This is a genomic window from Zobellia sp. 1_MG-2023 (assembly GCF_030549125.1).
Lineage (GTDB): Bacteria > Bacteroidota > Bacteroidia > Flavobacteriales > Flavobacteriaceae > Zobellia > Zobellia russellii.
This window is the reverse complement of record NZ_JAUOSY010000005.1, coordinates 173,014-230,684: the sequence shown is the minus strand read 5'-3', so window position 1 is coordinate 230,684 and position 57,671 is coordinate 173,014. Positions and strand designations below refer to the sequence as shown.

The 57,671-nt window shown below is 39.9% G+C and carries 45 protein-coding genes (2 of these 45 only partly in view); 27 read left to right on the top strand and 18 right to left on the bottom strand.

Annotation, left to right across the window (positions count from 1 at the left end; all coding sequences use genetic code 11):
* Positions 1–9,842, bottom strand: the 5' portion of a protein-coding gene (locus Q4597_RS12655; protein WP_303406467.1) for an Ig-like domain-containing protein. 3,337 nt of this gene lie to the left of the window's left edge; 9,842 of the gene's 13,179 nt are visible here — the first part of the coding sequence; the start codon lies at positions 9,840–9,842; its stop codon lies off the left edge, out of view.
* A gap of 54 nt (positions 9,843–9,896) precedes the next feature.
* A complete protein-coding gene (locus Q4597_RS12650; protein WP_215441328.1) occupies positions 9,897–10,616 on the bottom strand; it encodes a hypothetical protein in 720 nt (239 codons plus the stop codon).
* Positions 10,617–11,037: 421 nt separating this feature from the next.
* On the opposite strand from Q4597_RS12650, the gene Q4597_RS12645 reads away from it, so the two are divergent.
* From Q4597_RS12645 to Q4597_RS12635, 3 genes are all read left to right on the top strand, one after another.
* Complete coding sequence (locus tag Q4597_RS12645; RefSeq protein WP_289041737.1) at positions 11,038–11,403, top strand: hypothetical protein; 366 nt, start codon at positions 11,038–11,040, stop codon at positions 11,401–11,403.
* A 189-nt stretch (positions 11,404–11,592) separates the two neighbouring features.
* Positions 11,593–14,736, top strand: a complete 3,144-nt coding sequence (locus tag Q4597_RS12640) for a TonB-dependent receptor (RefSeq protein WP_303406466.1) — start codon at positions 11,593–11,595, stop codon at positions 14,734–14,736.
* 4 nt (positions 14,737–14,740) lie between these two features.
* The gene (locus tag Q4597_RS12635) at positions 14,741–16,198 is read left to right on the top strand and encodes a RagB/SusD family nutrient uptake outer membrane protein (protein ID WP_303406465.1); all 1,458 of its coding nucleotides are present in this window, start codon (positions 14,741–14,743) and stop codon (positions 16,196–16,198) included.
* A gap of 80 nt (positions 16,199–16,278) precedes the next feature.
* Here the strand turns inward: Q4597_RS12635 and Q4597_RS12630 are convergent, their stop codons facing one another.
* Positions 16,279–17,517, bottom strand: coding sequence for a hypothetical protein (locus Q4597_RS12630; RefSeq protein WP_303406464.1), 1,239 nt, complete (start codon positions 17,515–17,517; stop codon positions 16,279–16,281).
* Positions 17,517–17,984 carry a TlpA disulfide reductase family protein gene (locus Q4597_RS12625; protein WP_303406463.1) on the bottom strand — a complete coding sequence of 156 codons (468 nt, stop codon included), beginning with the start codon at positions 17,982–17,984 and terminating at the stop codon, positions 17,517–17,519. The genes Q4597_RS12630 and Q4597_RS12625 overlap by 1 nt, the downstream gene beginning before the upstream one ends.
* Positions 17,985–18,256: 272 nt before the next feature.
* Between Q4597_RS12625 and Q4597_RS12620 the strand changes: the two genes are divergently transcribed.
* From Q4597_RS12620 to Q4597_RS19765, 3 genes are all read left to right on the top strand, one after another.
* Positions 18,257–18,991 carry a M15 family metallopeptidase gene (locus tag Q4597_RS12620; RefSeq protein ID WP_289041747.1) on the top strand — a complete coding sequence of 245 codons (735 nt, stop codon included), beginning with the start codon at positions 18,257–18,259 and terminating at the stop codon, positions 18,989–18,991.
* 37 nt (positions 18,992–19,028) lie between these two features.
* Complete coding sequence (locus Q4597_RS12615; RefSeq protein WP_303406462.1) at positions 19,029–19,793, top strand: M48 family metalloprotease; 765 nt, start codon at positions 19,029–19,031, stop codon at positions 19,791–19,793.
* A gap of 208 nt (positions 19,794–20,001) precedes the next feature.
* Complete coding sequence (locus Q4597_RS19765) at positions 20,002–20,169, top strand: DUF6747 family protein (protein WP_317195445.1); 168 nt, start codon at positions 20,002–20,004, stop codon at positions 20,167–20,169.
* A gap of 109 nt (positions 20,170–20,278) precedes the next feature.
* On the opposite strand, the gene Q4597_RS12610 is transcribed toward Q4597_RS19765, so the two are convergent.
* Complete coding sequence (locus Q4597_RS12610; protein ID WP_215911772.1) at positions 20,279–20,671, bottom strand: ankyrin repeat domain-containing protein; 393 nt, start codon at positions 20,669–20,671, stop codon at positions 20,279–20,281.
* Positions 20,672–21,012: 341 nt separating this feature from the next.
* Between Q4597_RS12610 and gpmI the strand changes: the two genes are divergently transcribed.
* From gpmI to Q4597_RS12595, 3 genes are read left to right on the top strand one after another with little or no spacing between them, the layout of a single operon-like run.
* On the top strand, positions 21,013–22,530 hold the full coding sequence (gene gpmI / locus Q4597_RS12605; protein WP_303406461.1) for a 2,3-bisphosphoglycerate-independent phosphoglycerate mutase: 1,518 nt from the start codon (positions 21,013–21,015) through the stop codon (positions 22,528–22,530).
* Between the two features lie 32 nt (positions 22,531–22,562).
* On the top strand, positions 22,563–23,381 hold the full coding sequence (map, locus tag Q4597_RS12600; protein ID WP_215441319.1) for a type I methionyl aminopeptidase: 819 nt from the start codon (positions 22,563–22,565) through the stop codon (positions 23,379–23,381).
* Positions 23,382–23,423: 42 nt separating this feature from the next.
* Positions 23,424–24,194: a class I SAM-dependent methyltransferase gene (locus Q4597_RS12595; protein ID WP_215911774.1), complete on the top strand. Its 771-nt coding sequence runs from the start codon at positions 23,424–23,426 to the stop codon at positions 24,192–24,194.
* On the opposite strand, the gene Q4597_RS12590 is transcribed toward Q4597_RS12595, so the two are convergent.
* The 8 genes from Q4597_RS12590 to Q4597_RS12555 form a co-directional block, all read right to left on the bottom strand.
* The gene (locus Q4597_RS12590; RefSeq protein WP_303406460.1) at positions 24,191–25,201 is read right to left on the bottom strand and encodes an FAD:protein FMN transferase; all 1,011 of its coding nucleotides are present in this window, start codon (positions 25,199–25,201) and stop codon (positions 24,191–24,193) included. The two genes, Q4597_RS12595 and Q4597_RS12590, sit on opposite strands and share 4 nt — an antisense overlap.
* Positions 25,194–25,562 (bottom strand): Na(+)-translocating NADH-quinone reductase subunit F, encoded by a 369-nt coding sequence (locus Q4597_RS12585; protein ID WP_215441316.1) that lies wholly within the window; start codon positions 25,560–25,562, stop codon positions 25,194–25,196. Before Q4597_RS12585 ends, Q4597_RS12590 begins: the two co-directional genes overlap by 8 nt.
* A 113-nt stretch (positions 25,563–25,675) precedes the next feature.
* A complete protein-coding gene (nqrF, locus tag Q4597_RS12580) occupies positions 25,676–26,983 on the bottom strand; it encodes an NADH:ubiquinone reductase (Na(+)-transporting) subunit F (protein WP_215911777.1) in 1,308 nt (435 codons plus the stop codon).
* Between the two features lie 2 nt (positions 26,984–26,985).
* Positions 26,986–27,732, bottom strand: coding sequence for an NADH:ubiquinone reductase (Na(+)-transporting) subunit E (nqrE, locus tag Q4597_RS12575; protein WP_038235043.1), 747 nt, complete (start codon positions 27,730–27,732; stop codon positions 26,986–26,988).
* 21 nt (positions 27,733–27,753) lie between these two features.
* Positions 27,754–28,401 carry an NADH:ubiquinone reductase (Na(+)-transporting) subunit D gene (locus Q4597_RS12570; protein WP_215911779.1) on the bottom strand — a complete coding sequence of 216 codons (648 nt, stop codon included), beginning with the start codon at positions 28,399–28,401 and terminating at the stop codon, positions 27,754–27,756.
* A 1-nt stretch (position 28,402) separates the two neighbouring features.
* The gene (locus tag Q4597_RS12565; RefSeq protein ID WP_303406459.1) at positions 28,403–29,152 is read right to left on the bottom strand and encodes a Na(+)-translocating NADH-quinone reductase subunit C; all 750 of its coding nucleotides are present in this window, start codon (positions 29,150–29,152) and stop codon (positions 28,403–28,405) included.
* Between the two features lie 2 nt (positions 29,153–29,154).
* Positions 29,155–30,429 (bottom strand): NADH:ubiquinone reductase (Na(+)-transporting) subunit B, encoded by a 1,275-nt coding sequence (locus tag Q4597_RS12560; RefSeq protein ID WP_215441312.1) that lies wholly within the window; start codon positions 30,427–30,429, stop codon positions 29,155–29,157.
* Positions 30,430–30,432: 3 nt separating this feature from the next.
* The gene (locus Q4597_RS12555; RefSeq protein ID WP_303406458.1) at positions 30,433–31,785 is read right to left on the bottom strand and encodes a Na(+)-translocating NADH-quinone reductase subunit A; all 1,353 of its coding nucleotides are present in this window, start codon (positions 31,783–31,785) and stop codon (positions 30,433–30,435) included.
* 152 nt (positions 31,786–31,937) lie between these two features.
* Here Q4597_RS12555 and Q4597_RS12550 point away from each other — a divergent pair, with 152 nt between their 5' ends.
* From Q4597_RS12550 to Q4597_RS12530, 5 genes are all read left to right on the top strand, one after another.
* Positions 31,938–33,182, top strand: coding sequence for a DUF5103 domain-containing protein (locus Q4597_RS12550; protein WP_215441308.1), 1,245 nt, complete (start codon positions 31,938–31,940; stop codon positions 33,180–33,182).
* Positions 33,183–33,214: 32 nt separating this feature from the next.
* Positions 33,215–34,342 (top strand): DUF3667 domain-containing protein, encoded by a 1,128-nt coding sequence (locus Q4597_RS12545; protein WP_215441306.1) that lies wholly within the window; start codon positions 33,215–33,217, stop codon positions 34,340–34,342.
* A gap of 11 nt (positions 34,343–34,353) precedes the next feature.
* Positions 34,354–34,740 (top strand): Co2+/Mg2+ efflux protein ApaG, encoded by a 387-nt coding sequence (apaG, locus tag Q4597_RS12540; protein ID WP_215441304.1) that lies wholly within the window; start codon positions 34,354–34,356, stop codon positions 34,738–34,740.
* 208 nt (positions 34,741–34,948) lie between these two features.
* Positions 34,949–36,577 (top strand): L-glutamate gamma-semialdehyde dehydrogenase, encoded by a 1,629-nt coding sequence (gene pruA / locus Q4597_RS12535; protein WP_303406457.1) that lies wholly within the window; start codon positions 34,949–34,951, stop codon positions 36,575–36,577.
* Between the two features lie 118 nt (positions 36,578–36,695).
* Entirely contained in the window at positions 36,696–37,208 is a 513-nt protein-coding gene (locus Q4597_RS12530; RefSeq protein WP_303406456.1) for a DinB family protein, read from the top strand.
* Between the two features lie 541 nt (positions 37,209–37,749).
* Here Q4597_RS12530 and rsmG read toward each other — a convergent pair.
* Positions 37,750–38,385 carry a 16S rRNA (guanine(527)-N(7))-methyltransferase RsmG gene (gene rsmG, locus Q4597_RS12525; RefSeq protein WP_289041699.1) on the bottom strand — a complete coding sequence of 212 codons (636 nt, stop codon included), beginning with the start codon at positions 38,383–38,385 and terminating at the stop codon, positions 37,750–37,752.
* Between the two features lie 107 nt (positions 38,386–38,492).
* Between rsmG and Q4597_RS12520 the strand changes: the two genes are divergently transcribed.
* The gene (locus Q4597_RS12520) at positions 38,493–39,596 is read left to right on the top strand and encodes an acyl-CoA desaturase (protein ID WP_215441299.1); all 1,104 of its coding nucleotides are present in this window, start codon (positions 38,493–38,495) and stop codon (positions 39,594–39,596) included.
* A gap of 94 nt (positions 39,597–39,690) precedes the next feature.
* Positions 39,691–40,899: a pyridoxal phosphate-dependent aminotransferase gene (locus Q4597_RS12515; RefSeq protein WP_215441298.1), complete on the top strand. Its 1,209-nt coding sequence runs from the start codon at positions 39,691–39,693 to the stop codon at positions 40,897–40,899.
* Between the two features lie 123 nt (positions 40,900–41,022).
* Here Q4597_RS12515 and Q4597_RS12510 read toward each other — a convergent pair whose 3' ends face one another.
* Positions 41,023–42,513 (bottom strand): TrkH family potassium uptake protein, encoded by a 1,491-nt coding sequence (locus Q4597_RS12510; RefSeq protein ID WP_215441297.1) that lies wholly within the window; start codon positions 42,511–42,513, stop codon positions 41,023–41,025.
* Entirely contained in the window at positions 42,513–43,862 is a 1,350-nt protein-coding gene (trkA, locus tag Q4597_RS12505; RefSeq protein WP_303406455.1) for a Trk system potassium transporter TrkA, read from the bottom strand. Before trkA ends, Q4597_RS12510 begins: the two co-directional genes overlap by 1 nt.
* A gap of 203 nt (positions 43,863–44,065) precedes the next feature.
* Between trkA and ubiE the strand changes: the two genes are divergently transcribed.
* Complete coding sequence (ubiE, locus tag Q4597_RS12500; protein ID WP_303406454.1) at positions 44,066–44,794, top strand: bifunctional demethylmenaquinone methyltransferase/2-methoxy-6-polyprenyl-1,4-benzoquinol methylase UbiE; 729 nt, start codon at positions 44,066–44,068, stop codon at positions 44,792–44,794.
* A gap of 77 nt (positions 44,795–44,871) precedes the next feature.
* On the top strand, positions 44,872–45,591 hold the full coding sequence (locus Q4597_RS12495) for a porin family protein (protein ID WP_303406453.1): 720 nt from the start codon (positions 44,872–44,874) through the stop codon (positions 45,589–45,591).
* A 2-nt stretch (positions 45,592–45,593) separates the two neighbouring features.
* Here Q4597_RS12495 and Q4597_RS12490 read toward each other — a convergent pair whose 3' ends face one another.
* Positions 45,594–46,316, bottom strand: a complete 723-nt coding sequence (locus Q4597_RS12490) for an RNA methyltransferase (protein WP_303406452.1) — start codon at positions 46,314–46,316, stop codon at positions 45,594–45,596.
* A 184-nt stretch (positions 46,317–46,500) separates the two neighbouring features.
* Here Q4597_RS12490 and Q4597_RS12485 point away from each other — a divergent pair, with 184 nt between their 5' ends.
* The 4 genes from Q4597_RS12485 (at position 46,501) to Q4597_RS12470 (ending at position 51,779) form a co-directional block, all read left to right on the top strand.
* A complete protein-coding gene (locus Q4597_RS12485; protein WP_303406451.1) occupies positions 46,501–49,113 on the top strand; it encodes a BamA/TamA family outer membrane protein in 2,613 nt (870 codons plus the stop codon).
* A 207-nt stretch (positions 49,114–49,320) separates the two neighbouring features.
* Positions 49,321–50,388, top strand: coding sequence for a class II fructose-bisphosphate aldolase (gene fbaA / locus Q4597_RS12480; protein ID WP_215441290.1), 1,068 nt, complete (start codon positions 49,321–49,323; stop codon positions 50,386–50,388).
* A gap of 33 nt (positions 50,389–50,421) precedes the next feature.
* Positions 50,422–51,297, top strand: coding sequence for an acetyl-CoA carboxylase, carboxyltransferase subunit beta (accD, locus tag Q4597_RS12475; RefSeq protein WP_215441341.1), 876 nt, complete (start codon positions 50,422–50,424; stop codon positions 51,295–51,297).
* Complete coding sequence (locus Q4597_RS12470) at positions 51,294–51,779, top strand: hypothetical protein (RefSeq protein WP_289041688.1); 486 nt, start codon at positions 51,294–51,296, stop codon at positions 51,777–51,779. The genes accD and Q4597_RS12470 overlap by 4 nt, the downstream gene beginning before the upstream one ends.
* Positions 51,780–51,870: 91 nt before the next feature.
* Here Q4597_RS12470 and Q4597_RS12465 read toward each other — a convergent pair whose 3' ends face one another.
* A complete protein-coding gene (locus Q4597_RS12465) occupies positions 51,871–52,785 on the bottom strand; it encodes a DUF302 domain-containing protein (RefSeq protein WP_303406450.1) in 915 nt (304 codons plus the stop codon).
* Positions 52,786–53,034: 249 nt separating this feature from the next.
* Between Q4597_RS12465 and rpsO the strand changes: the two genes are divergently transcribed.
* The 5 genes from rpsO to Q4597_RS12440 form a co-directional block, all read left to right on the top strand.
* A complete protein-coding gene (gene rpsO / locus Q4597_RS12460) occupies positions 53,035–53,304 on the top strand; it encodes a 30S ribosomal protein S15 (RefSeq protein ID WP_215441286.1) in 270 nt (89 codons plus the stop codon).
* 187 nt (positions 53,305–53,491) lie between these two features.
* Complete coding sequence (locus Q4597_RS12455; protein WP_215441284.1) at positions 53,492–55,723, top strand: polyribonucleotide nucleotidyltransferase; 2,232 nt, start codon at positions 53,492–53,494, stop codon at positions 55,721–55,723.
* A 164-nt stretch (positions 55,724–55,887) separates the two neighbouring features.
* Entirely contained in the window at positions 55,888–56,751 is an 864-nt protein-coding gene (locus Q4597_RS12450; RefSeq protein WP_215441282.1) for an RNA polymerase sigma factor RpoD/SigA, read from the top strand.
* 221 nt (positions 56,752–56,972) lie between these two features.
* Positions 56,973–57,212, top strand: a complete 240-nt coding sequence (locus Q4597_RS12445) for a VF530 family protein (RefSeq protein ID WP_303406449.1) — start codon at positions 56,973–56,975, stop codon at positions 57,210–57,212.
* An 8-nt stretch (positions 57,213–57,220) separates the two neighbouring features.
* Positions 57,221–57,671: the 5' portion of a tRNA (cytidine(34)-2'-O)-methyltransferase gene (locus Q4597_RS12440; RefSeq protein ID WP_303406448.1), read on the top strand. The gene runs 2 nt beyond the window's last position; only the first 451 of its 453 coding nucleotides appear in the window; its start codon is at positions 57,221–57,223; only part of the stop codon is in view: it crosses the right edge, with 1 base visible at position 57,671.

The following is a 57,671-nucleotide window of genomic DNA, read 5'->3' as shown; positions in this document are numbered from 1 at the left end:
ACAGTGTCCCCTGTGGTGAAGTCGCCACTTACGCTTCCGGTTACATTAACGTTTCCTCCTGCTTCCGTAGCATTCAATACATTATCTGCAGTGATATCATCGATCGCCAGTACAGGGACCGGGGCGGTCGTATCTACCGAATATACTTGGGTGTCGGTTGCGGTACCGATGTTTCCATTGGTATCTGTGGTAGTCACACTTCCATCGACAGTCGTATCGCCATCGGCAGCCAGTTCACTGCCTGGGATTGCTATCGTGTAAGCTCCTGCACCATCTACGGTTCCCGTATAATCGGTACTGTTTACTGTTAGCGTTACCGTATCTCCTGTGGTGAAGTCGCCACTTACTGTTCCGGTTACATTAACGTTTCCTCCTGCTTCGGTCGCATTCAATACATTATCGGCCGTGATATCATCGATCGCCAGTACAGGGACCGGGGCGGTCGTATCTACCGAGTATACTTGGCTGTCCGTTACGGTTCCTACATTGCCTGCGGTATCCGTTGTCGTTGCACTTCCATCTACCGTCGTATCACCATCGGCAGCCAGTTCACTACCTGGGATTGCTATCGTATAAGCTCCTGCGCCATCTACAGTTCCCGTGTAATCGTTACCATTGACCGTTAAGGTTACCGTATCCCCGGAGTTGAAGTCGCCACTTACGGTTCCGGTTACATTGACGTTCCCTCCTGCTTCCGCAGCGTTCAATACATTATCGGCCGTGATATCATCGATAGCCAGTACAGGGACTGGAGCTGTGGTATCTACCGAGTATACTTGGGTGTCCGTTGCTGTTCCAACATTTCCATTGATATCTGTGGTACTTACACTGCCATCGACCGTCGTATCGCCATCGGCAGCCAGTTCACTGCCTGGGATTGCTATCGTATAAGCGCCTGCGCCATCTACGGTTCCCGTATAATCGGTTCCGTTTACTGTTAGAGTTACCGTGTCACCGGAGTTGAAATCGCCACTTACCGTTCCGGTTACGTTGACGTTTCCTCCTGCTTCGGTAGCGTTCAATACATTGTCCGCGGTGATATCATCGATCGCCAGTACAGGGACTGGGGCTGTGGTATCTACAGAATATACTTGCGTATCCGTTGCGGTTCCAACGTTTCCATTGATATCTGTGGTACTTACACTGCCATCGACCGTCGTATCGCCATCGGCAGCCAGTTCACTGCCTGGTATTGCTATCGTATAAGCGCCTGCGCCATCTACGGTTCCCGTATAATCGGTACCGTTTACGGTTAAGGTTACCGTGTCTCCAGAGTTGAAGTCCCCACTTACGGTTCCAGTTACATTGACGTTTCCTCCTGCTTCCGTAGCATTCAATACATTATCGGCCGTGATATCATCGATCGCCAGTACAGGGACCGGGGCGGTCGTATCTACCGAGTATACTTGGGTATCCGTTGCGGTTCCTACATTACCTGCGGTATCCGTTGTCGTTACACTTCCATCTACCGTCGTATCACCATCGGCAGCCAGTTCACTACCTGGAATTGCTATACTATATGCGCCTGCACCATCTACAGTTCCCGTGTAATCGGTACCGTTTACTGTTAGCGTTACCGTATCTCCCGAGTTGAAATCGCCACTTACCGTTCCGGTTACATCAACATTTCCTCCTGCTTCGGTAGCATTCAATACATTGTCTGCGGTGATATCATCAATAGCCAGTACAGGGACTGGAGCTGTGGTATCTACCGAGTATACTTGGGTATCCGTTGCTGTTCCTACATTACCATTGATATCGGTGGTTGTGACACTTCCATCGACCGTCGTATCGCCATCGGCAGCCAGTTCACTGCCTGGAATTGCTATACTATATGCACCTGCGCCATCTACGGTTCCCGTGTAATCGGTACCGTTTACTGTTAGCGTTACCGTATCTCCGGAGTTGAAGTCCCCACTTACAGTTCCGGTTACATCTATATTGGTAGCAGCCTCTGCTGCATTCAATACATTATCGGCCGTGATATCATCGATCGCCAGTACAGGGACCGGGGCGGTCGTATCTACCGAGTATACTTGGCTGTCCGTTGCGGTTCCTACATTACCATTGGTATCTGTGGTAGTCACACTTCCATCTACCGTCGTATCACCATCGGCAGCCAGTTCACTACCTGGAATTGCTATACTATATGCGCCTGCGCCATCTACGGTTCCCGTATAATCGGTACCGTTTACTGTTAGCGTTACCGTATCTCCGGAGTTGAAGTCACCACTTACCGTTCCAGTTACATCTATATTGGTAGCAGCCTCTGCTGCATTCAATACATTATCTGCAGTGATATCATCGATCGCCAGTACAGGGACCGGGGCGGTCGTATCTACCGAGTATACTTGCGTATCGGTTGCGGTTCCTACATTACCTGCGGTATCCGTTGTGCTCACACTTCCATCTACCGTCGTATCACCATCGGCAGCCAGTTCACTACCTGGGATAGAAATACTATATGCGCCTGCGCCATCTACGGTTCCCGTATAATCGTTACCGTTGACCGTTAAGGTTACCGTGTCCCCTGAGTTGAAGTCACCACTTACGGTTCCGGTTACATCTATATTGGTAGCAGCCTCTGCTGCATTCAATACATTATCGGCCGTGATATCATCGATCGCCAGTACAGGGACCGGGGCAGTCGTATCTACAGAATATACTTGCGTATCCGTTGCTGTTCCGATGTTTCCATTGATATCTGTGGTACTTACACTTCCATCGACAGTCGTATCGCCATCGGCAGCCAATTCACTGCCTGGGATTGCTATACTATAAGCGCCTGCGCCATCTACAGTTCCCGTATAATCGGTGCCGTTTACTGTTAAGGTTACCGTATCTCCGGAGTTGAAGTCTCCACTTACTGTTCCGGTTACATCTATATTGGTAGCAGCTTCTGCTGCATTCAACACATTGTCTGCGGTGATATCATCAATGGCCAGTACTGGGACTGGGGCTGTGGTATCTACACTATACACTTGCGTATCTGTTGCGGTTCCTACATTACCTGCGGTATCGGTAGTACTCACACTTCCATCTACCGTCGTATCTCCATCGGCAGCCAATTCACTGCCTGGGATAGAAATACTATATGCGCCTGCGCCATCTACGGTTCCCGTATAATCGGTACCGTTGACCGTTAAGGTTACCGTATCTCCGGAGTTGAAGTCACCACTTACCGTTCCAGTTACATCTATATTGGTAGCAGCCTCTGCTGCATTCAATACATTATCGGCCGTGATATCATCGATATCCAGTACAGGGACCGGGGCGGTCGTATCTACAGCATATACTTGCGTGTCGGTTGCAGTACCTACATTACCTGCGGTATCCGTTGTCGTTACACTTCCATCTACCGTCGTATCACCATCGGCAGCCAATTCACTACCTGGGATTGCTATACTATAAGCGCCTGCGCCATCTACGGTTCCCGTATAATCGGTACCGTTTACGGTTAAGGTTACCGTATCCCCGGAGTTGAAGTCGCCACTTACCGTTCCGGTTACGTTGACGTTCCCTCCTGCTTCCGTAGCATTCAATACATTATCAGCAGTAACATCATCAATCACTAATACTGGAGCAGGGTTTACCAAATCTACAGTATACGTTTTTGTGTCAGTAACTGTAGCACTGTTACCGGCTCCATCCGTTGTTACAAAACTTCCTTCAACCGTAGTATCACCATCAGCGGCCAAGGCACTTCCCGGGATATCGATGCTATAATCACCCAAGGCATCCACCGTTCCCGTATAGTCCGTACCGTCAACCGTTAAGGTCACCGTATCCCCAGCATTAAAGTCACTTGAAACCGTTCCTGTTACGGCAACATCAGCGCCAGCTTCTGCGGCATTCAGTATGTTGTCCGCGGTAATATCTTCTATCTCTAAAACTGGTACCGGTAATGTGGTATCTACAGCGTATACCTGTGTATCCGTTGCAGTTCCTACATTACCTGCGGTATCCATTGTCGTTACACTTCCATCTACCGTCGTATCACCATCGGCGGCCAGTTCACTACCTGGGATAAAAATATTATATGCGCCTGCGCCATCTACGGTTCCCGTGTAATCAGTGCTGTTGACCGTTAAGGTGACCGTATCTCCGGAGTTGAAGTCGCCACTTACCGTTCCGGTTACGTTGACGTTTCCTCCTGCTTCCGCTGCGTTCAATATGTTGTCCGCGGTAATATCTTCTATCTCTAAAACTGGTACCGGTAATGTGATATCTACAGCGTATACCTGTGTATCCGTTGCCGTTCCTGTATTCCCTGCGGTATCCGTAGTACTCACACTTCCATCTACCGTCGTATCACCATCGGCAGCCAAGGCACTTCCCGGGATATCGATGCTATAATCACCCAAGGCATCCACCGTTCCCGTATAGTCCGTACCGTCAACCGTTAAGGTGACCGTATCGCCCGTATTGAAATCTCCAGTAACAGTTCCTGTTACCGCAACATCTGCACCCGCCTCTGCTGCATTCAATACATTGTCCGCGGTGATATCATCGATTGCCAGTACAGGGACCGGGGCGGTCGTATCTACCGAGTATACTTGCGTGTCGGTTACTGTTCCTACATTACCTGCGGTATCCGTTGTCGTTACACTTCCATCTACCGTAGTATCACCATCAGCGGCCAAGGCACTTCCCGGGATATCGATGTTATAATCACCCAAGGCATCCACCGTTCCCGTATAGTCCGTACCGTCAACCGTTAAGGTGACCGTATCGCCCGTATTGAAATCTCCAGTAACAGTTCCTGTTACCGCAACATCTGCACCCGCCTCTGCTGCATTCAATACATTATCGGCCGTGATATCATCGATCGCCAGTACAGGGACTGGAAGTGTAGCAATATGCTGAATATCCCTAGTTGCTTGAACAGCAGCAGTCCCCAAACTGTTGGTAACATCTGCCGTTATAGTTTCCGTAGCACCTAATGCTTGTGCATCTACAGCAGGAATATTCAAAGTCCATGTATTACTGGAAACCGTAGTGGTATACGTTTCTCCATTTAAAATAACTGTTACCGTCTGTCCATCTTCAACATTGGTGCTTGTTCCGCTAATAGTTACCGGACTATCATCTTCTGTTGCATTGATGATATCATCTCCAGCCACTACATTAATTGCGATTGTTGGTGTTGGTACTACCGTTACGTTTACCGTTGCCGTATCCGAATCATTGTTGGCATCCGTAATCGTATAGGTAAAGGAGTCTGGTCCACTATACCCAGCTGCAGGTGTATACAATACCGTATCATCTGTTGGGTCTAATGGCGTACTATTAGTATTAATAGAAACCGTTCCTCCATTTGTTGATGAAGCGCTTGGAAGTGTAATTGCACCAGCATTTGGTCCATCTCCACCAAAATCATCAGGGCCATTACCATTATTTGCCAATACATTTAAACTATTGTTGTTCGAATCTTGTGCTACTGAAATAGCATCATCTTGAGCAATTGGCAAACTATTTACGCCAACATTTACAGTAACTGTTGCTATATCGCAATTTGAAGGATTTGCGGCATCACAAATTTGATAGTTTACCATGTATGATCCCGTACCCGTGTTATTCGCTACATCTACAGAACCATCTCCATTTACCGTTAAAGGTCCGTTTGTAACCGGAGTTATGGTAACACTTGCAGGCGTGAGAATTACACCATTAAACTCATCGTTATCCAATACATTTAAAACGTCGTTTACTCCAGTAAATCCTTCAACAGCAGTTATACCTGCCGAATCGTCAATAGCATCTACATTGTTTATAACTGTTAACTTAGCTTGTGCCTCTTCTGGACAAGAATTATTTGCACTACTAACCAAAACCTTATAGATATTCCCATCCATGATGAGGGTAACATCTGAAATAGTTAAACTAGAATTAGTTGCTCCTGAAATGTTAGAAAACGTAGATCCAGAATTGGTGCTTACCTGCCATTGGTACGTTGGACTAGCATTTACATCATAGGTTGGTGTTCCCGAAGTATATGCCGAAGCATCTAAAACTGAAGCTGCTACAGTAAATGTGGCATCGTCACCAACTCGCTCTTCTTGGTCTGTTGGTGCTGTATCAATAGTTGTTTCTGATGCCGTTGTCACTCCGTTTGTAGTACCTGTATATGCCGTTGTAGCACCAGTTACTTGGCCGTTTGCATCGTACCCAGAACCATCTACTTCACCGTCGTTATCCTCGTCTAAATGCCCCGCTTCTACAGCATCATTACAACCATCGTTATCGCTGTCTATATCCACATTGTCCGTAAGGTCATCATCATCCGTATCTAAACAACCGATTGGCACAAAAGCAAATCCCTCATTTCTAGTCAAAACACTAGAGACCGTATGATAATCAACGTTAAAAGGATAAGTAGCTCCATCAAGATTTAAATCTATATACCATTGTGAATCTCTTACAGCGCTACCTCCTGTGTCATAATCTAAAACGGTGCCTGAAGTAATGATTGCTCCGTGGGCATAATTTAAGATTTCATTTAATGGGTCATTAAGAACGGCTACATTTCCCCCTGGCCATGTAAGTGTAATTTCTTTTGTGGCATTTTGAGCGCCATATGTAGAACTTGGAGCGTTGTTTCCTATTCGCAGAGAGAGTAGTTCTCCATTTTGAGCTTCATTTAAGGTGAGTGTCATATCAAAAACACTACCTGGGTTTATTGACCCTTCGTCCCAAATAACTAAAAGACCGTCTGTAACTCCACTAGTAAAAACATTAAGTTCTACAGGTTCTGGCGAACCTAATGAAATTTCTACTTGGGAAGGGGATGTTAGGGAAAAATTCGTGTTCATGACACCTGCTTCATATAAACCGGAAATTGTATTCGTTCCTTCTCCAGATATACCAGTAGCCAACAAAGGAACCCCGCATTCATTAGCATCTAAAATACCATCATTATCATCATCTAAATCACAGAAATCACCTATTGTATCACCATCACTGTCTACATAAGAAGGGTGAGAAGGGTCACATTCACTACACTCATCTGCTTGTTGCGAGTTGTCTATTGCCGTTCCAATAGCCTGTGAAGTACCTCCTGGAAGACCAGCGCCATCTACAGTAGTCGTTAATCTATACTGAGCATCCAAATCTGCATAATCATAATTTGCCGCACCTTCAAGGGCATCTGGACATCCATCGCCATCACTATCGTTATCTAAATGATTAGGAGTTCCATCAGAATCTGTATCCAAGACTTGAAGCAATAAATCGGGATTGGATGGGCTTGAGTAAATATTGTAGGTACATGGGTCAAAATTAATTGAGAAAAGACGATTTACATTAGAGGTAGGGTTTGCTCCTATTCTCAATTTAAACTGGCTTCTGTCAAAATACCTAGCAGTAACCATAACATTGGTTGCATTTACGTCTATGCCTGTAGCCGCATCTAGAGACCCCTTGAATAATTTACCATAAGAAGTATTATAAATAGTAAGATCACTGGGATTTTCTACAGTTTGAACTGAAGCTCCATCAACATCTAACTCGACAAATTCTCGTCCTCCAACTCCATCTCCATCAACATCTATAGCTGTCAAATAGAATTGGGATATTTTAGTTGGGGTAGATGACCCCGTTAAAACAAATTGAAAATCGAATTCAACCAAGGAACTTTCAGTTTCCAATATGGGCTGAAAATTGGCTGTATTGGTTGCATCATCATCAATAGTAGTTATTCCCGGATTTGGTGTTGAGGATACAATGGTAACTAATGCGTCTACACCCGTAGTAACCGATGCAAATCTATATACTGCCCCTGAGGTCAAATCAGTTCCACTTTCTAATGATGGTGAACTAAATGACAAGGCGGGGTAAGCATTACATACCTGAGATTGCATCTCATCTGTATCCAAAATACCATCATTATCATCATCTTCATCACAGTAATCTCCAATCAAATCTCCATCGCTATCGACATATAAAGGATTAGAACTATCACACTCACTACATGCTGCAGATTGCTGCAATTCATCTTGAGATGTACCTACACCCTGTGAAGTCCCTCCTGGAATACCATTACTATCTGATGTGGCATTTAAAGTAAAATCTTCATTTAAATCATTATAATCATAATTTGAGTTACCTTCAATTGCATCCGGACAGCCGTCATCATCACTATCTAAATCTAAATAGTTAGGTATGCCGTCATTATCATCATCAATCTGCTTACAGGCAAATACGATCATTTCAATGCCATCTGCGGTACCTGATGTGGTTGATGCGGATGGAAAGGTTAAAGTAAAAGTGCTAACCGTTCCCTGAATTTCCATACTACCTGCAGCCGTACCGTCTATATCATTCTGGGTAGATTCCGGGCTATACCCATTAGCCTGAATACCCGCAGTTGATCCCGCACCACCATCACTTGCTGTTGTAGAAGTCGCCAAAAAATCATCGGTACCTGCCAATTCTACCCAAGTTAATCCGTTTTGCAAAGTAATTCTTGCCGAATTTTGAACATTATCCGCCGAGCCACCGATTCTATCAAAATGTATAATTGGGTTAGACACTTGTACAGGGTTTCCAGAACCATCCTCAAAACTTACAGTAACACTTTCCCCGAACAAAAAATCACATTGAATAGAGGAATCCCCTGCTAAATCTTCCGACCAAAACCCAGTTCCTCCAGGGTTAAAATTTCCTAGAGCAAAACCGTTTGTTGCCGCAGTGGTCATTCTAACTATTACCCCATTTCCATAATCATAGGTAACATTGTCAATAAAGCCTCCCCATGTACCTGATTGAATTGGAGTGCAAATACCTTCATCCGTATCTAAAATACCATCATTGTCATTGTCCAAATCATCTGCATTGGCTATACCATCCCCATCCAAATCTTCTGGAGTTCCCCCTGCAATAGTCCACGGTGAGAACTCAGCAACACCAGAAACACTAACTTTATTGCTGGCGAAATCAGAGGAACTAGCGCCTTTAGGTTCCCACTTATTTACTGTAGTATCATATCTATAGGAAGAAAGATTATTCTCTCCGTTACTAGGTACTTCTGCATCTGCATAAGAAAAAGTAAGGTTGGCAACCCCGGTTCCGGTTTTATCTAACTGCCAAAATCTATTAACCGAATTCCCGGATAAACTTTGATCATTAGTATCTACAATACTTGTTACATTTTCGGGTTGCGTAGGATATGGAGTCATATCCAGCCCCGTAGGATAAGTAGATACCGTAATTTCCCCTAAATTACCTGTGGCCCTTTCTACGGTTAAAGGAATACGTTCACCAGCAGCAGTACCAAAAGGAATGGTATAAGCGCCACCGGTACCGGAAGTTTGCCAAAGTACTTTACTTTGGTTCAATACATCTTCACTAATAATGTATCCTTCATCTGAAATAAGTGCCCCTATGAGTGAATTTGTAATCTGTAAAGTATTGGAATTTAAGTCTAGTCCCGAATTGTTAAGATCTATAACCCCTAAGTTCGTACCTGAAACCGAACCTCCTACAATGGTGTTCACCTCTAATGAAGCCTTATTTACTTCTAGAATTAAATTATAAAAAAGGGTTGTGGTTGTTCCGCCAACGGTAGTAACATCTGTAGTTTTGGTAAGGGTTACCGTTCCTTCGGAATCTGTTGTAAAAACTTGACTTGTACTATTGTTATTCAACCAGTTGCCGTCTACACTTATTGCAGATTCATTTTTTATTTCAGCATCTCCTGAAATTTGCAAATCTCCTTTATCTACGCGAATGCTTGCTCCTGAGGTTATTGAAATATTGGCTCCTGAAATAGTTAAGCCGCCCTGCGCAGATAGAGCAAAACAGTTTAAGATTAAAAGCAATCCAAATAAATGGTTGGTTCTCATACTAATGTGGTTATTTGTGAAAAGGGAAAATAATTTAGATAGTAAGCTAAACTGCTATCTAATTTCTAGCATAACTAGACCTAGGCCTGCCTGCGTAATGATTCCTCCGGTTGCCCGACCTACCAATCTAAGCTGTACATCTCCTTTAGCTGCAGTATCAATATCGGTCCATGGAGTTACAATTAAACCATCTACAGAAATTGACAATGCAGGCCCGAAACTACTGCTATTAACATAGGTCCAGTTAGACCCCCCATCAGTAGAGTATTGCAGTGCTATAGACAATTCGCCACCCAAACCAAGTGTTAAACCAGTAACATTAGCAACTATGCGAATTTCACTTGCATCGGATAGATCCATTTGAATGCGATGAACATCTAATCCTAAAAATTCTGTTAGAGATAAATTACCAATACTAGTCCAAAATGTGGGAGCTATTCCACTTAAAATTGTAATAACCGTACCTGCTGTTTTGTTATATAACTCGTATGGAACACCCTGCACGAACATCATGCTATTGTTCAAATCCGTATTATAGACCATGAGACCATCTGGTGGACTAACCAATGCGTCCATTTCTACTGTAGTCATCCTAGGCATTAAGAGACCACCTGTTGTAGATTGAATATCCAATGCCGCAGCCGGGTCGGGAGTTAAAGTATTTATACCCACGGATTGAGCTTTAGCGGAGTATGAAAAAACTATGAGAAGAATGACTATGAAATAGTTTTTGAATAATTGGAATTCAGGTTTAAATACGGCTACTGATTTCATGTTGATGTAAGATTTACAAGTTAGGTTGTTCAACTAATTTTAAAAGGTTTTCTGAATATACTTAATAATCCGAAAAAATTGTAAGATTATTACTATTTAATAATTACCAAAACAAAAGTATCATCTTAATTATTTAATGAAATAGAATGTTGTAAAACCTACTTAAAATTGATGTAAACAAACGATTTTTGTTATTTAAAAAAATTACAAATATCATTATATCAATTATTTAAATACCTATTTTAAAATTGACGAAATCGTTGTAGTCATCGGGATTTGTAGCAGTTTTAACTGTGTTATTAGTAGGAATTTTTACATAACTATAAAAAACCATTTGTAAGAATTATTTTAACCCGCATAATTTGGGATAACTATGAAATAGCCCCTATTTTTGTCTCTTTGGTCTCAGAGAGGCATATTAATGAAGCACTTACTACTCATTTTAGCGGTATCCATGTTATTAAAGCCTTTATGGCCTTTAATCAACTATGCCGTTAACTATGATTACATTGTTACCAACCTTTGTGAGAATCGGAATCAACCTATGCTTCATTGTGATGGTAAATGTTTCTTAGCAAAACAGCTGGCCCAAGAGTCTGAAGAAAAAGAGAAAAACCCGTTTGAAAGCGAGCTTTCAAAACTGAAGTTACCAATTATAGATTGGTTCCAATCCTATCAATCCCAGTCCCTCCCATTAGATTCCGTACAGGCCAATTACAAGCGATATCTTGCGTTGGTTCCGTATGAACTTATTTCCGAAACCGGACAACCTCCCCAATTCATTTAGCAACACTCCGCTATTGCTGCAACGTTCACTTTCGCAATTTCCGAAGGTATTCTTGTTATTCCATGAACACTGTTCACAGGACACTTGCGGCATAGAATTCAAATCATATTTTTTATTCAACCTGATTGCAAGACGAGATTGTTCTGCAATAGTTCTCCATCTCGCTATTGCTTTCAAAATGTAAAACCAATGAAATTTTTTACCGTATCCAAGAGACTCAAACCACCTTTTAGTCTCTCCTTAAAAATAGGCTTAGCGCTATTATTCACACAGCTTTCCTCTCAAGAAATAAAGGCTAATACAGCTGTTTACCTATCAAGTTTTGTTCAAACCCATACTATTAACGGCTCCATTACAGATGAAAATGGCACGCCCCTACCTGGAGCCAATATTTTGGAAAAAGGCACTTCTAACGGAACCCTTTCCGATTTTGACGGAAATTTTTCCCTCCAAGTTACCTCTGATGCTGTTTTAGTTGTTTCCTACTTGGGTTATATCACCCAAGAAATAGACGTAAACCAACAATCTTCTATTTCTGTCCAAATGCATGAAGATGCCACGGGTCTGGATGAAGTTGTTGTTACGGCCTACGGAACATCCAACAAAAGGAGCTTTACAGGGTCTGCTAAAAAAGTAGCCACCGAAACCTTAACGCGAACCTCAACAGCAAGTTTTGAAACCGCCTTGCAGGGTAATGTTTCAGGCGTTAATATTTTTACTTCCGGCCAACCTGGAGGTGCATCAACCGTGCAAATAAGAGGTGTTGGGTCCATAAACGGACTTACAGAACCTTTATACGTGTTAGATGGTGTGGTCATCAATACGGATAAAACACTTAGGGCTAACGGTTCCGGAGCTACTGCCTACAACCCTTTGTCCACCATTAATTCTCAGGATATAGCCAATATCACCATATTAAAAGATGCAGCAGCGGCTTCCCTTTACGGTTCCAGAGCCGCCAACGGCGTGGTTATCATCACTACTAAAAAAGGAAAAAACGGAGATACGGAAATTACGTTTGGTATGGAACTAGGCACTAGCCGAAACCTTACCCAAGAGAAAAACGTAAATAATGAGCAATTTAAAAGCCTGTGGCAAGAAGGACAGGTAAACCAGTACATTCAGAATAGTGAAAATGGGGAATTTTCCAGAGTGTATGACGATGATACACTTTATGCCTCGTATCAAAACCAAGCTCAAAGCGATTATGAGAGTATTTATGGCACCTCTGATGCCAACTCTGATTGGTTGGATGCCATTTACCAGCCGGGTACTCTTAGAAAATACAATCTATCCGCTAGAGGTGGAAGCGAGAAAACATCTTTTTATATCTCTGGAGACTACTTTGACCAAGACGGAACCATTATTACAACAGGCTTAAAACGGTATTCGGGAAGGGTTAATTTGGAAAATCAAGCCAAAGATTGGTTGCGCATTGGCATTAATTTATCCGTTGCCAAAACCGACAGAAATGCCGGGAACTATGACAGCGGTTATGCTGGCGGACTCAATCCGTTGTACATGGCGCGCGTATTACCTCCAGCTGCACCAATTTACGACCCTAATGGCTATGAGGGTATTGCAGACCTACCCAACGCCATAGAAAAAAATGCCAACCCCGTGGGTGTTCTTGAAGTAGGGAAATACTCCAATACCGAGTTTCGCACCCGTGGTGATATTTTTGCCGCTATAGACCTGACCAAAGACCTTAAGTTTAAATCAACTTTTGGGGTAGACCATCAATCTAACGCGGAAACCTTTTATGACAACAAAGAATTTGGTGCCGGTGGTGGTGTATGGAACGGTGTTCTCTACGTGGTTAAAAGTGAAGTTTTGCAATACACAACTTCCAATCTGCTCACCTATAACAAGCAACTGAACAAACATGGCTTTGGTGCGCTTCTAGGTCTTGAACTACAAGAGTCGGAAATGAGCTCTATTAACAATTCCGGGTATGATGTTCTAGACAGCAACTTACTTTCTTCCAGTTCTATTGGAACGCTTTGGTCATGGAACGGGTACAGCGAAAACTATTCGCTTTTATCCTACTTTTCCCAGTTCAATTATAATTTTGATCAGAAATATTACTTAGCCACTAGTTACAGAAGGGACGGCTCTTCACGTTTTGGCGAAGATTCTAGATGGGGCGATTTTTGGTCCGTTTCCGGAGGATGGATCGCCACGGAAGAAAAGTTCATTGACCTTAATGGTCTAGATTATTTTAAATTGAGAGGAAGCTACGGAACCAACGGAAACTTACCTCCGGAATTTTACGCTTCTTTAGCTTTCTTTGATACCAGCGGCAAAGGTTATGGCGGTTCTTCTGGACTTTCATACGGACAATTGGCCAACCCAGACCTTTCATGGGAGTTGAGTTACAATTTTAATATTGGTTTTGATGCGGTGCTTTTCAACAAGTTGAATATGACCGTTGAGTACTTTTCCAAAAACACAGAAGACCTATTGTTGAACATTCCTGTTTCCGGTACAACAGGTTTTAGCGACCAATTACAGAATTTTGGGGAAATGACCAATAAAGGCTGGGAATTTGAACTGGGCTACTCCCCTATTGCAACCGATAGGTTCTCTTGGAATTCCAGGGTAAACCTAACACTTCTAGACAATGAAATTACTAAACTAAAAAGCGATTTGATTCCCAGCTACGGTTCACGATATGGGCAGGACCCGACCATTATAAAAGTAGGCGAAAGCCTGAACTCTTTTTACTTAAGAGACTATGCCGGTGTTGATAAAACCAACGGTAGCGCCCAATACTATGTTCTTGAGAACGGTGAGCGAACAGGCGCAATTACTACCAATGCAGAAGAAGCCGGTTTTGGTATTTTCGGAAAAGCGCTGCAAGATGTTCAAGGCGGTTTCTATAATCAATTTACGTATAAGAACTTTAGTCTTGACTTTCTTTTCACTTTTGGTATAGGTGGCAACGCGTATGATCGTACGGCATTTAAAAGGGACGATGACGGTTTTGCCCCACAGTTTACCAACACCGTAGCACAGTTAAATCCTTGGAATCCAAATAATCCGGACTCCCATGTGCCTATCCGTATAAACGGAAACACAAGTTTCTCCAATGACGTATCTACTAGACATTTGTACAATGGGGATTATTTAAAATTGAGAAATCTAAAACTGAGTTTCAATTTACCGGAACTGAAGTTTATTAAAAGCGGAACGCTATATGTACAGGGCGATAATTTATTCCTTGCAACCGAGCTGGATGACTACGACCCTGAGGCGGTTTCCAATGGAGTTAACTTTTTTCAAGTACCAACGGCCACAAGTATTTTATTAGGTCTTCAAATAAAATTATAATCAGATGAAAAGTATCCAATATATAAAAATAGGCCTTTTGGCAGTCGTCCTTACAATCCAACAAGGTTGTAATGAAGATGTTTTGATCCAAGAACCAGATCACGTTATTTCAGAATCATTAGTGATTAATTCCGTAGAAAAACTTCAGGATTTATTGAACGGTTCGTACAGTGAAATTTCGGATGGTTCGTATTTAGGAAGAACCCTGTACAAAAGAGCGGCCGTAAAAGGCACGGATTTTAGATTTGTAAAAACTACGTTCAACCCAAGAGATTACGAGCAGACCGAATATCGTTACGAAGAAAGCAGTAACAACAACGGTAGCGCAGAAAGTATGTGGCTACAATGCTTCAAGGCAATTGGCAACCTCAACCTAATTCTTGATAACATTGAAACTGCGGAAGGCAACGATAACGAAAGACAACAAATTAAAGCACAAGCCCTAGCATTAAGAGGGATGATTTATTTTGATCTTACCCGTACCTTTTCTTACCCGTGGATACGTGAAGGTGCCAGTGCTCAAGGAATGCCGCTGAATTTATCCTCTACCGAAACTATTACCGAACGGAGTTCACTTGGAGAAACATACGAACAAATCATTGTAGACCTTAACGCGGCCCTAAATGAAATCGAAGACAATACTTGGGAACAGGGCAGTACAAAGTATATGACCAAAAGTGGCATTCATGCCCTTTTGGCACGTGTGTACCTGTACAAACAAGATTGGGAGAACGCACTCACCTATTGTAAACAGGTGCTTAGCGTAAAAACCGAAGCGGATTTAATGGATATTTCCACCTATATTTTTGATGATTATACTACGGAATCTCTTTTTGAACTGAGCATAACTACAGATAACTCGGTAGGAAGTAACGGCCTTGGAGCACAATTTGATTTAAGGGATGGAGGCCAAGGAGATGTCATTGCCACCCAAACTTTTGTTGACCTTTTACAAGCATATGAGGGCGACCCACGTGCCGATTTGTTACTTGAGGATAAAGAAGGTACCAATGCCGCATTCGTAAAATACATTAACCGAAGTGGTGGTAGCGGATTAAGTATTCACAACATTCCTATTCTACGCCTATCCGAAATTTATTTGATAGCTGCGGAAGCATGTGCCAACGGGGCAACCGGTGGTGACACCCAAGCTTTGGTTTATTTGAACACCCTGATAGCTAAACGTACCACAGATTTTGACACCTATAAAGCAACAGAAACCGGCGAAGCCTTAAAAGCAAGAATTGCAGAAGAAAGAAGACGAGAACTTGCGTTGGAGGGCCACGCAGTGTACGATTATATACGAACAGGAAAGAATATCAACAGACCTGAGTTCGACCACATAAACACGGGCGTAAACGTAAACAATCTTAATATTGAAGCTACATCGGCAAAAACCATCTATCCTATTCCTGCAAGCGAGATAGAAGCTTCACAAATGCAACAGACAAAAGGTTACTAAACACTATACCATAATTACCTTTTGAAAATAGCGGAGCAATGCTCCGCTATTTTAATTTTTAAACCCCCATGTGCCCGGAACTAAAAATCGTTCAAGAATATGTAAGCCGTTTTTATGGTTGATAGGTCTTCGGTAACATCTGTCCATGCAAAATAAACCTTATCCCCAACTAAAGTCATCTGTGGAAATCCTGTTTTCCTAGAAGCACCAAGCTTACTAACAACAATCGCTTTTGACATTTCACCGGAACGATTCACCTTTGCCGTCTTAATCTGAGCTTCTTCGTCAACAGTCTCCATCCAACTAACTATAGCATTTTCCTTATCAAGCAAAATAAGGTCTACCCTACCCATAGTAGTGTTATCACTAATTAGAATAGGAGCATCAAAATTTTCACCTCCATCCAAAGAAAAAACCAGTTTTACCTTTGGTTCGTTGTTTACGGCAGTAAACCAAGCAACGGCTAGGTTATTATTAATAGCATCGGCCTTGGGACCATTAACGGGACACCCGTTTATCTCCCATCCGTCATCAAAAATAAATTTAGGCTCCGTCCATTTTCCATTTACCTGTCTCGTAATGGCAATATCCCTTATTTCAGCATCAGTTCTATCCCTATATAAGACAACCGGGCCATTATCTGTAATTGCCGCTGTAGTCTGACAGCAACTACATGTTTTGGCATCCAAAAGCACCTCATTACTGACCGTTCCATTTACTGCTATTTCCGCAGCGCGGATATTCATGTTCCCTTCATGACCGTGGCCTCCACCTCCGGTGTTTCTACCATCTAACCACGTAACAAAAAATGCATCTTCGTTATATGGCAACATGGTTACAAAACCGTGTTCCGTTTTAGTACCGTCCGTATGCAAGGGCAGATTCGTACGCCAAGAAACATCCGTATTAGACTTTAGATGTAACTGAATGTCATACGAAAAAGTTTCTTTGGAAGATTTCCTGAGTACATGCGATAATAAGTTTCCGTTGTTTTCCGCAATCGTTGGAAAATCGGCCCAATTAATAAACCAATCGGAACCCTGAACAATGGTTTCCGGTTCCGTCCATTCGCCTTCAGCTAATCGGGTAAATTTAAACTCGGCCAAAGAATCATTTAGTTCATGAACCCATGACAGTAAAGCCCCATCATTGGCAGTGAATAAACTAGGTAATGAACTACCGCTCTTTACAGGCGAAACCAGAGGGTTTACAATTTTCTTCTTGCTTTCCGTATTACTAACCTCTTCTTGTTTGGGAACCTCTTTACAAGAAACCAGCAAGACCATAATACCCATTGCGGCATACCCTACACTTTTCATTACTCTATAGCTTTTAATTTTTTGATCATTTCCGGTGAATCCCACGTAGTGGCACCTATAATTTCATGAACCTTTTCCCCAGATTCGCTGAAAATAAAGGTAGTAGGAAGTGCGTGCACACTAAATTGGACCAATCCTCCTGTATACCTTAGATATTTAAATTTGTACGGTACGGTCTGTTTAAATTTCTGAATTGTTTTCAGAGATTCTTCCGAAGCCAAAAGAATAACATACCCTTCTTGTTCCAAAACGGGTTTAGCCTGCATTAAACTGGGCATTTCTTGAATACAGGGTTTACACCATGTAGCCCAAAAATTAAGTAAAATGCGTTTCCCTTTAAAATCGGACAACGAAACGGCATTCCCCTCCAAATCCATGAATACTGCCTCCTTTTGTTCAGTTTCAACGGAAATGTCTTGACTTTTTTCGGCTGAATTCTTCTCTTTACCTATCTTCTTACAAGACATCGTCCAGAATAGACAACCTACTAAAAACATCAAACGTATCTTCATTCTTCAGTTACGGAATATAGATTGTAAAGATACCTAAAGTCTGTAGCCTAGCGGAAGTCATTTTCCTAAAAATGGTACAGAAGAAAATAATTTTTAAATAGTAAATAGGTTCATTACACGATAAATGCACCTATGAACGTTATCAATATAACTACAATCTAATCTTGGCACCAAATTTGGGTATCTTTGTTTGGATTGTGAACACGATTAAATTCAAAAATGGTATGATGGAACGACGAGCATTCATAAAAAAAAGTGGAATTGCAGGCATTACTTTAGCAGCATTGCCCAATTTGGCATTCTCCAAAGATTTTGAGTATAGCATCTTAGAATTAATGGGCAAAACAGATATAAAGCTTTACGGAAAAGGCATAAACTTGCGCAAAGAGGCCCATGATGCTTTTATTGAAATGAAAAAAGCCGCGTACAGTGATGGCATTGATTTAAAAGTGGTTTCCAGCTACCGTAATTTTGAGCGTCAACGTTCTATTTGGGAACGTAAATATTTAAAATATACAGACGACAATAATATGGAACCTTTAGAGGCCATTGACAAAATTATAGAATACTCTACTATACCCGGGACCAGCAGACATCATTGGGGAACGGATATTGACATTGTTGATGGAAACAGAAATGTAAAAGGAGACATGCTCGTGCCTTCCAAGTTCGCCGAGGGCGAACCTTATGCCGATTTTAAAAAATGGATGGACGAAAACGCAAAGAGTTTTGACTTTCATTTGGTTTACACCGATGTTCCTGGACGAAGAGGGTTTAAATACGAGCCATGGCATTACAGCTACGCCCCTATTTCCGTACCTATGTTAACCGAATTTCGCAGAAAGAACATTATGCAGTTGCTAAAAGACGAAGATTTTTACGGCAGCGAACATTTTACCGAAGGCTTCTTAACCAGCTATATCCAAGACAATATCTTGGATATCAATACTGAACTTCTGTAGGTCTTTTGTATATTGAGCTACAAAAGAACACTATACCATGCGAAGAGGAAGTTGGAAAATCAGGATATTCATTGGCTTGGCCATTGTTGCATTCGCCTTTATTAAGCGTTGTAGCAGCAAAGAAGAAAACCCATATACAGGAAGGGTACAGACCATAAACATGAGTGCCGAACAAGAGATTGCTATCGGTCTCCAAAGCACTCCGGAAATCGCACAACAATATGGCGGTCTTTATCCAGACGAAAAACTACAGGCTTATGTAGACCAGGTAGGCAACAAGCTTGTACAAAACAGTATAGCGCGGGAAACTCCCTATCAGTATGATTTTCATTTATTGGCCGATGATCAAACTATTAATGCCTTTGCATTGCCCGGCGGCCCTATTTTTATTACCTATGCTCTATTCAAACAACTAAATGAAGCACAATTGGCAGGTGTACTTGGTCATGAAATAGGCCATGTTATTGGTAGGCATTCCGCAGAACGTATTGCAGAAAGTGAGCATTGGCAATTGCTTGCCACCGGTGCCTCCGTGGGTGCAGATGCAGGTAATCTTATTGGTGGTATTGGGCAGAACATTCTTTTAAAAAATGGTCGCGGCGATGAATTGGAAAGTGATGATCTAGGGGTTCTCCTCATGATGAATTCCGGCTACCAGCCAGAAGAAATGATCAAAGTAATGGAAATTCTAAAAGCGGCCGCAGGTCCAAACCGGGTTCCCGAATTTCAAAGCTCTCACCCTGACCCAGAAAATAGAATAGAAAAGATAGAGGAATCCATAGAAAAATACAAGAACCAATAAGTTTCTTAGAAAGTCTTCTAAAGCCTTTATTTTTTTATTTTACAAATCCCTTGAACGGTTGTTAAATTCGTTGAAATGCAAGGGCTTGTGTGCTAATTTAACTATCTTTACGGCTCCCAAATACTACCGTTGCTAACGCAGCAATTTAACTCCTTATAGCTTTTAAATTAACCGATGTCCCTAGACAAGACATCTAAAATAAAACTATATGGGAACACTATTGCATCTTAAAAATTTGTATACCGAAGCATTCGAGAACTGCAAGCCTGAATTAGTAGTACTACTTTTAAAGGTTTACTCGGTATTTTGTGGATTAATGTTGTTTATGGCTGTTTACGCGTTTGTACACAGAGCCCTGAACGGATTTGAATTTTAATTCGCACCGCTTTACCGCTCTTTTACGAGATACTATATGAAAAAAAACCCGACCATATGTTTATGATCGGGTTTCTCGCTTTAAAGAGCAATTAGCTAATTCAAAATGTTTAGCTTCCCATAGCTGTTTCAATAACCCTTAGGGCATCTGTAGCATTGGAAAGTTCTGCGTATTTTTTAACAGAGTATCCTTTATCACTTTTAATTTTAAGATTAGCCCCGTTGGCAATCAAAAGTTCTAAAATCTCTGCTTTGTTATAACGTGCGGCAAAAATTGCCGGTGTCATACCCATAGATTTTTTGTTAACATCCTCTCCTAGCTCTATAAATTTCTTTACAGTATCCAAATCTCCCTGCATAATTGCTTTACAGAAAGAACTTAGTTCTACGGTTCTGAACATTTCATAAGTTGAAGTGTTCATGGTCGTAATAGTGTCATTTGCCATTATGGCGGAAGTTCCGACCAAACAGGCCGTTGCGAAGGTTAAAAACGTTTTTCTCATGATGAATGATTTAAATTGATGAATTGTATTTGATTGTATAAAGTAGACTGGAGAATTCAGATTTTGTTACAGGAAAAAACAGACGATAACTTAACTTTAACATTTAGGACGCCCCAAAAACTAAGTAAAACACTGACGATTAGCGACTTAAACCAAGTCCTAAAATCCTTTTTTTATATCCACTTAAATTACGGGCATATTCTATTTTCATTAAAAATATTCACCAATTTCCCTAAAATGTGGCATCTCTAACAAAGCTAAAATCACTTTAAAAAAGCCCTTTTATAATTGGCATTTCCTCTTAGATCACTGTACTTTTGAAAATCTAATTTATCATAGCCATGAACAAAAAAGTAATACTTATGATTCTTGATGGTTGGGGCAAATCACCCAATCCCGAGGTCTCCGCCGTAGATAATGCAAATACTCCATTTGTTGATTCCCTATATAAGGACTATCCAAACGCAAATCTTCTTACCGATGGTATGAACGTTGGCCTTCCCGAAGGTCAGATGGGGAATAGCGAAGTAGGTCATATGAACCTAGGTGCTGGCCGTATCGTATATCAAGATTTGGCAAAAATTAACTTGGCCGTTAAGGAAAACACTTTAAAAGATGAGAAGGTCCTAAAGGATGCTTTCACCTATGCAAAAGAAAATAACAAGCCCGTACATTTCTTAGGTTTGGTAAGTGATGGCGGTGTTCACAGTCATATAAATCACATAAAAGGTCTTATTGAAGCCGGTAATGAGTCCGGTGTAAAAAACATGTACGTTCATGCCTTTACGGATGGTAGGGATGTTGACCCCAAGAGTGGGAAAAAATTCTTGACCGAACTTAGTTCATTTGGCGCCGATAAAAATGCCCAATTAGCCTCTGTAGTGGGAAGATATTTTGCTATGGACCGTGATAAACGTTGGGAACGCGTAAAAAAAGCATACGATGTTATGGTAAATGCCGAAGGCGAAAAGACTACGGACATTGCTGCTAAAATGCAAGAAAATTACGATAACGACATTACCGATGAATTTATAGAGCCTATTGTCATGACCGATAGTAACGGGAACCCAGTTGCTAAAATCACGGAAGATGATGTGGTTATTTTCTTTAATTTCAGAACAGATCGCGGCCGAGAACTTACTGAGGTATTGAGCCAAACAGATATGCATGAACAGAACATGCACAAACTAAAACTGTACTACGTTACTTTAACCAACTATGATGCTTCTTACAACGGTGTTCATGTGGTTTATGACAAAGCAAATATTGAAGATACTCTTGGTGAAGTCTTAGAAAGGGCCAATAAGAAGCAAATACGTATTGCAGAGACTGAAAAATACCCACACGTTACTTTTTTCTTTAATGGTGGTCGTGAGGAACCTTTTAATGGTGAACAGCGCCTATTATGTCCTTCTCCAAAGGTTGCTACATACGATTTAAAACCGGAAATGAGCGCTTATGAGATTAGGGATGCTATTATTCCCGAACTGAAAAAAGGCGAGGTAGATTTTGTTTGCCTGAACTTTGCCAATCCGGATATGGTAGGGCATACAGGTGTTATGTCTGCCGCTATTAAAGCATGCGAAGTAGTAGACGAATGTGCCAAAGCGGTTGTAACTGCAGGTCTTGAAAATGGTTATACATCCATTGTTATAGCTGATCACGGTAACTGCGAAACTATGGTCAACCCAGATGGTAGCCCTAACACTGCACACACCACTAATCCAGTTCCACTAATCTTGGTAGATAAGGATATAAAAGAAATTAAAGATGGTGTTTTAGGTGATATTGCCCCTACCATTTTAAAATTACTGGGCGTACCACAACCGGAATTAATGACGAGAGAAGCTCTTGTATAAAGAATACATCAATTATTTTTACCTTTGCCGCTATGATTAAATTAAAAACACCCGAGGAAATAGAACTAATGCGCGAAAGCGCCTTAGTCGTATCAAAAACTTTGGGCATGCTGGCATCGGAAATCAAACCAGGTGTCAACGCCCTATATCTTGATAAACTAGCAGAAGATTTTATCAGGGAACAGGGCGCTGAACCAGGTTTCTTAGGTATGTACGATTTTCCGAATACACTAAACATGAGCCCTAACGCTCAAGTGGTTCACGGTATACCTAATGCAGAACCTTTAAAAGAAGGCGATATAATTTCTGTGGATTGTGGTGCACTAAAAAACGGATACTATGGTGATCATGCCTACACCTTTCCTGTTGGTGAAATTGCACCGGAAACCGCAAAACTTTTAAAAGTAACCAAAGAATCCTTATACCTTGGTATTTCAGAATTTAAGGCTGGTAACCGCGTTGGCGATGTTGCTTTTGCCATTCAGAATTACTGTGAGAACCACGGGTACGGTGTTGTTCGTGAGTTGGTAGGACATGGTTTGGGCAAATCATTGCATGAAGGCCCGGAAATGCCCAACTACGGTAAACGAGGCCGCGGCAAGCAATTTAAGGAAGGTCTGGTAGTAGCTATTGAACCTATGATCAATATGGGAACCAGACGTATAAAACAACTTAAGGACGGTTGGACCATCTTAACTGCAGATGGCAAACCAAGCGCGCACTTTGAGCACAATGTGGCTATTGTAGATGGTAAACCTGAATTGCTCTCTACGTATCAGTACATTTACGATGCTTTAGGCATTGAAACTGATGAAGAAGACAATTTCCGAAAGGAAAAATTGGTTCTTTAAGTTAGGGTGAACAAAGCTAATTTGTGCTAATTGATGTAATAGGTGTCCAAAATTTTCAAGTTTATTCTAAATGCCGTTCCTAGGCCCTTACTTATTAAACTAAGTTACCTGGTGAGGCCATTATTGGGTTTATGGATGCGCGGAAATCGTTATGAGGACCCTATTGACGGTAAAAAATTCAAGAGTTTTCTACCCTATGGATATGAAAGCCCTAGAGAGAACGTACTGTCTCCTTTTACTTTGTCCTTAGAAAGACATCGGCTGTTATGGCTTTATCTAAAAAACGAAACTAATTTCTTTACCAAGAGACTAAAAGTGCTTCACTTTGCACCTGAGCAGGCTTTTTACAAACGTTTCAGAAAACTTAAAAACTTAGAGTACGTAACTACCGATCTTTTATCTCCTTTAGCAGATGTAAAAGCGGATATTTGCAACCTTCCCTTTGAGGATAATTCCTTTGATGTAATTCTTTGCAACCACGTACTTGAGCACATTCCGGACGATACAAAAGCTATGCAAGAGCTATACCGTGTATTAAAAAAAGACGGATGGGCCATATTGCAAATCCCTCAAGATCTAGAACGCGAAACCACATTTGAAGACGATTCCATTACCGATAAAAAAGAGCGCACCAAAATATTTGGACAATACGATCATGTACGTATTTACGGCTGGGATTATTTTGAAAAATTGAGAAGTATTGGTTTTATTGTGGAGGAAGTAGATTACACAGCCATCCTTTCTCCCGAAACCATTGATAGGTATCGTTTGGCCAAAGGCGAAATAATCCCCTTAGTTAAAAAACCACTTTAATTCTTGGTCACCAACTCTTTAAAGCCAGGACTCATAAACTCATCTGTTTCCCCCTTTTCATTTATAAAAATAAGATAAGCCTCAAGTTCGGGATTAAGGGTCAATACTTTGGACACTTGGTCCAAATCCATAGCCATGAACGAAGTGGCAAAAGCATCTGCCTTAGCACAATTATCTGCAAGAACCGTAGCCGCAAGTGTATTGGCATTTTTGGTAAAACCCGTTATAGGGTCAATAGTATGTACATACTTGAATCCGGTGACCGGGTCCTTTCTAAAATGCCTGTAATTGCCCGATGATGCCAAGGCCCTGTTCTCTAATCGGATGGTTGTCTTTAACTTTCTTTCATTTTCAACCGTTGGATCATCAATACCAACGATCCAAGGCTTTTGCTTTATTTGATTTTGTCCCTTTGCTACCAGCTCCCCTCCTACTTCCAACAAATAATTATCAATTCCATTTGCGTCCATTAACTTTGCCAATCGATCTATGGAATATCCTTTTGCAATTGCATTGAAATCAAAGTAGATGTTAGGGTCGGATTTTTTTATTCTATTTTCTGCTGTAAGTTCCACTTTATCAAACCCCACATATTGCAACAAACTATCCACACGGGTGCTATCCATCTGAATTTGCTTGCCAGGCCCAAAACCCCAAGCGTTTACCAGTGTACCTACAGTAGGGTCAAAATACCCGTTTGTAGCACCATACACTTCCTGTGAGAGCTCAAAAACCTCTTTGAACATATGATCAACAACCAAAGTAGAATCGCCTTTATTGATCTTAGAAATGTCCGAAGCCGAAATATATGTAGATAATGAATGATTAATAACGTCAAAAACGGAGTCTACCTGCTTTTGAAGGTCCAGATTTTCCTTGGACAGGTATATTAGGTTATAGGAAGTTCCTAACGCAGCACCGGAACTTTCATTTCGCACCATGCCGGATGGATTACCTCCACAGGAGCATAACAACAACGTACCAAAAAACATTAAAAATCTATTCATCCTTTATTTCAATTAAACCGATATAATCTACAGCATAAGGCTCATTCAAGTACACCGGTAATTCTGGATTTTCAGCGTTAGAAAGTCCCACACCAGCGTAATAAGTCCTGGCTTCGTGCTTGTTCGCATGGTTCTTCATTTTTAACATAAGAGCCTCATCATACACATGAGGATTTTGTGGATATGGTACATGACGCACCACAATAAAATGCAATATTTTATCCTTTAGACAAACAAACTGCGGATTCCTTTTAGGTTCGCTATTGACTCCCATAAAATCATACCCTTGTGCCTCAAGCTCCTTGCCTACAATATTCATGGCTAGGTTATGTAGTTCTCGCTCAGTTAATGGTTTTCCCATAACGCTAGAAAGATTAGATCAAAAAAACCGATGCGTAAACATCGGTTTTTCTATTTATTCGTTTTGCTCGGGAGCCAGATTCAATCTGAACTCCTTTGACAATAAAAATCGTATTATCCACCGAAATCATCAAAGCGGATGTGCTCATCGGGAATACCAAAGTCTTCACCCATTTTTTGCACAGCTTTGTTCATCAATGGAGGACCACAGAAATACAATTCAATATCTTCTGGTGACTCATGGTGGCTTAAGTAGTTGTCAATAACACAGTTGTGAATGAAACCTACAAAACCATCTCCAGGAGCATCTATGTTCTCCTTAACCTTCCAATTATCCTCTTCTAACGGTTCGGACAATGCTAGGTAGAACTTAAAGTTTGGAAATTCTTCTTCAAGCTTATAAAAGTGATCCAAATAGAACAACTCTCTTTTTGAACGACCACCGTACCAATAGGTAACTTTTCTATTGGTCTTTAATGTTTTGAACAAGTGATATAAATGAGAACGCATTGGGGCCATACCTGCACCACCACCTACATATAACATTTCTGAATCAGACTCATTGATAAAGAACTCACCATAAGGTCCAGAAATGGTACATTCGTCACCAGGTTTAAGGTTAAAAATGTATGACGAAGCAATACCTGGGTTTACATCCATCCATCCATTTTTAGCACGATCCCATGGTGGCGTAGCAATACGTACGTTCAACATAATCTCTCTACCCTCTGCAGGAAAAGAAGCCATGGAATAGGCTCTTTCAACCGTTTCCGGGTTTTTCATAACCAATGGCCAAAGGTTAAACTTGTCCCATTCGGCTTGGAATTTATCCGGAGTCTCGTGTTCTTCCGGGTGTGCAGTAATATCTATATCCGCATATTTTACCTCACATTCTGGAATTTCAATCTGGATGTAACCACCAGCTTTGTAACCCATATCCTCTGGAATCTCTACTACAAATTCCTTAATAAAAGAAGCAACGTTATAATTACGCACTACTTTAGCCGGCCATTTCTTAATACCGAATACCTCTTCAGGAATGGTAATTTCCATGTCCTGCTTTACTTTTACCTGACAGGCCAAACGAGCACCAGCGTTCAATTCTCTTTTAGAGAAGTGAGGTGTCTCAGTAGGAAGTGCTTCTCCACCTCCCGAAAGAACGTGACACTCGCACTGAATACAAGTACCACCTCCACCACAGGCAGATGGTAAAAATACTTTTTGGTTACCTAAGGTTGAAAGTAACGAACTTCCCGAACCAACTTCTATTTTCTTTTCTCCGTTTATTGTAATGGTAACCGGTCCTGATGGAGACAGTTTTTCTTTGGTGAACAATAAAAGGGCCACCAATACCATCAATAGTATCATAAAGGCGACAACGGTAATTAAAATCGTTCCTCCAGTGCTTGTAGCTAATAGCATATCTATTTGTTTATGGCGTCGTTATAAGAGACCTCTTTACTATCGATCTCTTCTTTATTTTCTTTCTCTTTATTTTCGGATACCTTATCGTAATCCATACGTTGTTCCTCCACAGGAGCAGCATCGTCACCTCCAGTTAACATACCTCCAAAACTTTGAAAACCGATACCCATTAAACCTGTAATGATAAATGTAATACCCAAGCCTCTTAACGGAGCGGGTACATTTGAATATCTAATTTTCTCACGAATAGCAGCTATGGCCAAAATAGCCAGGAACCAACCAATACCAGAACTAACACCATAATTAAGTGCCAGACCTAAAGTTTGAATATCCCTTGCCTGCATGAACAGAGAACCACCCAAAATAGCGCAGTTTACCGCAATTAATGGCAAGAAAATACCCAATGAGTTATATAATGATGGAGAAAACTTTTCTACTACAATTTCTACCAATTGAACCATTGTTGCAATGGTTGCGATAAAGAGAATAAACGAAAGAAAGCTCAAATTGTAATCTGCATATTCAGGCCCTAACCATACCAAAGCACCATCTCTCAATAGATATTGATCTAACAACCAGTTCAACGGTACGGTAACAGCAAGTACAAAGATTACAGCCGCCCCTAAACCTACGGCAGTAGCTACTTTTTTGGAAACCGCTAGGTAAGAACACATCCCCAAGAACACGGCAAATACCATGTTATCTATAAAGATGGATTTAAAAAATAATTCTATATGCTCTAACATAATTCTATCTTTTTACCTTAATTAATTATCTTCTACAAGTGCAGGATTCCTTGAGCGCTGTACCCATATGATAATACCCACAACAATAAGTGCTGCCGGTGGAATAATCATAAATCCGTTGTTCTCATAGCCTGTTGCGTATAATCCGGTTTTGGCAATTGGATCGCCTAAAACTTTATACCCTAAAAGAGTTCCTGAACCTAAAAGCTCTCTGAAAAAACCTACGATTATCAAAATAACACCGTACCCTAGCGAATTTCCTATACCATCCAAAAAGGATCTCCATGGACCGTTAGCCAAAGCAAAAGCTTCAAAACGTCCCATAATAATACAATTGGTAATAATTAAACCAACGAATACGGATAAGGTTTTACTAAGCTCGTAAGCAAAGGCCTTAAGCACTTGATCAACCACAATCACCAAAGTAGCAACTACAATTAACTGTACGATAATCCTAATTTTTGAAGGAATAACATTTCTCATTAAAGAGATGACCACGTTACCTAAGCCCAAAACGAACATTACAGCAACAGCCATTACAATCGAAGCTTTTAGTTCGGCGGTAATTGCCAAGGCGGAACAGATACCCAATACCTGAATGGTAATCGGGTTATTATCCGCTAACGGATCCGTTATTAAACTTGCATCTTTTTTTGTTAATAGTGCCATATTATTTTACGCTAACGGTTTGTAAATAGTCCTTATAGAGATTTAGACTCTCTTTGATCATAGCAGAAACACCGTTACCAGTAATTGTGGCTCCAGCTAAAGCATCTACTTCATTATCATCCTTAGTATTGTTCAACGGGTCATTATTACCCTTTGCAACAGCAATACCAGCATATTCGGTTCCTTTAAGAATGCTTTCTCCTGTGAAGTCATCCATAAAATAACGTTGCTTGATGTTTGCACCCAAACCTGGAGTTTCCCCCTTGTGATCAAAGTAAACACCTTGTACAACCATTTTATCATCCAAAGCAATAAAGCCCCAAATAGCATCCCAAAGCCCTTTTCCGTACATAGGAATGATGTAGTATTTTTTACCATCCTTCTCTCCTATCATTAAAGGAAGCTTAGGGGTCTCGCCTTTTCCAGCGATTGCCATTTGCTTTTTCATGTCTATTAAATAAGCTTCATCATTTTCAGTGATTTTATCACCTTCAATAACCAACTGCTCTTTAATATAGTTTTTAAACTCTCCCTCTACCTTATCGGTCGAAACAAAATTTACACTACCCTCATCAACATTATCGTTTACGCCCATGGCATAAAGAATGTTCTGTTGTTTTTCGAACCGTTCGTTCTCGGTAATTCTATCTTTTAAGCTCGAAGACATAAAAGCAAGAATAGACCCTACGATCACTACCATAACGGCAGCAAAAATAACGGTGTATGAATTTTTATCTGTATTGATTGCCATGATTATACGGTTTCTGCGTGAAGTTCATTTGCCTTGCCAGCTGAATCTTTTGGCAAGATGGTTGCATTTTTCAATCGTTTCATTCTACGTTTTACGTTTCCACGAACCACATAATGGTCAATTGTTGGTGCAAATACGTTCATTAAGAGAATCGCTAAGAAAACACCTTCTGGATACGCTGGGTTAAATACACGGATCATTACCGAAAGGAAACCGATAAAGAAACCGTAAAACCACTTACCACGGTTGGTCTGTGCACCCGTAACCGGATCGGTTGCCATATAGACAATACCAAAAGCCAAACCACCAACAATAAGATGCTGCCAGAAATCAAAACTCATTAAACCGTAAAATTTACTGGTTTCTCCAATCCAACCCGCATCAACTACGCCGTTAAATATCAAGCCCATTACCAAAGAACCTATAACGGCACTTAACATAATACGCCAGCTAGCAATTTTACTAAAGATCAAGAACAACCCTCCTAAAAGAATCAAGAATGTTGAAGTTTCACCTACTGAACCAGGAATAAAACCAAAGAACATATCAGAGATAGAATACGACATTTCCGCCCCTTTATTCTGTGCCAAATAACCTAATATAGTTTCACCTGAAATAGCATCTGGGCCACCAGCACGCTCAACAGCTTCATAGACCCAAACTTTATCTCCACTCATCCAAGTAGGATAAGCAAAGAACAAGAAAGCCCTAATCGTCAACGCTGGGTTAAGAATGTTCATTCCCGTACCACCAAATACTTCTTTACCGATTACCACACCAAAGACTACGGCTACAGCCAACATCCAAAGTGGTGTATCAATAGGAACGATCAACGGCACCAACATACCAGTAACCAAATAACCTTCCTCTACCTCATGGCCTTTAATAACGGCAAAAATAAATTCGATCAACAGACCTACCCCGTAGGATACAACTACTAACGGAAGTACTTTTATAATTCCGATCCAGAAATTGTCCCAAGTAAGAAAATCGTTCATTAACGAAAATTCCGCAGGAAAACCGTTAATAGCCGAATAATGCTGATACCCTGCATTGAACATTGAAAAAAGCAATACCGGAACCAAGGCCATAATAACCGTGTTCATGGTACGCTTTAAATCATCTGCTGCCCTAACATGAGAACCCGAATGTGTGGTTTCATCTGGAGCAAACAAAAATGTGTGCAACGCATTAAATGCAGGAGCCATTTTTTTGCCCCTATAATGGTGCTTTAAAATGTGCAACCTTTTTTTGAAAGTCAGTTTTTTATCACTCATCTTTTATCCTATTTCTTTATGCAATAGATCTAATCCTTCTCTAATAATCTGTTGATGTGGTTGCTTGGAAACACAAACAAACTCAGTCAACGAGAAATCTTCCGGCGCTACTTCATAAAGCCCCAGTTGCTCCATCTCATCTAAATCCTTCACCATACAAGCCTTAAGCAACTGCATAGGAAAAATATCCAACGGAAATACTTTTTCATACATTCCGGTAACCACAAAAGCACGGTGCTCTCCGTTTGTATTTGTAGTAAGGTCGTATTTTTTATTCGGTTGCATCCAAGAGAAAGTTAATGCTCTTGTAGCCGATATTTTATTGAAGATTGGCTTATTCCAGCCAAAAAACTCATAATCATCACCCTCAGGAATAGCGGTCACTGTATTGTTATAATACCCCAAATAACCATCAGGAGCTGATTTTGAACCCGTAAGCACATCACCGTTTATCACCCTAAAGTTATCACCTTCTACACCGCTACCATATAAAAAGGTAGAAATCTCAGTTCCAATTTTAGTTTTGTAATATTTTGGCGCTTTAACCGAAGAACCAGCCAAGGCAACAATACGCTCTGCATTAAATTTCCCGGTCAATAGTAATTCTCCTATTATCACTAAATCCTGAGGCGTTACGGTCCAAACCGTTTCCCCTTTATTGATCGGGTCTATTTTATTTATCTGCGTTCCTACCAAACCAGCGGGATGCGGACCCGAAACTTTATGCAGTTCCACACCGTTTAAACCGGCCAATGGCGAGTTTTCAGATTTTCCAACGGAAACATGAACCTTACCGGGCGTTAATTTACCCAAAGCGGTAATGGCCGCCTGAAGTTCCTTTTCTTTTCCTTGCAAAACATAATTCAAGTCGGCTGCCAAAGGAGCGGTAACATAGCCCGAAACGAAAATCGCTTTTGGATTCGTATCCGGATCTGCGATAATATCGTACGGACGTTGCTTAATAAAAGGCCAACACCCTCCTTTTAAAAGGTATGCTTTCACTTCTTCTTTAGAAGCACCTTCTACGTTCAACAAATCATGCGCAATACCCGTTTGCTCTTTGTCCGCTAAAATTTTCAATGAAAGAATGCGTCTTCGCGCTCCTCTTACAATCTCAACCAGCTCGCCACTAACAGGCGAAACGAAAAGCATGCTTTCCTTGTTTTTATTGTAAAAAAGTGGTTCTCCCGCTTTGACTTCAGCACCTTGCTTAATTAGCATTTTAGGTGTGACTCCGTGAAAATCGTTTAAGTCTATTGCATAAACGTTACTTAAAACGGCTTTTGAGGTAGTTTGCTCTGCAGCTCCAACAAGTTTTATGTTCAAGCCCTTTTTAATCCTGATGTCTTTAGACATATTGTTCTAGACCTTAGGTTAACAAAATTTCGAGCAAAAATAATACTAAAAGGATTGTTTTCATAATAAATGCCTAGAAATTTGGACAACACACCGATCTAAATTTTTTAGGTACGCTTTTTGTTTACCTTTACAGCAAAAAATAGCAGGTAATGCGCTTGAATATTATATTGGTTTTTCTCCTTACCCTAACTTCATCTTTATACGCTCAGGTTCAAACGGAAGTTAACCCGCCCGAAAATATTAAGACAGTTATTTTTGGCGGACCTACGGAAGACCAATTTCCTGTTGTGGAGCTCGGAGAGACCATAAAACTGGAGTTTGATGACACAACAGCCTCCGAGAGCGACTACTATTACAAAATCATACATTGTAATTACGATTGGCAACCCTCCCAACTTTTAAAATCGCAATACTTGAACGGTGTAGACAACCAACGCATCATTAATTACGAGAACAGCTACTCAACACTACAGTCCTACTCCAACTACAAATTATCCATTCCTAACGAAAATGTAGGCCTAAAAGTTAGCGGAAATTACGTTCTAGAGATATATAATGACAGTTATGAGCTTCAATTTTCCAGACGCTTTGTTGTGTTTAAGGATATCGTTACCGTAGGCGGAAGCATTAAACGTTCCCGTGATTTCAATTTTATAAATGAAAAACAAGTTGTTCAGTTCAACATTAACGCCGGCAACTTTCAACTGGTAAACCCTAAAAAAGAAGTGAAAGTAGCTATTGTGCAGAATCACCAATGGGAAACCGCTCTTTATGACGTGGCCCCGCAGTACACAATAGGTACAGAACTGGTATACAAATATGATCAGGAAACCAGTTTTTATGGAGGCAACGAATTTTTAAATTTTGACACCAGCGACCTGAGGGCACCAACTTCTCAAATTTCAAGAATAGAAATCAACGATCTTTACAATCACTATTTATTTGCGGACAGCTACCGATCGGACCATCCCTACACCTATTATCCGGATATTAACGGAGACTTTGTAATTCGCACGTTACAGGGCGAAGACAATTCTAGAGAAGCCGAATACACCATGGTTCATTTTTCCCTACCTTATGATGAAAGGTTGGAGCTAGACGAAGTTTATATTTACGGAAAATTCAATAACTACGCCTTGTCCGATGAAAATAAGATGAACTACAACGAGGACAACGGCATGATGGAGGCCCACATAAAATTAAAGCAGGGCTTCTACAACTACAAGTATGTTATTAAGCGTGAAGACGGCACCATTGAAACCAATACAATTGGCGGAAACTTTCATTTTACCGAAAACAACTACCTTATATTAGTTTATTATAGAAATTTTGGCGATTTATACGATAGTATTATTGGCGTTGGTTCGGCAAACTCAAGAAATATCAGTAATTAGATTATATTTATCCTTGAATACCCTTTGGATAAATGACCAACAAACCCACCGTCTCCGGAAAAGGAAGATATAATTTAAACTACCGAGGCACAGAATGCCTTAACTGCGGACACCCTCTAGACCTGAGCGATAAATACTGTCCTAATTGCGCGCAGGCGAACAGTACAAAGAAAATTACCATTAAAGATTACCTTGACGAGTTTTTTGGGACGTTAATTTCCTATGACTCCCGATTGCTTCGCACACTCTCTACCTTGCTGATAAAACCGGGAAAAATCACCAAAAGTTATATAGACGGCAAACGCATTTCCTACACAAATCCTTTTCGGTTTTTATTAAGTCTTGCCATAATCTATTTCTTGATCATAAACTTTAGCAGTAATTTCTCAAAATACGACAAGTACGGTTCTCAAGACTTTTCAAAAGCGGAAAACTTGGTCTATGAATGGGCCAATGAAATAAACGAAGAAGACACTGCTGAACTTTCCGTAACAATAGACTCCCTTAGAAAGATAGTGCACTATGATAATTATATAAAACAAAAACGGAAGCGCGATTCTACAATACTTTTAGACCCCATAATGTATTTCAAAAAAATAGACCAAGGTTCTTTAAGTGACCGCAACAACAAAAAACGGGAGTTTTTTACCACGCTCTTAAAAAATGATACTATATATGACTTTCAAGACGTGACGAACACATATCAAATTCCCCACACCTTTGAAAATAAAGTAATTTTCAACATTGCAAACGGATTTTTAAAGTTCCAGAGGTCTCCCGGAACTTTTCTAAGCACCCTAATATCTAAATTACCATTTGTCATATTTTTCTTTTTACCCGTGTTTACCCTGTTTATTTGGCTGATGTATATCAGAAAAAAATATAGTTATACCGATCATTTGATCTTTAGTTTTCACAACACAGCGTTATTGTTTATCTTGCTCATTATTAGCTATTTGATTGATTCTATTTTCAAAATTCAGAGCAATTGGATTTTCTTAATGATTTTTTCGACATACCTCTTTGCTGCTATGCGAAATTTTTACGATCAGAGCGTATTTAAAACTATTGTTAAATATCTATTTCTGAATACTATTTTTTTTATATTGGCTATATTATCAACGGTACTACTATTTACCGGTAACATTATCACCTTTTAGAAGGAAAACATATGACAACACAAGTAACCAAGGGCATCAAAATTTCGGTAAACACTAGTTTTGAAGGTACATTCTTCAAGAACTATAAAATGCATTTTGCTTTTGGCTACACAATTACCATAGAGAACCAAAGTAAGGACTCGGTTCAACTTACTTCCCGTCATTGGAAAATTTACGATGCGTTAAACGAGCTAGAAGTTCTAGATGGCGAAGGTGTAATTGGCAAAAAGCCGGTTATTAAACCTGGAGAATCGCACACCTATACTTCTGGGTGCCTTTTAACTTCTCCTATAGGAGCCATGAAAGGCCACTACAATATGGTCAACTTTAGCTCTACCGAAAAGTTCAGGGTATATATCCCCACTTTTAAATTCCATGCACCTTTTGCATTAAACTAGGCCTTCTACTTTCAATATTTATAGTGATTTTGATTCTTGCCTAACAATCTGTTAGCAGACTGCTTACGCAACAAGAACAAAAACATTTGCCTTTAATTTAATTAAGTTTTTTTTAGCACTTTTCATGTGATTCATTAGTGCTTCAGCAATTTTTTATTCGCTTTAAGAATCCTACCTTTGGACTCTATTAAAACTTAATTATAGTATTATGAGCAAAGGTTTTTTTCATGTACCGACAGCGATTAACGAACCCATAAAAAGTTATGCGCCGGGCTCTCCAGAAAGAGAAGAAGTCCTAGAACAGTACCGTTCTTATTTTAACGGCAACGAGGATATACCATTATATATAGGTAGCCAAGAAATTAAGACAGGCAATACCAAGCCAATGTCTCCCCCACACGACCATAAACACGTTGTTGGCCACTATCATGTTGCAGAAAAAACACATGTAACCAAAGCTATTGACAACTGTTTGGCATCAAGATCCGCATGGGCAGACCTAACTTGGGAGCAACGTGCCGCTATTTTCTTAAAAGCCGCCGAATTGATTGCCGGACCTTACCGTGCAAAAATCAATGCGGCAACAATGATCGCACAATCAAAGAACATTCACCAAGCAGAAATTGATTCGGCATGTGAGTTGATTGATTTCCTTCGTTTTAATGTAGAATACATGTCACAAATCTACGAGGAACAACCTGATTCCGCAGAAGGGATTTGGAACCGTGTAGAATACAGACCTCTTGAAGGTTTTGTATATGCCATTACCCCTTTTAACTTTACCGCTATTGCCGGAAACCTTCCTGCAAGTGCGGCTATGATGGGTAACGTTGTGGTTTGGAAGCCCAGCGATAGCCAAATTTTCTCCGCAAAGGTTATTGTTGACATCTTTAAAGAAGCCGGTCTTCCTGATGGGGTTATTAACGTAGTTTACGGTGACCCCGTAATGATTACCGAGACTGTATTGGCCAGCCCAGATTTTGCCGGTATACATTTTACAGGTTCAACCCACGTGTTCAAGGAACTTTGGAAACAGATAGGAAACAATATTCACACCTACAAAACATACCCAAAAATAGTTGGTGAGACCGGTGGAAAAGATTTTATCATAGCACATCCTTCGGCCAAACCTCAACAAGTAGCTACAGCTATTGTTCGTGGAAGTTTTGAGTTCCAAGGTCAAAAATGTAGTGCCGCATCTCGCGTTTACTTGCCAAAATCCCTTTCAGAAGAGATTCTTGAATCAGTAAAGAAAGACATAGCATCTTTCAACAAACCGGGAAGTCCAGAAGATATGTCCAACTTTATAACGGCGGTTATTCATGAAGGTTCTTTTAATAAATTGGCCAAATATATTGACCAAGCCAAGAAGGATGACAATGCAGAGATTATTGCCGGTGGAAACTATGACAAATCCAAAGGTTACTTTATTGAACCAACTGTTATTTTAACTACAGACCCCAAGTATACAACTATGGAAACCGAACTATTCGGCCCTGTTGTTACTATATATGTATATGAAGATAAAGATTGGTCCAAAACTTTAAAACTAGTTGACGAAACCTCTGAATATGCCCTTACTGGTGCCGTATTAGCCACAGATAGGTACGCAATTGACGAAGCTACAAAAGCACTTCAGAACTGTGCGGGTAACTTCTACATAAACGATAAGCCTACAGGCGCCGTAGTCGGCCAACAACCGTTTGGCGGAGCAAGAGCATCCGGAACAAATGACAAAGCCGGTTCTGCACAAAACTTATTAAGATGGGTTTCACCTAGACTTATAAAGGAAACATTTGTAACCCCAACGGACTACAGATATCCTTTTTTAGGATAAAAAACCATTAAATAATTCTGACCATAAGAAAACTATGGTCAATTTTAATTAAATTCCCCAATCCCATTTTTTAAAAAGAAGGATTGGGGAATTTTTATAACCACTAAAAATGAAAAAAATGAAAAAATTGGCAGTGATTGCATTTTTCATGGTAGGCGCCATGACCTATGCACAAGAAAAATTAACACAGAGCACCATTCAAGGTGTATTACAAGGTAACCAAGGACAAGTAGTTGCACTAGCGGAAGCATTTTCCGAAGAACAATACGACTGGAGACCTACCGAAGGAGTTAATTCCGTTGCAGAAGCACTATTACATGTTGCCGGGGCAAACTACTACTTAGCTTCAAAAATGGGATTCGCCCCACCAGAAGATGTTGATATGATGAACCTGTCTAAAATAACAGGAAAAGAAAATATTATTGCCGCACTTAAAAAATCTAATGAATTTGTTCTTGAAAAAATCGTTCTAGTAGAAGATGATCAATTTGCCACCGAAGTAGATTTTGGCTTTGCTAAAATGAATATGCTTGGCGGACTTCTAGCCATGATGGAACATAATGGAGAACACAAAGGGCAGTTAATAGCCTACGCACGCTCAAACGGAGTTACTCCGCCTTGGAGCAAATAAGAACACGAAAAAAAACTAAAAACCCCTGCCGTATAATTATACTTCAGGGGCTTTTTTATGTCCTGTTTTCAAATTTTACCGACAAACTGCACAATTTAGCCCTCTGGTTAACGTTATATTTACATTAAAATAACAAACACACTACATATCGCAATTCAAAAATTGCAACAATGGAGAACTTATAAGTAACAAAATACTGATTTACAATTACTTAAATCACTATTCTTCTAAGCATAGATTTGGTTTTTAATATCAAACACAACGTGAAAAAGTAGTATATAAAGCTGATTTTCAGTTCTAAATTGAGTAAAAAATCAGCAAAACATACTTTTAGTGTAAATTTAACGTTAAGTAATTGTAAATTAAACGTAATAATTACGTACTTTGTAGTAACTGTAAAAAATGAAGATTATGGACATGCAGAAAACATACAGTAGATCACGAATGATAGCAGACTGTCTAATCATACACGTATGGGGACATTTAAAAATTTATGCTAGAAAATACAGAAAGGCGTATTATCACCTATTGAGCTTATAGGCTAACCCTTAAATTTCATAGGTAAATAGACCACTTTTTTAGTTTCAAAAAAAGCTTCATCAAAATAACTCGTAAGGTCATACATCTCTATGGCCTTATATTCTTTAAGCTCTTCGGATAAATCTCCTCCCTTTAAATAAAGAATTCCGTTTCGTCTTTCATGTTGTGACTCCTTCTTTATTTTGCCCTTTACCCAATGTACAAAAGTTGGCATTGCCGCAACAGCCCTGCTCACAATAAAATCGTACTGGCCTTTTACCTCTTCTACTCTAGAGTTCACTGTAGTGACGTTATCAAGCTCTAACCCATCAACAACCTCATTGACCACTTTTATTTTTTTTCCGATAGAATCTACCAAAGTAAATTGTACTTCGGGAAACAAAATAGCCAAAGGAATACCGGGAAAACCACCCCCAGTGCCAACATCCATGATGGAAGAACCTTCCTTAAACTGCTGAACCTTAGCTATTCCGATGGAATGAAGAACATGCCTTAGATAAAGTTCATCTATATCTTTCCGGGAAACAACATTTATCTTTTGGTTCCAATCTTTGTACAATTCTTCAAGTAAGATGAAACGTTTTTGCTGTAGATCTGATAAATTGGGAAAATATTTAAAAACTAATTCGGCAGTCATGTGTATATTTGTATGGTTGCAAAACTACTATATTCATCGATGAAATAATATTTTATCGATAATTAAAGCTTTACATTTCTACGATATCTATCAATAATATTATTCATATGGACCAAAAAACAGTACGATTCTCCAGAAAAGATTCCGCACAGTTCTTTAGAACCTTGAACAAGCGGGTCAACGATTATTTTAAGGAGAACAAGATAAAAAAGACAGGCAACTGGCGCTTGCACCTTAAAACGGTAATTATGTTCGCCATTTTCCTAACTCCCTATTTCCTGATACTAACCTTAGGTTTGCCTACTTGGGCCAATCTTCTTCTTACCATAGTTATGGGGGTTGGTATGGCCGGTGTTGGCATGAACGTAATGCATGACGGTAACCATGGCGCCTATTCCAATAAAAAATGGGTGAACAAACTTATGGGAAGTAGTATATACATCCTAGCGGGAAATGTCTATAACTGGCAAGTGCAACATAACGTGCTGCACCATACCTATACCAATATTCATGAACACGATGAAGATATGGAAGCAGGGCGTATTCTGCGTTTCTCCAAACATGCAGAATGGCAAAAGCATCATAAATTTCAACACTTTTATTCTGTTTTCCTGTATGGACTTTTAACTTTTAACTGGGCCATAACTACAGATTTTCAGCAGATGTACCGCTACATGAAACGAAAGCTTTCATACGGCAAATTACCTAATCCGGTCGTAAATTGGAGTACTTTGGTAATTACAAAAATACTTTACATAACTATATGGATTGTTCTACCCCTTATTTTTGTTGATATGGCTTGGTGGAAAATACTTATTGGCTTCTTTATCATGCACTACGTTGCCGGTGTTATTTTAAGTGTAGTATTTCAATTGGCACATATAGTTGATGATGCAGACACCCCATTACCTGATGAAACGGGTACAATGAAAAACACATGGGCCATACACCAGTTATTCACTACGGTAAATTTTGGCACTAAAAATAGGATTGTAAATTGGTTTACAGGTGGATTGAACCATCAAGTAGAGCATCACATTTTCCCAAATATTAGCCATGTACATTACACAAAAATTGCAGAAATTGTGAAAGAAACGGCAAAGGAGTTTAATTTGCCTTACCACGAGTATGAAACTACCCGAAAAGCTATAATTTCGCACTTTAAACATTTAAAGGAACTGGGTAAAAGACCTGCCCTGAACCTGCAATAAACGTAATTTAAGAAACTTTATTAGCACAAGTAATTTAGAGAGTAACGGTCTATGAGTTATTTAATTTGCTTCGTGTACAAACCTTAGTTTTATTATGACACCATCAACTGCCACAAAAAATCAACTTTCTGACCGTATCAATAGCCTTACACCTTCGGCTACTTTGGAAATGGCCGCTAAAGCGCGCGAATTACGTGCTGCGGGAAAAGATATAATCGGTTTAAGTTTGGGCGAGCCTGATTTTAACACTCCTGATTACATCAAGGAAGCCGCCGTAAACGCCATAAACCAAGACTATAATTCCTATACACCTGTAGACGGATATGTAGACTTAAAAGATGCTATTATCACCAAATTCAAGAGAGATAACGGTATTAGCTACGAACCTTCTCAAATTGTAGTATCTACAGGAGCCAAGCAAGCTTTGTACAACATTGCACAGGTGGTTCTAAATGAAGGTGACGAAGTTATTCTACCTTGTCCTTACTGGGTAAGTTATAGTGATATTGTAAAATTAGCGGACGGTGTTCCTGTTGAAGTTGCTACAAGCATAGAGAGCGACTTTAAAATGACGCCCGAGCAATTAGAAGCTGCTATTACACCAAAGACCAAAATGCTTTGGTACAGCTCTCCTTGTAACCCAAGTGGTTCTATCTATAGCAAAGAAGAGTTACGCGCATTGGCAGATGTTTTACAGAAACACCCACAAATCATAGTCGTTAGTGATGAGATATACGAACACATTAACTACGGAGTAACCAAGCATGCCTCTATGGCCGCTTTTGAAGATATGTTTGACCGTACGGTTACCGTAAACGGAGTTGCAAAAGCATTTGCCATGACCGGATGGCGTATTGGTTACATTGGAGGTCCTACCTACATAGCCCGTGCCTGCAACAAACTACAAGGCCAAGTTACTAGTGGTGCCAACTGTATTGCACAGCGTGCCGTTATTACCGCATTGGTTGAGTCTCCAGACCGCATAAAATATATGGTAGACGAGTTTAAGGAACGTAGAGCTATTATCCTTGAGCTATTGAACGGTATAGAAGGATTTAAATGTAACGAACCTGACGGAGCGTTTTATGTTTACCCTGATGTTACCGCCTATTTTGGAAAAACCTTAAATGGTGTTACCATTAACAACGCTTCGGATTTTGCCATGTACCTATTGGAATATGCAAATGTAGCTACTGTTACCGGAGATGCCTTTGGGAACGGCAACTGTATTCGTATTTCTTACGCTGCCGCGGAGAGCGAAATTAGAGAGGCTATTTCTAGAATTAAAAAAGCACTTCAATAGAAGTAACTTAAAAATTTTTTGAAACCCCGTTAATAGTAACTATTAACGGGGTTTTTTTATATCTACTCTTTCAGCGGAAAGCTATTTAACCTAAGCTTCCGTAACAAAGGACTTATCATTTAACTAAGTACGTTTCCAGAAATAAGGGGTCAGTAGAATAAGAACCGTAAAAAGCTCCAACCTACCTGCTAGCATAAGAAAGCCGCACCACCATTTTGCAGCATCCGGCAGACCGTTAAAATTACTTAGCGGGTATAATCCCCCAAAAGCTGGACCAACATTCCCCAGAGAAGATGCAGAACCACCAATGGCTGTCACAAAATCGATACCCATGGCACCCAACACTAAAGCCCCTATGATGAACAACAACATATAGAGTACGAAAAAAGCAATGATATTATATACAATTTGCTCCTTTACCGTCTTATTATTGTACCGTACAGGAATTATTCCATTAGGATGCAATGTTCGCTTAAACTCCAACAATCCGTTCTTAATAATAAGAATATGGCGCATTACTTTTATACCTCCCGAAGTAGAACCGGCAGAACCGCCCAAAAACATCAAACCAAAAAAGAAAACGGTTAAGAAAGGAGTCCAACTTGTAAAATCGGCCGAGACAAAACCTGTAGTAGTTATCACGGAAATTACCTGAAACAAGGTATGTCTAAAAGCACTTTCCCCACTTCCCAGAACCATAGGATGGTACTCGGTTACCGGCACTTCGGCTTTCAAATAAACCACTAGGGCCGCAATTATCGTAAACACAATAACAAAACCACCGTAATACCTAAACTCCTCATCCTGTAACACACGCTGTACCTTACCCTTAAAAGCAAAATAACTAAGTACAAAGTTACTTCCGGCAAGAAACATAAATAAGATTATAATATACTGTATAAGAGGTTGGTCATTCCAATAGGCCACACTTAGGTTCTTAGTAGAGAAACCACCTGTAGACAAAGTAGCTAAAGAATGGTTAATGGCATCAAAAAAGCTCATACCGGCCAATTTCAAAAGCACGGTTTCCGCTAAAGTATACCCTACATAGATTAACCAAAGTCGCTTTGCGGTATCCGTAATTCGGGGATGTAACTTATCGGCACTGGGCCCAGGTGCTTCGGCAGCAAACAACTGCATTCCTCCAATACCCAACAAAGGTAAGATTGCAATGGCCAAAACTATAATCCCCATACCTCCTATCCAATGGGTAAGACTACGCCAGAACAACAAACCTTCCGGTAGAACTTCTATATCATCTAAAATTGAAGCCCCGGTGGTGGTATAGCCGGAAACCGTCTCAAAAAAGGCATTGGTAACGGTAGGTATTTCACCCGAAAACAAATAAGGCAGCATACCGGAAAAGGACATCACCAACCAGCCAAAAGTAACAATAATATACCCTTCTCTTCGCTTTACTTCTTTCTTATGCCCCCTAGTATAGAACATAGCAAAGGTACCCACGAACATGGTTGTAATAGCCGCCAGCGCAATACTTAAAGTTGCACCATCATCATAGATGCCACTTACTAACGCTGCTAATAGCATAAAGCCCCCGTTGCACAACAACAGCAGCCCCATGATATGAAATATTATTTTTGAGTTTAACTGCATTAAAGAAACAATCGTTCTATTTTAGGAATAGCCTCTGGCAAACAACAAACCACAACGCGGTCTCCCGCTTGAATTTCAAATCCCCCTAAGGCAATAATTCCTTCCTCTCCGCGAATGACCCCGCCAATGGTAGCCGCTCTCGGAAACTTAAGTTCACGAATAACACTACCTGTTACCCTTGAATTGGGCTTAACCACAAACTCTAGGATTTCTGCGTTCAGGTTGTTTAAACGCATTAACGCCACTACCTCACCTTTACGGATATGTCTAAATATATTATTGGCGGCAAGTAGTTTTTTGTTTATTAAGGTATCTATACCAATGGAATGCGATAACTGAAAATAGTCCATATTTTCAACCATAGCAATGGTTTTCTTGATATGCTTGGACTTTGCCACCAAACAGGACATGATATTAGTTTCTGAATTTCCGGTAACTGCAATAAAGGCATCCATAGATTCCAGACTTTCTTCCTCAAGCAATTCAACGTTTCTACCATCGCCATTAATTACAAGGGCATTGGGCAGGTCATCTGCTAGGTCAAAGGCTTTTTCTTTGTCCTTCTCTATCAACTTTACGTTAAACTTGCTCACACAAAGATCACGAGCCGCTTTAAACCCTACTTTACTACCCCCAAGAATCATTACATTTCTAATGGATTCTTTCTTTTTACCGGTAAGTTTGTACAACTGCTCAACACCTTCCTTAGTCGTAATAAAATAGACCTGATCACCATGTTTAAAAACGGTATCACCCCTAGGCACAACCGTATACTGGGTTCCGGTTCGCTGTAAGGCTATTGGCATAAAGTTGAGTTCCGGAAAGACCCTTGCCGCTTCTTTTACCATTTTCCCCACAAAAGGCGCGGAAGCAGGTAAGGAAACACCCACCATAATTAGTTTACCCTCCTCAAATTCATAGGTATCGTTAAAGGCCGATTTATTTAACAAAAGTTGTATTTCCGTTGCAGCCAATTCTTCTGGAGATATCAATTCATCTATTCCAAGATTAGCAAAATTAATATCTTCTTGATTTTCTATGAATTCGGTATTTGAAATCCTGGCAATGGTTCTTTTACATCCCATTTGCTTTGCCAACATACACAAAGTAATATTGGTTGTTTCTGAAGACGTAACCCCAATTACCAATCTGGAATTTTGCACATCTGCATCCCTCAAAACTGAAATAGAAGTAGCATCGCCACGTAACACGCGAATATCCAAGTGAGTATCGGCATAGGCCAAACTCTCCTTTCTAGTATCAATGAGTGTAATATCCTGGGATTCGTAAGATAGCAGTTTAGCCAAGTGAAAACCAACTTCACCAGCACCTGCGATTATAATTTTCATTTATCAGCAACTTAATTCGGGTCTGCAGTTTATAAACCCTTTATGAATGTAAAAACTACATGGCTGTTTATATTTTGCTGCGCAAAATTACATAATATTTTGGTTGCCTATTTAAAATGGCGATAAAATGCACTTTCATTCATTTGTTGGCTTGAAGGTTTACTTGAAACGATATTGTATCTTTGCCCAAAAAATTGCCCATTATGGCCAAAAAGGTTACACCCTACAAAGATTCTGAACTTGGCAAGAAAGACCAAGTTACCCAAATGTTCGATAATATATCGGAAAACTACGATGGCCTAAACCGTGTAATTTCGTTTGGAATAGATATTAAATGGCGTAAACGGGTGGTTGCCATTTTAACGGCCAAAAAGCCCAACTCCATCTTGGATATAGCCACAGGAACAGGCGATTTAGCCATAAATTTAGTTGAAACAGGGGCCAAAAAGATAGTAGGGCTAGACATTTCTCCGGGAATGCTAGAGGTTGGCAAAAAGAAAGTAGCACAGAAAAGTTTGGACAACACCATTGAAATGGTTGTGGGCGATAGTGAGAACCTACCTTTTGAAACCGGTAGTTTTGATGCCATTACCGTAGCTTTTGGCGTTCGTAATTTTGAGACATTGGAAAAAGGCCTTGCCGAAATACACAGAGTGCTCGCTCCCGGCGGTACTTTTGTTGTTCTGGAGACTTCCGTTCCTACCAAAACACCTTTTAAACAGGGTTACAATCTCTATATAAAATATATGTTACCTGCTATTGGAAAATTGTTTTCAAAGGATAAATCTGCCTACACCTATTTAAGTGAATCTGCTTCTGTTTTCCCCCACGGAAATGCCTTCAACAATATTTTACGGAAAATCGGGTTTATAGAGGTAGAGAACAAGCCCCAAACATTTGGGGTTGCATCTATATATGTTGCTACAAAATAATTTCGCAGCCGAAAGGCCAGTAAAAATAGCGGTTCTACTTTTTTGACCAGAAAAGCGAACGGATAATATTTTTTTGAATGAAAAGATTTTTTTTGCTTTTGGGAGGTATTTTATTCCTATCCCTACCGGCGAATGCCCAATTTAACTCCAACCCCGTTCTTAATATTGAGAACAAGGATAAAAAACTTCTGAACTACGGATATTTTCTGGGCTTTAATAGATATGGGTTTAAATTTGATTACAAACAAGATCGTGGCAACCAAGGCACGGATATCCAAGTTTTGGAGTCAACGGGCTTTAATGTAGGTCTTATTGGCGAGCTGCGTTTAAATGAATTTCTTGATGTACGTTTTGAACCAGGCCTGTATTATAACGCACGTACTTTAGGTTTTCCTGGCTTTACTGCTACGGAAGAAGGAGAACGCGATGCCATTACCGAAGTAAAATCTACCTACATTAATTTTCCTGTTCTGTTAAAAGTAGGAATGCGCCGTTTTGGCAATTTTAAACCATTTTTGGTAGCCGGGCCTTCTGCTTCCCTAAACCTTGGAAGTAACGAAAAGAGCCTTGACGACAACAGCAGCGGCACATTTAGAATGAAAAAGTGGACCTATAATTACGAGCTCGGTTTTGGAATTGACTTTTATCTGGAATATTTCAAATTCACCCCTTCCATACGTGGTGTTTTTGGGCTAACGGATGAAATCATTAGAGACAACGCCCCCAATAGCCCATGGACCGGAAACATAGAATCTATGAAAACCAGAGGCTTGTTCATAAACTTTACTTTTGAATAACCCTAACCCCGTCTAATTTCATTCAATAAAATAGCGGTAGCGGTAGCTACGTTCAGGCTTTCGGTAGTACTCCTCCCAAATTGGGGAATACTAATTTTTTTAGTCACCATAGCTTCCACTTCCTTGGAAATGCCGTTGGCCTCATTACCCATTACCAAAATTCCGGAACTAGGCAACTCTTCCCCATATACGTTCTCACCCTCCATAAAGGCACCAAAGACATCTACCGGAGCATCCTTTAAAAAGCTTAAAATATCCGTATACCCAATATTTACACGAGAAATGGAACCCATTGTAGCCTGTAAGGTCTTGGGGTTATAACAATCTACCGTATGGGAAGAACATACTAAATGCTCTATTCCAAACCAATCGCACAACCTAATTATAGTTCCTAAATTTCCAGGATCACGAATATCATCTAAAACCACCACCCAGTCGTCAAAATTAGGTCTTTGAGTCTCGGGTATTTCAAACACGCCCAAAATCTTGTTGGGAGTAGTAAGCGCACTCATTTTTTTTAAATCGGCCTCACTAACTACCTCAATAACATCCTCGGTTCCCAAATCAATATGCACATCCGTACTAAAGAGGGCATTAACCTTAAAACTGGAATGCACTAACTCCTGAACAACCTTTATACCTTCGACAACGAAAAGATTATGACGATTTCGGTACTTTTTTTGATGTAGACTTTTTACAAGTTTGACTTGATTTTTTGAAACCATAGTAATCTATACTTCTATCCGATGATTTTTATTTGTGCAAAAATGTTATTTTACCCCTTATATTCACGCTGTACTAGAAAAATAAGTTCTCAAGACTGCCTAAAATGACTCATCCCTTAGAAAAACTTATATTTTCAGCTTCAAATAAAAAAGTTTAAATGAAATCAATGTATTTTTGATCTCTATGGGCAAAATGTTACGCTTTACTAATACCGCTGCTAAAATAAGCCTATTATTTGTAGTTCTGGTAATCAACTCTTGTAACACGTTAAAACGGGTTGACGAAGATGAATTCTTGCTCAAAAAAAATACAATCTTTGCAGATAGCGTAGAAGTAAAAGATGAGGATATTGAAAGCCTTATCATTCAAGAGCCCAACACCACCCTTCTTGGCTACCCGCTGCGCCTTAACCTTTATAATTTAGCAAAAAAGAACCCTGATTCTTCATATCAGGCCTGGCTGGATAAAAACGAAAAAAGAGAACGACGGCTAAACAACATTCTATCAAAAAAACAAGTTGACCGCCTTGGGGAATCTTTTCTAGTGAGCGGACTTAGCGAATGGCTTAAAAAAGTGGGCGAGTCTCCATCTATACTGGACACCACAAAAACAAAACGCACCTTAGAAAGATTAAGCGCTTATTATGGTAGTAAAGGCTATTTTAACAACAATACGCGCTTTGAAATCGATAGTCTAGTAGAGAAAAGAAGAGCTTCCGTATCCTATAAAATTGATTTAGGAGAACCATTTATTATCGATTCCATATCAAGAAAAATAGAATCAAAAGCCATAGATTCTATCTACCTGCTCAACAAAGACGATGCGTTCGTAAAGGATGGAGACCAATTTGACCTCTCTAAATTTGCCAATGAGAGAGAACGTTTAAGCACAATTTTTAGAAATTCCGGTATCTATAATTTTCAAGAAAGCTCTATTTCCTATGATATAGCCACAGATACCACCAAGTTGGCCAATGACCAAAAAATGAACATTGAACTCAACATTGACAATTTTAAAAGACGAGGAGACAGTGCGGTAACCAGTGCTGAGTATAAGGTTTATAAATTTGATAAAATCAATATTTATACGGATTTTCTATATGACGAACGCGACAGCGAACAGAAATTTATACGCTACGGAGACTACACCATATTTTACAGGAACAAGCTAAGATTTAAACCTAAGACCTTGGCAAATGCCGTATTTTTTGAAAAAGACAGTATTTATAAAGATATAGACCGTACACGTACCTACAGACAGATTACCAACCTAGGTGTTTTTAAGTACCCTACTATAACGTCTACCCCAACAGACAGTTCCGCAACATTAGATGCCAACATCTATCTAGCGGCACGCCCTAAATACTCATTGGGAACATCGTTTGAAGTAACAAGATCCAACATTCAGCAGGTAGGATTGGCCCTAAGCCCTTCATTACAGGCACGAAACCTTTTTGGCGGAGCCGAAAACCTAAATTTAGCAGGTAGATTAAGTATTGGTTCCTCAAACGATCCCAGCATTATTGATAGTAGGTTTTTTAACATACAAGAATTTGGTGCAGACCTAACACTGGATATCCCTAGAATCTGGCTACCTTTTATCAACACCAATAAAATTATCCCCAGTTACACCCTGCCCCGTACACGTATTTCCATAGGTACAAGCTTTCAAAAAAATATAGGTCTGGATAAGCAGGCTTTCAATACTGTATTGGGATACAATTGGGTTCCCTCGGATTTTATAAAACATGATGTTGAACTCCTGAACATACAGTTCGTTAGAAACGTTAACCCAGACCGTTTTTTCAACGTTTACGGCAATTCATATAACCAACTTGATGATGTTGCAGATAGTTTTGACAGCTATAACGATGCGGTAGACTACCCTGAACTAACACGATATTTTGAAACTTCAGAGAACTCGGATAATCCACGCCTACGTATCCCCTCCGGAACTACTGAGTTTACAGAAGCAGTTCTTAACGGAGATGTACCAACTACTACGGATGAATTCCAAACCGTAAGCCGTATTGAAGAAAGAAGACAACGCCTTACTGAAAACAACCTTATTTTTGCCAGTAATTACAGTTTTAACCTAAACAATAGAAAAGGCCTGACGGACAACAACTTCTTTCAGTTTCGTTTTAAACTAGAAAGTGCCGGCAATGCCCTATCCTTACTTTCCAATATAATTCCGTTTAACGAAAATGATAATGAGGACCAACTAGTATTTGGCGTTCCTTATAGTCAATATATAAAAACGGAATTCGATTATGTAAAATATTGGGCCACTTCTAGGACCAACGTTTTAGCATTCCGCAGCTTTTTTGGTATTGCCATTCCGTATGGCAACTCCAATAACATTCCGTTTGTACGGAGTTACTTTGCTGGTGGCGCTAACGATATTAGAGCATGGTCTCCCTATTCTCTTGGGCCGGGCCGTACGGATGCAATTAACGATTTTAACGAAGCAAACCTAAAAATTGGCCTCAATCTAGAATATAGATTTCCTCTTTTCGGTAATCTTAAAGGAGCACTTTTTGCGGATGCCGGCAATATTTGGAATGTTTTTGACAACGTAGAAGACCCCGAAGCCACATTTACCAGTCTAAAATCATTAGAAGATATTGCCTTGGGCACAGGTTTTGGCCTTCGTTATGACTTTACATATTTTGTATTACGTGCAGACTTAGGATTTAAAACCTATAATCCTGCGGAAGTAATCTCAAAAAGATGGTTCAGAGATTACAATATAGCCAATTCCGTACTGCAAATTGGAATTAACTATCCTTTCTAAAGGAGCAGACCAATGCGGTATGTACTTCAATAGAAAATGAACATATCTCGATCAGATTTAACGTAAACAATGGTTATAGCCCCTTCAATTTATAACAATTTTACGCCGTAAAATTGAGAAACTTATAAACACCAATCTTTTTAGACCTATTTATTTTATTACATTTGTCCTATTCATTTTTTACAAATAACATAGACTAGAAACATTATGGCTCACAGTATAAAACCAGGTGTCGCAACAGGTGACGAAGTACAGGCAATCTTTAACTATGCCAAAGAAAAAGGGTTTGCCCTTCCAGCAGTAAACGTTATTGGTTCTGACACGATTAACGGTGTTCTAGAAACAGCAGCAAGCCTAAATGCTCCCGTAATCATTCAATTTTCAAACGGAGGTGCTCAGTTCAACGCAGGTAAAGGCTTATCCAATGACGGCCAAAAAGCAGCTATTCTTGGTGCTGTAGCAGGAGCAAAACACGTTCATCAATTGGCCGAAGCCTATGGTGCTACCGTAATTCTCCACACAGACCACTGTGCAAAGAAATTGTTGCCTTGGATAGACGGACTTTTAGATGCTAGTGAAAAGCACTTTGCCGAAACCGGCAAGTCTCTTTTCAGCTCACACATGATAGACCTTTCAGAAGAACCTCTTGAAGAGAATATTGAAATCTGTAAAGGATACCTAGAACGCATGAGCAAAATGAACATGACGTTAGAAATAGAACTTGGTATTACAGGTGGTGAAGAAGATGGTGTTGACAATTCAGATGTTGATGATTCTAAATTATATACACAACCAGAAGAAGTAGCTTATGCTTATGAAGAGTTATCAAAAGTAAGCCCAAAATTTACCATTGCAGCAGCTTTTGGAAACGTTCACGGTGTTTACAAGCCAGGTAACGTAAAACTGACTCCAAAAATTCTTAAAAACTCTCAAGAATACATTTCTGAAAAATATGGAGTAGAACACAATCATATTGATTTTGTTTTTCACGGAGGTTCAGGTTCTACTGTTGAAGAAATTAGAGAAGGTATTAGCTACGGCGTAATTAAAATGAATATTGATACTGATTTACAGTATGCATTTTTAGCAGGTGTACGTGATTACGTTCAAGACAATAAAGATTATCTTCAATCACAAATTGGCAACCCAAAAGGAGCTGACGAGCCAAATAAAAAGTTTTACGACCCAAGAGTTTGGTTACGTGAAGGTGAAAAATCTTTTGTAGAGCGACTAAAAAAGGCTTTTGAAGACTTAAACAATGTAAACACCTTATAGTAAATTGCATCCCCAAAACTAATTATGGAAGATATGACGGCTTGGTTCAGAAGAAAGGAAAAGGGAATACAGACAGCTACCGAAGAGAAAAAAGACACCCCAAAAGGGTTGTGGTACAAATCTCCTACGGGAAAAATTGTTGAATCAGAAGTACTTGCTAAAAATTTTTACGTAAGTCCTGAAGACGATTATCACGTTCGTATAGGCAGTAAAGAGTATTTTGAAATACTTTTTGATGATAACAAGTTCAGGGAACTGGATGCCAAATTAACATCTAAAGACCCTTTAAAGTTTGAGGATACCAAAAAATATTCTGAACGTTTAAAGGCAGCCCAGAAAAAAACCGGACTTAACGATGCCGTTAGAACCGGTTTTGGTAAATCCTTAGGCAAGGACGTTGTAATTTGCTGTATGGACTTTAACTTTATTGGAGGTTCTATGGGTAGTGTGGTAGGTGAGAAAATTGCACGAGGTATAGATTATGCCATAAAAAGAAAGGTTCCTTTTGTAATGATCTCAAAATCCGGTGGTGCCCGTATGATGGAAGCGGCCCTGTCTTTAATGCAATTGGCCAAAACATCGGCTAAATTGGCGCAATTGGCAGAAGCCAAACTTCCTTATATATCACTTTGTACGGACCCAACTACGGGAGGTACAACAGCATCTTATGCCATGCTAGGAGACATAAACATCTCCGAACCTGGCGCTTTAATTGGTTTTGCCGGTCCTAGAGTTGTAAAAGAAGCTACAGGAAAAGATCTTCCTGACGGTTTCCAGACTGCAGAGTTCGTAAAAGAACATGGCTTTCTAGATTTCATCTCACATAGAAGGGATTTAAAAAAGAAAATCAATCTGTATATAGATTTAATTCAGAACAACCCTATTAGAAAGGAAAAAGCCTCCGCATGAAACCTTTAGTTTACACACTAGTTTCATTTTGGTTTTTATGTTGTTCAACAGATAAGGAAAAAATGCTTGCCGCAGAATCTGACGCGGCAGGCATTTTATCTGAAACAGCAGGAGTAATTGCACTTAAGGTTACCGGAGACGAAAACTCCTATACTTTTAACACCACGGTACAAAGTCCGGATACGGGTTGCGAGCAATACGCAGACTGGTGGGAAGTTGTTGATTTAGAAGGAAACCTCATTTACCGGAGAATCCTTACGCATAGCCATGTAGACGAGCAGCCCTTTTCTCGCTCGGGAACCAATATACCTCTAACAAAGAACACTCAGGTTTACGTACGTGTGCATATCAATACCTTGGGTTATGCTTCTGCCGTACAAAAAGGCTCTGTTGAAAATGGCTTTATGCCAGCTCAACTAGACTCGGAATTTGCCAAAGAATTAGAAAAAGAAGACCCCTTACCTTCGGGTTGCGCTTTTTAGCAAAAATTTATTTACAATACCGACGACTCCTTAAATAAAAAAAGCCTCACTATTTCTAGTGAAGCTCAATAATTCCCTGTTCAATACTATACTAGTTTGAAGAAGTAGCAATACCCTGCAATGCTGCCAAAATAGTTTCAAGAGTAGCATCACTACCTGTAATACCATGCCTTGACCTTAACAACTCAGGACTATTAAATGCTATGTTAACTTCACCAGCCGCATTTTCATATACCAATATTTTTTGTGGTAGATCTAGAGCTGTGGTTTGGCTGTTTTGCATTAACGGTGTACCCAGCTGTGGATTACCAAAAATAATAACTTTAGTAGGTAACAATTCTAAATCAACATTAGCCGCATTGGTCTGATGATCTAATTCAGCTACAAGTTTTAAGTTTGGATTTCCATTAATTACACTCATTATATTGTTGTAAGTATCATCAAATGTTCGTGTACTTGCAACCGTTAGTACATTATAATCTGCCTCTACATCACTAGTTTGCTCCGTAACTTCGGCCATTCCCGCATTTTCACTTAAGTTTTTTAATGCTCCTGCTATTGTAGGTAAAGTAGGCACATCACTAAGTGTATGGCGGTTAGCTAAATAAACCGTAGAATTATAACCTACGTAAACCTCCTCGCTTTCATTTTGATAAACCAAAATACGCTGTGGTAAATCTAGACCTGCCTGTTGGTTTACCTGCATTAACGGCGTTCCTAAGTTAGGATTTCCAAAGAAAATAATCTTAGTTGGGTTCAACTCCAAATCTGCAGAAGCCCCGTTAGCTGAATGATCCACCTCCGCTACAATTTTAATATTCTCATTTGCCTCTAGACTAGCTTTAAGTACAGCATAGGTTTCGTCAAAAGACTGTGTACTTTTTAAAAAATTCATACCCACCACATTTGGAGCAGTATCCATTGTTCCAGGTTCTTTTGTTTCATCTTCATCGCAAGCAACGAAAGCTAATGCCAAGAAAATACTTGTAAAAAATTTCAATTTCATAACTATATTATTTTTGGGGGGACTTAAGTCTATATCTATGTTCTATTCAACAGACCGCCATTCATACTATAATTATATACGCACGGTAGTGGTAATCGGTTTTTCTTACATCACAAAGTTTTGTTTGACACACCAAGCGTTTACTGAATTTAATTGTAGAAATCATTTGTTTTATGCACATTAATCGTATATTTGCAGCTTGATTGAAAATCAGTCATATACATAAAAATCATTTAAAATAATATTGGAATGTATTTAACAAAAGAAGTAAAAGCCGAAATCTTTAAGAAATACGGCGGTAGCGCAGAGAACACAGGTTCTACTGAAGGTCAGATTGCATTGTTTACACACCGTATCAATCACCTAACTGGTCACTTAAAGAAAAACCACAAAGACTTTAACACAGAGCGTTCATTGGTAAAGCTCGTGGGTAAGAGAAGAAGCCTACTAGATTATATGATAAAGAATGATATTGTAAAGTATCGTGAGCTTATCAAAGAATTAGGTATTAGAAAATAAGTATTTACAAAGGGCTGAAATTTTCAGCCCTTTTTTATATATATTAGTCATCCTAAGTATTAGGATTTTTTTACAAAAAGCTGCACCCAGTTTTTCATTGGTCAACACAACACAACAACTTCGGCCATAACACGCCGATAAGACCATTGTTTAACAATTCGCCGGCTGGCGTATTTAATTAAAATTTATGATTCCAAAAGTATTTAAAGAGGTCATAGACCTTGGTGACGGTAGGGAAATTTCTATCGAAACCGGAAAATTGGCAAAACAGGCCCACGGTTCTGTTGTTGTTCAATCAGGAAAATGTATGCTATTGTGTACCGTTGTTTCCAACTACAAACAAAGTGATGTTGACTTCCTTCCGTTAACGGTAGATTACCGCGAAAAATTTGCAGCTGCGGGACGTTACCCAGGTGGTTTCTTCAAAAGAGAAGCAAGACCTAGTGATGGTGAAGTATTGACTATGCGTTTGGTGGATCGTGTTCTACGTCCACTTTTCCCAAAAGATTATCATTCTGAAACTCAGGTGATGATTCAATTAATGTCTCATGATGATGAGGTAATGCCAGATGCAATGGCCGGTTTGGCTGCATCTGCGGCAATTCAATTATCGGATTTCCCGTTTGAATGCGCTATCTCGGAAGCAAGAGTTGCCCGTGTAAACGGTGAATTCGTTATAAACCCAACCAGAGCTCAACTAGCTGAATCTGACATTGATATGATGATCGGTGCTTCTGCTGATTCTGTTATGATGGTTGAAGGTGAGATGGACGAAATTTCTGAAGAAGAAATGACCGAAGCCATCAAATTTGCACACGAAGCCATTAAGGTTCAATGTGCAGCTCAATTAAGGTTGGCCGAAGCTTTCGGAAAGAAAGATGTACGTGAATATGAGCCAGAAAGAGAAGATGAAGATCTGGCCAAGAAAATTCATGACATGGCATATGACAAGGTATACGCCGTTGCCAAAGCAGGTTCTGCCAAACATGAAAGAAGCGCTGCCTTCTCCGAAATAAAAGAAGAAATCGTAGCTTCTTTCTCCGAAGAAGAACAAGCCGATTTTGGTGGTATGATTTCTAAATACTACAACAAAGCTGAAAAAGCTGCCGTTCGTGACCTTACCTTAAATGAAGGTTTACGTTTAGACGGTCGTAAGACAGATGAAATCAGACCTATCTGGTGTGAGGTAGATTACTTACCATCTACTCACGGTTCTGCCATATTTACACGTGGGGAAACTCAAGCATTGGCTACCGTAACTTTGGGTACATCTAGAGATTCGAATAAAATAGATATGCCATCTTACGAAGGTGAGGAGAATTTCTATTTACATTATAACTTCCCTCCTTTTTCAACAGGTGAGGCAAGACCTATACGTGGTACCTCTCGTAGAGAAGTAGGGCACGGTAACTTGGCACAACGGGCATTAAAAGGAATGATTCCTGCAGATTGCCCTTATACGGTTCGTGTAGTATCAGAAGTATTGGAATCTAACGGTTCTTCTTCTATGGCTACCGTTTGTTCCGGTACAATGGCCCTAATGGATGCCGGTGTTCAACTGAAAAAACCAGTTTCAGGTATTGCCATGGGACTAATTACGGATACTGAATCTGGAAAGTACGCTGTATTATCGGATATTTTAGGTGATGAAGATCACTTAGGCGATATGGACTTTAAAGTAACCGGTACTGCCGATGGTATTACCGCTTGCCAAATGGATATTAAAGTAAAAGGTCTTTCTTACGAAATCTTGGTGAATGCCTTGAAACAAGCAAGAGACGGCCGTTTACATATTCTTGGAAAATTGACGGACACAATAGCTGCACCAAATGCAGATGTGAAGCCTCATTCTCCAAAAATGGTTACACGCACTATTCCTAACGAATTCATTGGTGCCCTGATCGGACCTGGTGGAAAAGTAATTCAGGAACTTCAGAAAGAGACGGATACTACCATTGTTATCAATGAAGACCCTGTTACCGAAGAAGGTATCGTTGAAATTTTGGGTACAGATCAAAACGGTATCGATGCTGTATTGGCAAAAATCGATTCGTTGATGTTCAAACCGGAAGTAGGTAGTGCTTACGAGGTAAAAGTTATCAAAATGCTAGATTTTGGTGCTGTTGTAGAATATGTTGATGCCCCAGGCAACGAAGTATTGTTACACGTATCCGAGCTGGCATGGGAAAGAACTGAAAATGTTTCCGATGTAGTAAACATGGGCGATGTTTTTGATGTAAAATACTTTGGTATAGATCCTAGAACCCGTAAGGAAAAAGTTTCTAGAAAAGCATTATTACCTAAGCCAGAAGGTTTTGTAGAAAGACCACCACGGAATGATAAAGATCGTGGCCGTGGTAGAGATGATAGACGAGGTGGTGGTAGAGATAACCGTGACCGTAAACCTAGAAGAGACTAATACTTCTAAAGTTTAACACACATTTTAAGCCTCAACTTGTTAAGTTGAGGCTTTTTTATGCGACTCATCTAAAAAATAAAGTTTTTTTAGCCCGTTTGTAACATTTCTGGCTTTTTTACGTATAAGTATATGCAGTCTATGCAAACTGAACCTAATTTATTTACATGAGACAGCTTAAAATTACAAAACAGGTCACCAATAGGGAGACCGCATCTTTGGACAAGTACTTGCAAGAAATAGGCAAAGTAGACTTGATTACAGCAGATGAAGAAGTAGAATTGGCACAACGCATCAAGGCAGGCGATCAGGTCGCTCTTGAAAAACTCACAAAGGCCAATCTTCGATTCGTTGTATCGGTAGCCAAGCAGTACCAAAACCAGGGACTTACTTTACCCGATTTAATTAACGAGGGTAACCTTGGCCTTATTAAGGCCGCACAACGTTTTGACGAAACAAGAGGATTTAAGTTTATTTCTTATGCCGTGTGGTGGATTCGTCAATCTATATTACAAGCTTTGGCAGAACAATCTCGTATTGTACGTTTGCCATTGAACAAAATTGGTTCGATCAATAAAATCAATAAGACTTTTGCCTTTCTTGAGCAAGCACACGAACGTATGCCTTCTCCTGAGGAAATTGCAAAAGAACTGGATATGACGGTTGAGGATGTAAAGCAATCACTTAAGAACTCCGGTCGTCATGTATCTATGGATGCTCCATTGATCGATGGTGAAGATTCTAACCTTTATGATGTACTTCGTAGTGGAGAATCTCCAAACCCGGACAAAGAGTTGTTGCATGAATCTTTGCGTACCGAGATTGAGCGCGCATTGGAAACCTTAACACCTAGAGAAGCAGATGTAATCCGTTTGTACTTTGGTCTGGCAGGACAACACTCCATGACCCTTGAAGAAATTGGTGAGACTTTTGACCTTACAAGAGAAAGAGTTCGCCAGATTAAGGAAAAGGCTATTAGAAGATTAAAACACACTTCTAGAAGTAAAATCCTTAAAACGTATTTGGGCTAAGAACCCTAAAATTACACGTTAAATAATCCTTAAATTGGAAATTTGGCATATATATTGTAATTTTAATACTGACAACAGTTTATCATGACTGTTCGTTTTTTGATTGATGAATAAACTCCGGCTGATTACCGGAGTTTTTTCATTTATAACAGACTCTTAAAATCTTTTGAAACCCCTATATTTAAAGGGTCTATTGAAAATAACGCACGCAACACTTTACTATGGAACCTGACAAAAAAACACCCAACACCCAACCTAACAACCCGTTACACGGTGTAAAATTAGTGGACATTTTGGAACAGTTGACTGAAAAGTACACTTGGGAAGAATTGGCAGACCGTATAAATATTAATTGTTTTAAAAGTAATCCTACCATCAAATCTTCGCTTAAATTTTTAAGGCGTACACCATGGGCAAGAACCAAGGTAGAACAGCTATATTTGAAGTCTTTTTACAAATAGATTAGATTATGCCCTTCAATATTGTTCTTGTAGAACCAGAAATACCCAACAATACCGGAAATATTGGTAGACTTGCGCTGGCAACGGGCTCTACACTTCATCTTGTAAAACCTTTTGGATTTGAATTGGATGACAAACGTGTAAAACGGGCCGGTCTTGATTATTGGCAACATTTAGATTTATGTATTTACGAAAGTCTTGAAGATTTTTTATCCGAACACGGCAACAAAAATTTGGCACTATTTTCAAGTCATGGCGCGGAAAATCATTGGTCCATACCTTTTGAAGACGGGCAGTTTCTTGTTTTTGGCAAAGAGTCGGTAGGTTTGCCCTCCTCCCTACTCTCCTCGTATGAAAATGATATCTATAAAATTCCGCTTTATAGCAACCATGTACGTAGTCTAAATTTGGCCAATGCCGTGGGTATTGCAGTTTATGAAGGGTTGAAACACTTACAGT

Coding starts and splice junctions, on each gene's coding strand:
- Q4597_RS12650 (WP_215441328.1), bottom strand. CDS start 10,616: ATGAAATCAGTAGCCGTATTTAAACCTGAATTCCAATTATTCAAAAAC.
- Q4597_RS12645 (WP_289041737.1), top strand. CDS start 11,038: ATGAAGCACTTACTACTCATTTTAGCGGTATCCATGTTATTAAAGCCT.
- Q4597_RS12640 (WP_303406466.1), top strand. CDS start 11,593: ATGAAATTTTTTACCGTATCCAAGAGACTCAAACCACCTTTTAGTCTC.
- Q4597_RS12635 (WP_303406465.1), top strand. CDS start 14,741: ATGAAAAGTATCCAATATATAAAAATAGGCCTTTTGGCAGTCGTCCTT.
- Q4597_RS12630 (WP_303406464.1), bottom strand. CDS start 17,517: ATGAAAAGTGTAGGGTATGCCGCAATGGGTATTATGGTCTTGCTGGTT.
- Q4597_RS12625 (WP_303406463.1), bottom strand. CDS start 17,984: ATGTCTTGTAAGAAGATAGGTAAAGAGAAGAATTCAGCCGAAAAAAGT.
- Q4597_RS12620 (WP_289041747.1), top strand. CDS start 18,257: ATGGAACGACGAGCATTCATAAAAAAAAGTGGAATTGCAGGCATTACT.
- Q4597_RS12615 (WP_303406462.1), top strand. CDS start 19,029: ATGCGAAGAGGAAGTTGGAAAATCAGGATATTCATTGGCTTGGCCATT.
- Q4597_RS19765 (WP_317195445.1), top strand. CDS start 20,002: ATGGGAACACTATTGCATCTTAAAAATTTGTATACCGAAGCATTCGAG.
- Q4597_RS12610 (WP_215911772.1), bottom strand. CDS start 20,671: ATGAGAAAAACGTTTTTAACCTTCGCAACGGCCTGTTTGGTCGGAACT.
- gpmI (WP_303406461.1), top strand. CDS start 21,013: ATGAACAAAAAAGTAATACTTATGATTCTTGATGGTTGGGGCAAATCA.
- map (WP_215441319.1), top strand. CDS start 22,563: ATGATTAAATTAAAAACACCCGAGGAAATAGAACTAATGCGCGAAAGC.
- Q4597_RS12590 (WP_303406460.1), bottom strand. CDS start 25,201: ATGAATAGATTTTTAATGTTTTTTGGTACGTTGTTGTTATGCTCCTGT.
- Q4597_RS12585 (WP_215441316.1), bottom strand. CDS start 25,562: ATGGGAAAACCATTAACTGAGCGAGAACTACATAACCTAGCCATGAAT.
- nqrF (WP_215911777.1), bottom strand. CDS start 26,983: ATGCTATTAGCTACAAGCACTGGAGGAACGATTTTAATTACCGTTGTC.
- nqrE (WP_038235043.1), bottom strand. CDS start 27,732: ATGTTAGAGCATATAGAATTATTTTTTAAATCCATCTTTATAGATAAC.
- Q4597_RS12570 (WP_215911779.1), bottom strand. CDS start 28,401: ATGGCACTATTAACAAAAAAAGATGCAAGTTTAATAACGGATCCGTTA.
- Q4597_RS12565 (WP_303406459.1), bottom strand. CDS start 29,152: ATGGCAATCAATACAGATAAAAATTCATACACCGTTATTTTTGCTGCC.
- Q4597_RS12560 (WP_215441312.1), bottom strand. CDS start 30,429: ATGAGTGATAAAAAACTGACTTTCAAAAAAAGGTTGCACATTTTAAAG.
- Q4597_RS12555 (WP_303406458.1), bottom strand. CDS start 31,785: ATGTCTAAAGACATCAGGATTAAAAAGGGCTTGAACATAAAACTTGTT.
- Q4597_RS12550 (WP_215441308.1), top strand. CDS start 31,938: ATGCGCTTGAATATTATATTGGTTTTTCTCCTTACCCTAACTTCATCT.
- Q4597_RS12545 (WP_215441306.1), top strand. CDS start 33,215: ATGACCAACAAACCCACCGTCTCCGGAAAAGGAAGATATAATTTAAAC.
- apaG (WP_215441304.1), top strand. CDS start 34,354: ATGACAACACAAGTAACCAAGGGCATCAAAATTTCGGTAAACACTAGT.
- pruA (WP_303406457.1), top strand. CDS start 34,949: ATGAGCAAAGGTTTTTTTCATGTACCGACAGCGATTAACGAACCCATA.
- Q4597_RS12530 (WP_303406456.1), top strand. CDS start 36,696: ATGAAAAAATTGGCAGTGATTGCATTTTTCATGGTAGGCGCCATGACC.
- rsmG (WP_289041699.1), bottom strand. CDS start 38,385: ATGACTGCCGAATTAGTTTTTAAATATTTTCCCAATTTATCAGATCTA.
- Q4597_RS12520 (WP_215441299.1), top strand. CDS start 38,493: ATGGACCAAAAAACAGTACGATTCTCCAGAAAAGATTCCGCACAGTTC.
- Q4597_RS12515 (WP_215441298.1), top strand. CDS start 39,691: ATGACACCATCAACTGCCACAAAAAATCAACTTTCTGACCGTATCAAT.
- Q4597_RS12510 (WP_215441297.1), bottom strand. CDS start 42,513: ATGCAGTTAAACTCAAAAATAATATTTCATATCATGGGGCTGCTGTTG.
- trkA (WP_303406455.1), bottom strand. CDS start 43,862: ATGAAAATTATAATCGCAGGTGCTGGTGAAGTTGGTTTTCACTTGGCT.
- ubiE (WP_303406454.1), top strand. CDS start 44,066: ATGGCCAAAAAGGTTACACCCTACAAAGATTCTGAACTTGGCAAGAAA.
- Q4597_RS12495 (WP_303406453.1), top strand. CDS start 44,872: ATGAAAAGATTTTTTTTGCTTTTGGGAGGTATTTTATTCCTATCCCTA.
- Q4597_RS12490 (WP_303406452.1), bottom strand. CDS start 46,316: ATGGTTTCAAAAAATCAAGTCAAACTTGTAAAAAGTCTACATCAAAAA.
- Q4597_RS12485 (WP_303406451.1), top strand. CDS start 46,501: ATGGGCAAAATGTTACGCTTTACTAATACCGCTGCTAAAATAAGCCTA.
- fbaA (WP_215441290.1), top strand. CDS start 49,321: ATGGCTCACAGTATAAAACCAGGTGTCGCAACAGGTGACGAAGTACAG.
- accD (WP_215441341.1), top strand. CDS start 50,422: ATGACGGCTTGGTTCAGAAGAAAGGAAAAGGGAATACAGACAGCTACC.
- Q4597_RS12470 (WP_289041688.1), top strand. CDS start 51,294: ATGAAACCTTTAGTTTACACACTAGTTTCATTTTGGTTTTTATGTTGT.
- Q4597_RS12465 (WP_303406450.1), bottom strand. CDS start 52,785: ATGAAATTGAAATTTTTTACAAGTATTTTCTTGGCATTAGCTTTCGTT.
- rpsO (WP_215441286.1), top strand. CDS start 53,035: ATGTATTTAACAAAAGAAGTAAAAGCCGAAATCTTTAAGAAATACGGC.
- Q4597_RS12455 (WP_215441284.1), top strand. CDS start 53,492: ATGATTCCAAAAGTATTTAAAGAGGTCATAGACCTTGGTGACGGTAGG.
- Q4597_RS12450 (WP_215441282.1), top strand. CDS start 55,888: ATGAGACAGCTTAAAATTACAAAACAGGTCACCAATAGGGAGACCGCA.
- Q4597_RS12445 (WP_303406449.1), top strand. CDS start 56,973: ATGGAACCTGACAAAAAAACACCCAACACCCAACCTAACAACCCGTTA.